We start from the raw sequence: 57,671 nt of genomic DNA on the forward strand, positions 1-57,671 counted from the left end.
ATTTCACATAGTACACTTCCGGCGCCCAGTACCATCTTGCCCCCCAAGAGTTTTCAGGCGACAACGCCTTCGTTTCATTTCGCTTCCAATGCTTCAGATCGTCTGATATATATACCTCAAAACCATTAACACGGGTACCATACGCATAGTATTTACCTTCATGGTATAACACAAAAGGATCGGCAATCGGCAATTTATACTCTGCTATTATATCCGGATCAATCGCGTCTTTTTCGGCTGGAGTAGCTGAAATCGTCACTTTCTCGGAACGATTACCATAATTATCAATGGCTACAGCAGCAATTTGGTAGGTTCCAAACTCTAGCAATTGGAGTGTATATTTACTATTTTTCTCACCATATACACGCACATTAGTAATCAAGGGGATGCCTCCGCCACCTACTTCTAAAGCATAAGAAATCTCTACTAATACTGCATCTGAAGGATTTTTCCATTTCAGTTGCAATTCATTAGCTTTTGATGTGGCAGCAGCAGTAAATTCAGTAATCGGGTCCATGCTACCCTCTTGACCATTTCCACTTTCCGTATTTTTCCCTTCATCCAATGCTTTTTTATTGTCATCATTACATGACACCAAGCATGTCATCCCTATAATAAACAAAATATTGAGGAGTATTCCTTTTCTCATACCTTTCCTTTTAAAAGAAGTAAATAATTAGGTTAAAAAAGGAGAAGACTTAAACAGATAAACCCTCTCCCTATAAGTTTTATTAGAATAAAAAAGGGGAGAACCTTCCTATCACATAGATAGAATCCCCCCCAATATTTATAAGAGCTAAACAAACTTCAGTTTACCACTGAATCTGCTGATCTTCGTCAGGAATCAAAGTATTCAAATTACGCTGCATTGCCAAAGAACCTTCTACCACGTATTCAAGCTTTGTACCAGGGACAGTTGTATAATCCTTAAAAGAGTAATATAAATAAAGAGTAATATAAATCTTCTTCAGATAAGGCTTTAACTCATCCATCTCTTCATTCATTGTAAAAGTGCACGCCTTTTTTTCATCAAGTTCTAACTCAATCTCTGGATTATCAGACCATACTTCTAACAATTTAGAATCTGTACCTTTTTCCGGAAAACGGATAAACACTTTGTACTGTTTGCGATCAAGATAATCTATATCTCTTGTACCTGCATAGATAAAAATTGTCCTATCATCTACCACAAACGCTCTTTGCGAGGATATAGTGAAAGGATTTTTCACATCAGGTTTAAGAAAAATTCGATATTGGGCTGCATCATACGTTCCTGAATAATCATTAAATGGAAGTAGTCTCAACATAGCTCTACGATAATACTTACGTAGATTTGCCTGATAATCATAAGATTGATCATCTAATATCTGTATAGGTAGCACCCATTTATCTGCCTGATCAAGCGTCTCATCTAATTTAAATTCAATCGGCAATGTTGTCAAACATTCACCAGCCGGCATTTCCACAGACTCTGGCATACTATAATACTTATTTGGCAACTGCTGGAAATAAAGTTCTTCACGATGTCCATATTGTTCTATATTTAACCGTTCCAAAGTATCAGGATCTAGACCAAAATGAATTGTATGAGATTTGCCAGTCAAAGTAGACCCACTCATAATAACCGGAAGATCATATTTTACCACTCCACCTGGCTTAAAACGTACGTATGTCGTAGTTACTCCCTGGGCATTAACATTCGCCTTAAAAGATGCCATATATGAATATTGCTCATCTTCCCATTCTTTATTACAAGCAGTGCAACAAATAGTCAACACTATGCCTAAAATTAAATAATATATATTCCTCATTTTATTCAATTATCTAAAAAGGTTATTCAGGGTTTGTCCACCCAGGATTCTGAACCAAATTCACATTGTGTTTCAACTCAGTATGGGCAATCGGACAAAGCCACATTTTCTCAGCAAAAATAGTAGGTAACGACGTACACATCACAGGCGTATGAAATTGATCAGCCATATCCTTTGATGCTAACATGTTACAACCATACACAGGGACTGTCTCTTCCACAGGTGCATCTAGCCAACGACGTAAATCCCAATAACGGTGCCCTTCGGCAAAGAATTCAATCTGACGTTCACGTTTTAACATCGTTCGAAATTCATCTGGATTATCATAAGCAGTTTCATGCCCCTTAACTTTATCATAATCAGGCAATCCTGCGCGAATACGAACAGGACGTATCCCCTTCTTCATTTCAGCAATGTCACGTTTCACAGAATGCATTTTATTACCATCCCAAGAAGGAATCTCATACGAACCCGTCAGTTCATTCAATGCTTCTGCATAAATTAACAATATCTCTGCATAACGAATGGCCGGATCTGCTTTATGCTCAATACGAGTAACATCATACGAATTTTTCTGCGTATAGCTAATGTCATTCGGGTGCACATATTTCTTAATGCCAATACCGGTACGAAGCCAATAGGAAGAGTTCGCATATCCATTACTACCACCACGATAGTAGAATACTTGTATATTTTTCTGTTCATCATGAGTGTTATCATTCAATGCATTTAACAAATGCCATGTACTTCCATTATAGCCTACTGATGCATAAAAACGAGGCTCACGTCGCACATATTGTTTAGACACACCAACCCCCAACGGACCCAGTTCAGGATAATCGACTAATTCTTTCTCCTTTACATACCCCTCTGCTCTTGGCCGGGAATCATAACGACCTTTATATCCATCAAACTCCTTATACACATCATTCATCCCCGGACAATTAGTACCATCATTCATATAGTAAGCATCACATTGCTTCTGAGTCATACCCTGTGAACCATATCCACCAGCACCATTACGTGGAAGTTGGTGAACGACCATAATATCCACACTTTCACGGCTTTGATTATCGCCTCGAGTAAAGATTAGCTCTTCATTCTGACTTACTATAATACTGCCATCAAACATTTCACGATATGATTGAAAAGGATCAATATTCTTCCAACCATTTGGCCAAGACTGATCTGAAAATTCATCATCATGTGGCGGAGCAATTGTTGCCGGATATGCTATATCACCAGCATTGCTATTGAAATAAGCCACATGTATGCCATAAATATTCAAATCCATCACATCCTTAGCAGCAGCTGCTGCTTTTGCCCACTTAGACTCGTCGTAGGTTTCGGGAAGCAAACGTTTCCCATCTTTGTTTACCAAGGCTGAAGATACTACTTCTGGAGCTTTCCCATTAAACAATGGACTAGCTGCATACAAAAGGATTTTAGCTCGTAAAGCCAAGGCAGCTCCTCTCGTCGGACGAAGCACCTCCTGTACAGAACGCTGTAATGGCAATTGCCCTGCTGCTTTTAAAAGTTCGCTAGTAATATAGTCTACACATTCGTCATACGAATTTCTCGGGTAAGCTAATTCATCATATTCTTTTGTATAGTCCACTCCCTCGTCCGGTATAATAGGTACCGGTCCGAATGCACGAAGCATTAACCAATAATAGTAGGCCCTCAAAAAATGTGCCTGACCTTTAAAGTCTGTTATTTCTTCTTCTGTAAATTCTTTATTTTTATCTATATTATTCAGAAATATAGCTACTTGACGAATACCCAAATAGGCATTTTTCCAAATACCGCTACTGGAATTATTAACTCCGCTTTCATCATATTGTCCACTCTTCCATTTATCATAACCACCGTCTCCATAATACATGTCATCGGCAAAGTTAAAAGGATAATCTCTCTTACTACAAACATCTTGCAAGTAACCATTACTTAAATAAAAATACCCTCTTGCCAACCACCTATTTGTGTAATCCCGATTGCTGAAAACATCCTCAATACTCATTCTTTCATCAAATAGATAATCTGAATCTAAGTAATCAGAACACCCTACTAAAGAAGTCAACCCCACAGCAAAGGATAAAATTGTTATTATCTTTTTCATATATTTTTTTTTACAAATTAACAGATATACCTAAAGAAAGTGTCTTATTAAGCGGATACGACTTTCCTGTAGAACTTCCCATTTCCGGATCCCAAAGCTTAAATTTAGAAAAGGTAAGTAAATTAGTACCAGTAAAGAAGATGCGTACCGTATTTAAGTGAGCCTTACGAACCAAACTCTTAGGAAGCGTATAACCAACATCCAATGTTTTTAAACGAAGATAAGCTCCATTCTTAAGCCAAAATGTGGAAGCACGATTGTTATTTTCATTCTTCCCATAAGTCAAACGGGGATATTCTGCATTCGGATCTTCATTGACGCCTAAAATCCAACGATTACTTTCCGCCATCTCTTTTAGTACATTTCCCCAACCGTCACCACCGGAAAACATATAAACAGTAGAACCATCTATAAAATAAGTAGATTTACCCACACCTTGGAAATGTACATTTACATCCAAGCCTTTCCACTTAGCAGATACACCGAAACCATACGTAAAGTTAGGTTTTTTTGTTGCACCAATTGCCACCTTGTCATTATCGTTAATTACACCATCTCCATTGATATCTTTATACTTAATATCACCAGGCATAACATCTCCAAATTGTTTCGGCCAGTTACGGATTTCTTCATAATCTTTAAATAAACCTAATGCGACCAATCCCATAGCTTGATTCACCCGATGCCCCTCCTGCATTTTATACCAATACACAGTGTTTTCTTCATCACGTTCTAAAATCTCATTTTTACTATAGGTCATGTTACCACGTATAGTTAAATTAACTTTGTCTATTTTATGGCGAAATGAGAAGTTACCATCAAACCCACGTGCTTCCACAATTCCGACATTGGCATAAGGATGGATATCTTTTTCGTTTACGTTATTATCCTTATACTCTGTCCATGTACCTAATGAAGCAATCCAAGGCAAATATTTACGTTCCATGTAAATCCCTTCTCGTCGTTCATGGAAATAATCAATAGAGCCCGATAATTTATCATCGAAAAAAGAAAAATCTATACCTAAGTCTTGTTTAGTTGCGACCTCCCATGACACATTGGTTGAAGCGACCGAAGTATAGCGCATTCCCCCATAATATCTATCATAACCAAAATCTGCAAACTGATACCCCCCAACAGGTATATTGCCGTTCACTAATTTACCGTCTTCATTTCTCTTCAACAATGTTTCAAGATTATACAAATACGGGAAACGAGTATCTCCTAAATTATCATTACCTGTTTTACCATACGAATAACGTATTTTAAACATGTTAACCCATTTCAGATTATCCTTTATTAAGGCTTCTTCTGCCACATTCCATGCTCCGGAAATAGCAGGAAAGAAACCAAAACGATTATCTTTATGAAAGTTTTCTGACCCAGTATAACCAAAATTAAAATCAATAAAATAACGGTATTTCCAATTATAATTAGCACGTCCAGCTAATCCTTGATTACGCCGAGAGATACCATTTTTAAGATCTGATCCAATCCCTTGAGTTACAACTTTCGCTGATTGTGTATATTTCAACACCGCTCCTACATGATGGTCCTTAAATCCACGGCCATAATGTAATTCCCATTCAAAGAACTCATTTCGTTTTCCGCTTGAACCAGAAGTTTGCGTCATTTTTTTCTCTTCCGAAAGCCGAGTAAAAATCAGATCACCATTTACATCACGGTAAGGTTCCGCTTTATATAGTTCCGGCCACTTTACTCGTTTTATCCAATTGGAGTTTTCTGTATCATATCCGAAACGCCCAATAAATTTAAGCCCTTTCGTAATAAAGTCTAATTTCTGCTCCAATGTTACATTTGTTTGAATATTATTTTTCCAACTCTCATTATATCCAGTCATAGTAGCTTGTACCCATGGGTTGATATTGTCCTCTTTTCCAGTCCAGGATGCTATTTTACCATCCGAATATGTCACTGGCATCATTATAGAATTATAGCCCATTAACGTTGTCCAAATAGCATCAGTTCCTACACCTGGGTCGTTCTGTTTACGCAATGAACCAGAGACACCAACTTTCAGTAAGGTTGATTTAGTTATATCAATGTCCACATTCATGCGATATGTCCATTTTCGGAAATTAGCATTAGTATTATAATTCTTCAGCGACTTGTCCGTTTTATACATACCTTGTTGATCTTGATAACTACCACCGACATAATAACGGGCAGTTTTACCACCACCAGTCATATTCAATGAAGCACGAGTACTCCACGCACCATCCCGCAGCATCAAGTCCATCCAATCTACATCTGGATACAAGTCTGGATCAAGCCCCAAACGAAACAATTCCAATTCTTCAGGTTGATATAAAGGTTCTTGATTACGAGTCGTTTTTGCTTCATTCGCCATAGAAGCATAAGTATATCCATCTACAAATTCAGGAAGCTGGGTAAACATACTATAAAAAGTTTCAACTTTAGCATTTATATTAATCTTGCCCTCTTTACCACGACGAGTGTTTATCAGAATAACACCATTAGCACCCTTACTTCCATAAATTGCTGTAGCCGAAGCATCTTTCAGAACTGTAAAAGATTCCACATCTTCCACATTGATCTCATTCAAATCCCGTTCAAACCCATCAACTAAAACCAATGCTGCATTGCTGGCACCAAAAGTAGAAATACTTCGTACCCAAAACTCAGAAACTGATCCCGGACGACCATTAGATTGCATAGCCTGAATTCCAGGAACGACTCCTGCTAATGCATCAGCCATAGAGCTACTGGGGCTCGTTTTCAGTTCAGCAACATCTACATTGGTTACAGCACCAGTCACAGCTATTTTTTTTTGTACACCGGTACCGGTAACTACTACCTCATCAATAAGAGTAGCTTTAGCTTCCTCCATAGCTACATTTACCGTTCGTTGCTCCTTCACCAACACTTCCACAGGTTCATATCCAATGTAAGTAAATACCAATTTATTATAAGGAGGGATTTTAAGCAAATACTTACCATTTATATCTGTTATTGCACCCAAACCAGGCATATTTGCAATAGATACATTGACACCTATCAAAGGCTCTTTGTTTGTATCAGTTACGATACCTGTCACTACAATCTCTTTCTGTGCAAAAGCATGAACCGAGAATCCGAGTAACATCATACATATTAATAAAAAATTTCTCATCATAAGTGCGTTTATCATTATTAGTCTTCCATAGCAATTTTTCGGATACGATGATTATTTGAGTCTCCTACCAAAAGGCATTCTCTCTTTTCATCCCATACTATACTTGCGGGATAATTAAATCGAGCTTCTTTACGCAAATCTCCATCATTAAATCCTTTTGTACCATCACCATTAGGTCTTCCAGCATATATTTTCACACACCCTGTAGGAGTCAGAGTACGAACACAATGATTTTGTTTATCAACGAAATAGAAATCATATTCGTCTTTTTGGCCCTCATACTCTTCATTTTTAACAAAACACCCTTGTTGAGGTTCATTAAGACGAACATTTCCTCCAACGCCGTCCGTTATCCCTTTTGTATCATATTTTCCACAAACCAAATAAGGTGTTGTAAATGTCTTTTCCTCAAAATCATAATCCGCACGATAAATTACATGCTTATTTCTCACCATAATATACATATAGTTACCTGTAGGATGAATAGCAATAAAACATTGTATTGATCCATAAGGCATTTGAATCTCATCCATCTTATAGTCACCTGTTATAGGATCATAACGTCCAATCCATCCTTTATCATATCGCGAAGTATAAATCTCTCCATTAATAGGATGAGGAATCGCCGCCCTACAGCCACGAGCATGTATGGCTTTTACTTGTGTCTGGAAATTCGACTCCGGAGAATAAAAGAAAATTCCATTTTTACCATCCTGCCCTATATCTCTGACAACCATTAATTGCCCATCATTTGTAAAACTCAAAATACTAGTAGTACCAGATGCTTCTCCTGTGAATTTTATAGAGCCTAATGTTTGTTTAGCAAAATCAACAACCCGATGTGTCTTAGCACCTCCACACACATATAAATGATCCTTATTATTAGGATCAAAAACTAACCATTCCATTTTTTCCAAGCCTCCACAAGCTCCCCATGGTCCGTCTATGACATCGAAGTTTTTGTTATCGTCTAATATCTCTGGGTCTGTTTCTCCTACAAGAGTCGATACCAACATCTTCTTCTTATAGACAAATTTTTCACCTATTTCTCCATAAGCCAGTTCCGCTCCACGTCCGTCAAGCAAAGTAACTTCGATATTACCTGCATCAGCACCACGTGGCACAAAACAATATATATTATCGTTCGTTACAGTAATCACCTTCGCTTCTTTTCCTCCAATAGTTACTTTTACTTTAGTCGGATCATCGCCAAAATTATTCCCATACAATAATAAGCGGGTCCCCCAACCTCCTTCTTTAGGAACAAAATCAGAAATTATCACTGGCTTGCCTGGATCAAAGGGGGATCCTTTTTCCCTTCCATCATCATCCTTGCAACCAATGAAGCAAAAACTAACCAATGTCAGTAATCCCCATAGGAAAAACCAACCATGATTTTTTACTCTCATTTTCATAATACATTGATTTTAAATGTTAATAAATATAATTTTAATATTAAACGTCAATAACAAATCATTAAACTCAGATTATAAACTATTTAAAGACTGGTATCAGACCGGAATTAGAAGGTTCTAGCCCTTTAATATATGGCCATCCATTTTCATCCCAGCGTAAACGATCAAGCAAAACAACTCGTCCGTCAGCTACAGCGTCAGCTTTGTAACTATGATAAATCATCCATTCAGTGCCCTCATCATCCTTTATTAAAATACTGTTGTGCCCTGGACCTACCCAAGTATTATTCTTATTAACCACTAGTTTAAAATTATTTTGAAGCATATCTCCTCCTTTGTCATCCACATAAGGTCCCAGCAGATTTTTGGAACGTCCAACAACTACCCGATAGGTACTATTGAGACCATCGCAACAACTCCCAATAGAAGCAAAAAGATAAAAATATCCACCTCTTTTATAAATATTTGTTGCTTCAAACTTAGCACCACAGACTTTTTTCAATAATACTGGGGTACCATCCGTATTCCTCTTTACTGCCAAACCATCATCCGTTAACTCTGTAGCATAAATGCCGTTAAAACTCCCCCAAAACATATACTTCTTACCATCCTCTTCAACATAGAACTGGTCTATAGAATTACGTACTCCAATTTCCTTTCCATTTATGAGACATCCATGATCCACAAACGGTCCTTCTGGAGAATCAGCTGTAGCTACGCCAATATGGCATTCATCTTGCTTTCCCCATACCGCCCAAGAATAGTATAATACATATTTATCTTTAATATAACGAATCTCAGGAGCCCATATGGCACGCCCCTTCATTGGCTCCCAACTGGGACGCGTTTGAGCAGTAAAAGCAGAACCTATATACTTCCACTCTACCAGATCTTTAGAACGATAAACCGGTACATTTCCACCGGTTGCATAGAGATAAAAATAGCCATCATTAGCTAGAATTACAGTCGGGTCCGCCGCACTCTGATCAATAATTGGATTCTGATAACTCCGAGAAATAACCATATAGTGTACCACATCATCATACATTACATTATTATTTCCTGTACCAATTAATTGCAAGGGTAGTAGATAATATTTGACAGTTAGCTTCTCCCGACGGATAGAAATCATTCCTTCCATTTGAGAGTCTCCTACATTATAATGTATTTCACCACCCAATTGATAGCTATTTTGTGGCAATAATTCATAATCAGTCTTATTCAACTGGTTATAAGCAGCGACTAATTCTTCTGCGTTATTCGGAAGGATGAGTTTACAATCAAAGTCACACCAACTACCAATACTTTCATCATTAAGTTGGCTGCTAAGACTAGTCATAATCTTTACATTTGTATCGTCTTTATTTACACTCACCTGATATACATTAGAAGGGGATAAACTCACTTTAGGATAATCAACAAAGAGACTTAATAGCATATCACTCTCACTTTCTTTCACCTTTATTATATCACTCTTTAATTTTAAAGCAATGACATATTGAGCATTTGTTTTCTTCAACTCAGAAAAGATTTTAGACGGATCAAATTTTATTTCCACATCCACTTGATTAGTGCTTTGATCAAAAACTATATCCCCCGGAGTACAAGAATATAAAGATGTCGGTAAAAGCTTATATGAGGTCTTTTGTCTATCATTATATATAGCCAGCTGTTCTTCATTCCATGTTTCTAACTTTGCACCAAGTTCAAAATCTATTTTACCCCCTATTTTTTTTACCGTGAGAATAAAGCGATACTCTTTTTCATTACCAGTTACCGTGATTTTACTCAGACCACTCTGCTGTAATAGCAAATATTGATTAGTAGTATTGCCCTCATTTCCAGTAAATTCATTTTTACTGTTGTCCGAGCCACACGATTCAAATAAAATAATTCCTACCAATAGGTATATAAAACAGCGTATACCTGGAGCTAAACTTTCTTTTATCAATTTATAATTCATCATATATAGATTTTAGTTGAATTTTGCCATTTTTTACGTATGACAATATTTACAATAAACGTCATCCTTCAAACAATCCTTTTAACTCAATTATACCCCAATAAAAATTCTTATTATCACAATCTCTATCTTTACCTTTCTTATTCATGCCATGAAGATTATTATCTTCTGTTAATTGAGTTCTGTCCCGTTGAAAACCTTATATTTATCCTCTTGGATGAGACAAAAGTAGAAAATCCGGGTAAATTATAATATCATAAACAGACCAATTAATGGAAAATTAGTCCCAAACTAATCTAATAATTAAAAAGCTCCTTTAGGATATGCTATAAAGACAATTTCAGCAATATAAATAAACCTGCCACAGATATCCAACAAGTTAACTATTATGGATTATTCTTTCTTTTATTGAACAAATTGTTTCTCCCTTAATTTGTAACAACTCAACTGCTGATATCCTCATTCATTACTAATATAAGGTAGACCACCACTTATTACAATATTATTATAAGCAAGCTCAACATACTGACTAATTTTTCTCTTCCAAATATAAAGTCAAAAAGCACCCCGATTAATGACATTCGTGGGTGCTTTTAGAATTATTTAAAGCAACTATTATCAGAACAAAGGCTTTGGGAAGGTACGTATTACTCCGTTTAATCGTGGATAGGTTTCCCAAACATTTTGATCTTGATCAGAACTATTCAGATAGCGTGCATCTTCAGTCTTCTTGAGTGTATCATTCATCTTATTACGAAGATGCTCCAATTCTTTCATGTATTTACTATCTCCGACTAAATTATTAAGGCAACCAGGATCTGAACTAATATTATATAATTCTTCATATGAACGTTTTGCCACTGCTTTCAGAAAATAGGGATATATGTCGGGAGTATCTTTTTCATCAATAATAAACCTCCAGGTCGGACCTTGGTCTATATCAAAATAAGCACTATACATCGGCGTCAAATTCCCCTCCTTATTTATATAGCAAGGATCACCGGCAGGATATCTTTCAGGACAAAAATTCCTTATGTAAAGGAACTCTTTAGTTCTCAATACACGCATAGGATATCCTAAATTATTATATCGAGCAGAACTATGACGTTCTCTTCCTGCAAAAATTGTATTTCGTCCAGTTGTTTTCCTTTGTTTTGTCAGATACGGAAGTATACTATCTCCTGACTTTTTACCTTTATATCGTATACCGGCAGCATCAAGTATGGTTGGGAATAAATCCACACTACTAACAAGTTCATCACTAACTCCTCCATCTTTAATTCCATCTGCCCAACATATCGCTAATGGAACATGGATACCATATTCGAAACAGGTAGCTTTAGCCAAAGGGAAAGGCATACCATTGTCGGCCATGACTATAATTAAAGTATTATCAAATTCACCTTCTTCTTTCAATATATCGATAATTTGAGATAATTGACTATCATACCATTCTATTTCAGTTCCATAATCCAATAAATCTTTTCTTATAATAGGATTATCAGGCAGAAATGGAGGCACTTCTGCCTCAGTCAGTCTTTTATCAGCCTTCTCCCAACTATCTTTTTCATAAGGTCGATGTGGTTCATTTGTACCCACCCAAAAATAAAAAGGTTGGTTTCCTTCTCTTCCATGAAGAAATTCTTTGAAATTTTGGGAATAATTAATGTTAGAGACCCCCTTATATGGAGGATGGATACGCATTTTATTATATTCGGGACCGGCCGGGTTACGCTTGCGCCCTGATATTTTCCAATTTCCAGGGCCCCACCCTTTTCCGGTATATCCAATATAATAACCAGCCTCTTCCAATAAATCAGGAAAGCACTTATAATCAACAGGGAAAGAAGAAGCATGCGTACCCGCTTCTTCTATCTGCCAAGGATAAAGTCCTGTAAGTATAGAGGCACGGGAAGGACTGCTCCCGGGAGAAGTCACAAAAGCGTTATTAAACAACCAACCATTTTGAGCAACCAAATCAAATCCGGGCGTTCTTATTAAAGAAGATCCATACGCTGATGCATGCGGGTAAGACTGATCATCAGAAATAACGAATAAAATGTTCGGCCTGTTAGTTACAGTAGCACTGACCTGTGAGGTTAGCAAAGAACCAAATAGAGTAGATAAAATGTATTTATTACCCATGCATGTGAATATTGAGTTACATATAGGCAAGACAAATAGTGTTTCCGAAGATTTTCGTTTCATGTTCTATAGTATTAGTTAACGAATATAAAATCTGTAAAGCAGAGCAAAGAAAGGGAAATTGGAAGAAAAACAAAGAAATTAATTGTTCAAAAAATGAAAATATCTCTTCTTTTTCCAACTAAAGTTGCTATATTAACAACAACCGCATTTTGCCAATTACCAAAATGAAAATTCCTCAATAGACAATACCTGTATATTAGACTATCAAAAAACTGTATAATTCATCGCTACGTCTTTTCAACAGATTTTAATTAGATATATTTAGCAATCAACCAACAGGAAATTATCTCCTAACTAATTAAATTCCCAACAAGTGAAAAGAATTTATAAGATTATAGCAACCTACTATTTCTATTATGAGTATTTTCTTTTACTTATTGAACAGATTCTTTCTTCTTTAAACTTTCAAAAGTCATATCTTTGCTACATGAACTATTTTACATTCTAATATGAAAACTAAGCAATCATTATTGATGTTCCTGACAGTTATTTGGACAGCAACATCTGCATTCGGACAACCAACGATTCCTCCAGCGTGCTTTACCGATAGTCACGACATTACCTCCCTGCAAGCTTGGGGACCTTATTCTAAACGATATGCCGGAATTTCACACATACCCGATATGAAAGCCGGAATGCGTTTCGATTTCTCTGTAATGCCAGGATACTATCGCAATCGTCAATTAATTCCTCATGTACTTTTCGAGTCATCTTATTACCCGTGGGACATCAACCCATCCATGAGCCGTATCACATACCGCTATGAAATGGAATGGAAAGACCAAGTATTTACCGATGTCACCTATTATATATTAGATGAACATCGGACACTGGTAAGTATGAATTGCGTCAATAATACCGCTGTCAACCAAAATCTCGTACTCAACTTGATGGCATATATCGATTATGAAGGAGAACAACCTCAGTTCAAAATCCCTGAAGATTCAAATATACAGTGGCATAACGCAACCGATTATAGTTCAAATGAACCTGCACACAAATCTCCACAGTATAATTTAGTATACGACGGATGGAAAAGGAACGAAATGCGAACTTCTCAATCACTCAGTGGTTTTGTTCTAGGAAAAGGATTTGGGAAAAATAAAGGGGATAAAGTGAGCTATGAGATAAATATCCTTCCGGGAAAAGAAAAAGGAAAGATAGGATTCAGGTACAATACTCCTAAAGGAAAAACAAGTACGTTTCAAATAAAAGGAATAACCGAAAGCCGCCTAGAGCTACAAGGCACCGGAGAATATAGCATAGTCTCAATCCCCTATACTTGCAAAGAACCTGGAAAATATACGCTAGAATTAATTTCAGAGGGTACTCACAGTACTGATTTAGATGGTTTCTTTATCGGTAGCGAAGAAGATATTAAGCAAATCAAGATACTGCCTAGGAAGCTTTCTTTTATTCCCGAGATTAAATCGGGAAAAACGAAACAAGATTTTATCTTAAAATATCCGGAATGTGATAACTATTATGGAATAGCATGGAATTACCAAGCATCTCAGATTCGGGAAGTTCTGGATGACAATCTGGAATCTTTCTTCCGCAAAAAGACTCACGACCATGTATCATCGAGACTAATAGGAAACAGAGAGTGGCATTATTCTAATGCTTTTCTACGTCCGATTGTCTTGGCACCTCACTCCGAACAGACAATATACGCTTTAGTCTGCACCGGAACATCCCAACAAGTCAATGAACAGATTCAGAAGTTTCATTCCACACCGGAAACTCTGATTTCATTCATACAAAAGGATTCGAATAACTCTGAAGACAGAATATTAGCAGATGGCAAGAAGTATGAATTCGGACGTCGCTTGCTGCAATCAGCATTATTATCCAATATTGTTTATCCCGTCCATACCCAAGGACAATATATCCGGCATTTTACACCTGGCAAAAATTGGAATAGCCTTTATACATGGGATTCCGGTTTCATAGCTCTGGGATTAATAGATGTGGATATTACTAAGGCTTTTGAGTGTATCAGAGCTTATACAACTCCTGTAGGCAGTGAATCTGCATTTATTCATCATGGCACTCCATTACCCATACAGATGTATGCCTACTACGATTTATGGAATAATACACAGTCAAAAGAAGCATTGCAATTTCTATACCCGCGACTGAAGCAGTTCTTTGATTTTATGACAGGTAAGAATCCCTACTCCACAACCCGAATGAAAGGTTCTGGTCTGCTACGAACATGGGATTACTTCTATAATTCAGGAGGATGGGATGATTATCCGCCTCAACATGCTTTACGTGACAAGGCTTCTGTTACTCCAGTAGTATCTTCGGCTTATTATATCAGAGCTGCTAAAATTTTACGTTTAGCAGCAAAAGAACTAGGTCTTAAAAAAGATGTAAAAGAGTATGAGCAAACCATCAAACAACTGTCAAATGCATTACACACCCATTCATGGGATGAGGAAACCGGTTATTTCGGATATGTAATGCATGACAAAGATGGCAAACCTAAAGACATCTATCGATATAAAGATGGTTCTAACTTTAATAAGGGACTGGACGGAGTAAGCCCACTTATTGCAAACATCTCCTCTAAAGAGCAAACAAGCAGGATGATAAACCATGTATTTTCTCCTGACGAAATGTGGACAGAAGTAGGAATCTCTACAGTAGACCAGTCTGCTCCTTATTATCGTACAGATGGTTATTGGAATGGAGCCGTTTGGTTTCCTCATCAATGGATGGTGTGGAAAGCCTTGCTGGACCTTGGAGAAGGAGAAAAAGCCTATCAAGTAGCAACTACCGCATTGAATACATGGGAGAAAGAATGCAAGGAGAGTTATTACACCTTCGAACATTTCATTATCTCCTCACAACGTGGAGCCGGATGGCATCAGTTCTCCGGTTTATCATCTCCCATACTCAACTGGTTTGCTGCATACTATCGGATAGGGAAAGTTTCAACCGGCTTCGAGGTGTGGATTTCCAACAGTCATTTCAATGATGATTATACACAGTATCAGGCAGAAATAGCTTTTGATGATTCAACAGTTCCTCATCAGCGAACAATTCTTGTTTGTATGAATCCGGAGAAAGATTACCAGGTTACTTTCAATGGGAAAGTAGTAGAAAGTAGAATATACCATCAAGGATTATTAGAAATCAAATTACCTAGTACAAACAAATCGGGAAAGCTTACAGTTACACCAATCTGACAGCATAAATTTCACATAGCGTAATCACACCAAAAGTATTATTCATTATTATACAGACTGAATATAACTTTTGGTGTAGTTATTCTAACGTCAGTTCGATATAAGTTCGCCACATGGCTTCCTGAAGGAGGAGAATCGAAAAATACAGGCTTATATCGAACTGACGTTAAATACCTCCTTCACGCATTTATAAAAAATATTGCCCCTCTTCTTTTAATCTTTTACGCAACAAAACAGTATCAATCTTATGGACGTCATTCTTTGTCTGTTTGATGGCATGCACAGCAGCCATTCCGGCAGCTTCACCCGTCACCAGACAAGGAGGCATTACCCGCAAACTTCCGAAAGCCTCTTCATCAGTAGAGATACAACGACCAGCCACCAACAGATTCTTTAATCCTTTGGGTGTCAGGCAACGATAAGGGATTCCATGCGACTCTCCTTTTTTATAACGTGTCGCTTTATGTCCCGGTTTATGGACATCAATATAGTAACAGTTACGTCCGATCTCATCTTCAAATGTTTTGCGTTCCAGCCAGTCTTGGAAAGTAAACGTATAATCCCCTTCGATCCGACGGCTATCTCTGACTCCCAGCAAAGAGGCGGTCTTCACTACAAAAGCACTGCCAAAAGCCTTGGGACGCACTTCTTTCAGTGCTTCCAAATATTGCTCTGCTATCTGCCTACCGGTTGCCATTGCCCGCGTAGTAGCCCACGGGTCGGTCGAATCAACATTATCAATATGCCCTGCATTGAACTGCACCACATCCGGACCAATCAGGTTACTATTGAAATGTTTACCTATCAATGGATATTTTCCGGACTTAATCACATCATAAATAGGACTATTCTTGTTACTCGTATGTAATGAAGGGCCTATGAGATTGTAATGATAGGTATCGACATTGGCAAACGAGAAACATAAAGTAGAACTTTGCACTACTCCATCCTCTCCTCCTTTTTTAAAGGAAGCACCTGCCCATGCAGCCACATCACCATCTCCCGTTGCATCAATAAAGACTTTCGCTTTAAAAGCGACAAGCCCGGATTTATTTGCCACAATGATAGCGTCTATTGTATCATTTGCTGACATTTCAACGGCTGCAACCCTCGAAAAGAAAAGAACCTGAGCTCCCGAATCAGCAACCATTTGATCATAAACCTGCATCAGATATTCGGGATTTATGTTCACCCAGTTCAATTTCTGTTTGCTCTCATGAGGTACTCCTTTTTTTGATGCCTCGAATACCCTTTCCGCCAATCCCCTATAAATGATTTTCTCACCATCCGAAAACGGGCACCATGCCGGAACCATCCCAGCAGTTCCCATACCACCGAGTTGCCCCATTGCCTCAATCAATAAAGTCTTAGCACCTTCCCTAGCTGCAGAAATCGCCGCGGTACATCCGCCCGGTCCACCACCGATTACAATAACATCCCATCGATCGTCCACCGCAATCTTAGTATTTTTCAGACGTATTTTAGACTGTGGGGTATCGCCATTCACATTAAAGGCAGGAACTGCAAAAGCAGCACTAAGCAACCCGGCTTTTTTAAGAAAATCTCTTCTAGACGTCATGACAAATCAATTTATTATAATTACTTTTTCATAAAAGTCTCTGCACGCCCCGGTGTAAACAGTTCCCACAAAGAAGCAACAGTCCATCCGGGTGCAAAAATATCATTATAGTATCCTTTACCATTCTTTCCGTAATCCCAACTTGTATGTTGGACAACCTCCGGATAATAACCTGCCTTTGCAATACCGCACATGTGTCCTTCATAAGGCAGCAACTGGCGCATAGAAGTTGAAATTACTTCTGCAAAATCTGAAAAGCGAGACTCGCTATACTCGTTCGACAGCCAGCGAAGTACGTCAGCAAATTCAAACACAAATACATCAATATGATTATTTTCTACTGAGACATTTCCCCAGCCACGTGTTTTCAAACCAATATCACCCAGCATCTGACCGGGAGCAAAAGGAACATCCCACAAATAATACCATGATAAGGCAAAATAAGCGGCTTGCTTCGTCAGGTCAGCATAATGTTTACGTTCCTCTCCCTTAGTGACCAACGAAAGATAATAAGTGGCGGTTGCCGCATAAAGTGAGGCTTCTTTATCTTCACAATTCGCATCAAGAGTAGATGAGAAATAATCTGCTTTAGAAATCAATTCTTTCTCCAGATAACCTGCAGTCCGCTTGGCACTATCCAAATAACGTTTATCCTTGAAATACTTATATCCCATCACCAAAGGCAATGTAGCAGAAGGAGTGCTTCCCCCACTTTTATCTACAATAGTGAAATCGTCGCGGAACTTGCGTGGAAAGCTGCCGTCGGCATTTTGTAATTGCAAGAACATATCCAGCATTTTCTTCAACCGCAGTTCCCACTCCGGATGTTTGCGTCCTTTTTCTTTTTCATAAGCCAGAAAGTGGAAGATTGCATAAAGCCCTTCTGACTGACGACGGATACTATGAACAGGATCTTCAAAATTCCTGTCAAAATTAACTGATTCCTTGAAAAAGCCTGCCTCTGTGAAACCATTCTTCAGGTAACTATCAAAGATTTTAGTACTATTAGCCTTCAAATCCTCCCGGTTACATTCCCAGCCATATTCCCAAGCATTGAATGCATTCAAAAGAACACGACCGATAAAACCGACCTCTGCCTGCCCATTACTTGCACATGCATCCGTCCTAAGATGTATGCCCGAATTATACACCAATGGATGTTTATCAACAAAACTACTTACAAAGAATTGACTAAGAGTCTGCTTCATATACTCAATTGAGTAGGGAGTATCAACAGGCTTGGGAGAATATGTGTCATAACAATATTCCCAAGTATGGCGCACAAAATCAGAATAGTCTTTGGCTTCACCCTCAGCTATTTGCCACGTCAACAAAATTGTTTCTCCCTTTTTCAGATGTTGATAAGCTGTCACAGCCGGGGCTAATGTCAATTTACGGATATAACTTTTCGGAGCCTCCCGGTAGGGGAAACCGAAGGAAAGAGTGGCAACGCCACCTTTATTTTCAAATCCGGTATACCCTAAGGATGTCTTATCCGAAAGAATGATTTCACCTTCGCGATGTGTAGCCAAAGTGGCATTTACAAACTTATCCAGTCTGTTGACCGTCATAAACCGTTGTTTTTTCTCACAATAAATTCCCGTAAGAGGTGCACTTAGCCTGTCTTCGCTTACAATCCAACTATCTGATGTATGGAATGAAGGAGCCTCTTTGGGTGAACGCAGATTACGTCGATACCAAAATCCCGGCATATAGAACAGGCAATCGTCATGACGGAAGCCGGTTGCCATCTGTTGATTGTAATTAAAATAGACATCTTCCAATGCAGTGATAGATACACTAATACGTAGTCCATCGTTACCCGTCACTATATTTTGAGACACAGTCAACGGCATCTTTTCCGAATTCTCCAAATAATAAGTGCCATTATTATTCTGCGATTTCTGAAAAGTCAATGGATAGTGTTTCGCTCTATTTCCTGGTACCTTCAAAGAAATAGATGCAGAAATCGATTCCGGCACATTATTAAAAGCCTCAGCCATAGTGGCACATGCCACAAAAGCCATCCCACAAAGTAAATATTTCAAACTCATATAAAACACGATTGCGAATCAGCCTGTCTGATTCCGTTTGTACTAAATTTTAAGCCAAAGTTAGGAAACATCCTTCACATTGGATAAAACAAATTGGGCTATAAATAAAAAAAATTATCCAAATCAATAGAAATATCTCCCAAAGCCTCAACTATTACTCAATACCGAAACGGTTATTTTTCCATTAGAGCGGCAGCACACCACAGATAAGGTCCCTGTCCATGATAATCACCTGTGCGGCGTGGACGGTCATAATAATACTGTTTACTGTTCTTCTTATTCGTACCCACGCAAATTTCTCTTACTTGATTGTTATCATTAAGATATGACACTAAAGCTATCCACGCCTTACGAGCAGCAGGAGCATATTCTTCAGCATTCAACCATCCATTCTTAACTCCTTTGATAAAAGCAAAAGTGAACATAGCCGAACCTGACGTTTCAGTCCAACAGTCAGACTGGTCTATCAACTGATTCCACAAACCTTCAGGGTTCTGATATTGCTTCAAGCTTTCCATCATCTTCCGATAGCCCTCTAAGATACGGGGACGGTCTTTATGGTTCTTAGGCAAACACTGAAGCAATTCTGTCATTCCGGCAGCCATCCAGCCATTTCCACGTCCCCAATAATAAGGTACATCGGGTGCATGATAGAAAAGACCGTTCGGACGTTGCAACTCGTCCAGATACATCACCATCTCTTTAGCTGCACGATCAATGTATTTTTTATCCTTCGTCACTTTATAAGCACGAGTCTGCACGATTGTAATCATATACATATCATCAATCCACAAACGTGTTTGCCAGGAATATCCTTTTTCAGCCCATTCCTTTTCTCCCTGATTCGCTTTTCGCGGGAGTTCCCATTGCGAGTCGGCGTATGGCAAGCCTAAATACCAATATTTCTTATCTTTTGTCAGCAGATACAATTCAAGAGGCAAGCTGCCGAACATATTCACATCAACGTGATTCATAATAGGTTGCAGCGCTTTCTCTTCGGTAAACAGATATTCAAACTTGTCTTGCAAACGATTGAGAAGTTCCTTATCTTTTGCAAGATAAGCATATCGCAAAGCCCCGTTCCAATAGAAAGTCTCCGGATAGCCAATCCATTTGCCGATATGGAGTGCATGTTTCTCTGTCAAGAAACGATAGGCCAACCGTTTACCAATTTCCTCCGGAGTAGTTCCTGCCGGAAAGTCCTTCAACATGCTCTTCTGAGCAAACATCAACTGAAAAGGAATCAAAAACAATAAGATCAATACTTTCTTATACATAATACTTCATTTAAAAATTTAAGTTGAAATTCATTCCGTGAAATTCATTCAACCCTTATATTTAACTCATCTATTTAACGTGAATATAAGTTCGCCCGCATGGCCTCCCCTCCTTCGGGAAGGAGGGGTGTCCGAAGGACGGGGTGGTAGGTAAATAAGTAGTCTGTTATTCAGCAATATATAGATTTGCAATTTCACCTACCACCTCCCCCTACGGGGACTCCTCCTTCCTGAAGGAGGAGAATCGTAATAGTACGGGCTTATATCGAACTGACATTATTCAACCCACCTACTCAACCCATCTTTGCTTTCAGCACTTTCCGTAGTACCGGCACCAGGCTATTTCACCTTTATCTTTTTCACCTTTATCTTTTTCACATCATCGCACACAGCGACCGCCACCTGCGAATCCGCACAACCATAATAAAGGTACAGCTTCTTCCGATGATAGGCAAGCCCCTCGATAAACACTGTTCCGTCTTTGTATTGCCCGCTCTTCTCAAAAGGAGCTTCGGGCACAAAGAAAGGCTTGTCCAAACGATCTAAAAGTTTACAAGGATCATCATTATCAAACAACATCTGCCCTGCGCAATAGGCACCGGCGGGATAATCCGTATCCCTGTCTTTTCCGGCATTCTTTCCATTATACAGAAGCACAATACCGTTCTTTGTACGAATGGCGGGAGGGCCGCATTCCGTCATCTGGCAATCAAAATGTCCCTTACGTGGCCGCGCCAGCTGCTTCAGTTCATTTTTTTCGTCCAACACCGGATACCAATCTATCAGGTTGTCCGAAGTAGCCGCATAAACAGCATACTCGCCCCAATACATGAAATATTTACCATCCACTTTATCAATCACCAATTTACTTCCTTTCAACTTTGTCAATACGGAAGCTGATTTGCAAAACAGATTGGCGAAACGTCCGTCATAGGCCTTTCCGAAAGCAAGTCCGTGTTTCGTCCAGTTCTTCAGGTCGCGGGAAGTGGCTACGGAGAGACGAGCTTTTTTCCGATTCCATGCCGTATAAAGCATCACGTAGAGTCCGTCTTCGGTCATTGCCACCCGAGGGTCTTCACAGCCCCCCGGATTGTCAAGGTCGGCAAACTCATCATCGGCGGGGAAGAGCACAGGGGCATCCAGTCTTGTCATCGTAACTCCGTCCTTACTTTCCGCATACCCAATGCGCGACGTTCTTTTGCCAATGCCTTGTGCCGAACGGTCTTCTGCCCGATAAAGCACTACAATTTTTCCGTCTTTCACAGTGGCAGCCGGATTGAAAGTGTCACTTTCTTCCCATTTTACCGGCTGTTTTTGCATTGGACAATGAAATTCGGTCGGTTGCGGAGATATGACAGGATTAGCTCCATCAGGGCGTACGAACGGACCGAGCACCCAATGTTTGTCCTGCGTTTCTTTGGGAGTAGTATCTAAAAAAGGGATATCAGTAAGTCCACAGACCGATACCATTATCGTACCTATGATAAGTTTAAATTTCATCTCAATACCTTTTCAATGATTAGTTACTTCAATTTATATTCCTGCTTATTTATGTTCCAGCCTTTCAGTGCCAACACAGCTCCATCTTTCAATTTTCCTTTGGCGGTTTCAATAGTAACTGTTTTCTTTTCGCCCGGCATCAGGGAGAAGAAATTGTCTGTATAGAATGACGGGCGTATCGGACTCATTTTTGAATTCAGAAATTGCAGCTGATTAAAGAAAGCAATCTGCCCGGAGGTATTTCTCAAAGTAATATCTACAAAGTAATTGTTATCGTCTTCTCTTACTTTATAGGTAAGTTTCACTTTTGCCTGTTTCAGTTTACTCAAATCTTCAAAACCTGAAGCTGCCGGACCGGTCAAAGTCTTGCTTCCTTCATATTTGTCATTGGAGCGCCAATAGAAATTGGAAGAAACATCTTTTCCCTTTTCATCTTTCAGAATCAGTTTAATAAAGTGAACTTGAGATATGTTTTCCGGGAAACGAATAGTCAACGCATCGTTTACCACTCCATCCGAGGGCAGATTAACCACTGCTGATTCTTCAAATACTTTCTTGCTGTCGATATCGTAAACCTGTGCTATCACTTTATAATCCTTAAATTCACGATAATAATCATTCACTACAGACACTGTATTTTTTAAATAGTCAAACTGTGCATGCAATGGCTCTAAAGAGTTGGCAGTATGATAAAGCGACGCTGTCGGTTCCAAAGACCAGTCCCACATACGGGAAGCCACTTGAGGCATAGAGCAGTTATGATACCAAAACAAAAGTCCGGAACAGAAACGATCACCATAATCCAGCTTATTGTAGTTCCATACTTCCCAAATGCTCTTCGAATTAATAGCTCCCAACAATTGCCCTTTCTGTGCAAACTCATCAATGGATGATGATTTTCCGTAGTTGTTCACCAAGTCTGTATACATCGTGCTCATCAGATGGAAACCATTTCCGTCCAAGTAGTCCCATACTTCTTTATTGATAGGCCAAAGATCTTTTTCATCCATCATTTCCCGGAGGATTTCCACAGTCGGAAGAGTCGGTGCACCGTATTCCGGATTAAATCCGTCTACACGGCTTCCTCTGGGAGAGGCCGTATTTTCATAATGCTGCATCGGATTTACCTGTTTGTAAGGACTGCCATCATGCACTCCTTCACATTCGGACTGCATCTGGAATCCACGTGTACCATCCAGTTTATTCAGTAATTCAGGAGTACCGGTAACTTCTGTACTCTCATTAGAAGCAACATAATAAGCCAAAGACGGATGATTACGGATACGTTTTACGGTAGATTCCACATTACTCATATAGAGACCCTTGTCATGCGGATGACGAGTGTCACCAGTCATCCAGAATTCTTGCCATACCAACAATCCCAATTCATCACACAACTGGAAGAAATAATCGGATTCTGCAATACCGCCTCCCCACATTCTCAGCAGGTTGACGCCCGACTGGCGGGAGTAGCGCAATTCAGCATAAGTACGTTCATTTGAAGTTCTCAACATGGCTTCCGGTATCCAGTTGGTGCCACGAATAAACAATCGTTTGCCATTCACATAAAAGACACGTGATTTATCGGGAGTCTTTCTATCCGAGACAATTTCACGAATACCGAATCTTGTTTTCACAGAATCACAATCTTTGCCATCGACTGATACTGTCAGCTTCAGGTCATACAGGTTTTGCGGTCCTTTATTGACAGGCCACCACAGTTTTGGAGAGTTAATAATCAGTTGCGGAAACTCTGCGGGGGAGAAGGTTGCTGTTTTTTCTTCTCCACGCATCAGTCGGAAGGTCTTTTCGAAAGTGATATTTTCACCCACAATTTCACCCTTCACCTTGCAACTGACTACCCGGTTACTGGTTGATGGATTGATAATTTCAACCGATACAGTCTCACGAGCCTGGTCATAATCGGGTTTTCGCAATTCAGATTTAACGAAAGGATGGCGTAATGCTACTCTGCCTGTAGCATAGAGGGAAATATTTTTCCATATACCTGTGTTACGGTCACGGATACCGTCCATAAAGGTAAAGTCCCAACCTACCGTCATCAACATGGTAGTATTCAAACCAATGTTACCGTTTCCACCGTTATGGAATTCGCCGGCTGCTCCCCAAGATTTCGGCTTCGCACTTCCGGGAACATCTACCGGATAGACCTTGATAGCCAGTCCGTTCTTCTCCCCGACTTTCACAAAATCCGTCACATCAATGTAATCCTGAATAAACATACCGTTTATTGTGCTTAACAGGTTGCCATTCACCCATACTTCTGCCCGGTAGTTGATGCCATCCAACTGCAACCAGACAGTCTTTCCCTTGAATGATTGGGGAACAGTAAAATCTGTACGAAACCAATAGGTGTAAAAGTCACGTCCGGTTTCAGAGATATCCGGTATCAATTTAGATTCAATCTTATTATTGATTCCATAATAAGGCTCTGGGTATTTTTGGTTATATACCAAAGAATTCAAAACTGTTCCGGGAACGATGGCCGGCATCCAATTGGCAGTTGCATAATTGGATAACGAAATCTTTTCTCCGGGATCTGTTGCATCTCCTGCTTTAATCATTTTCCACTGGTAGTCGCCCTGATGACCAATTTCAGAATCAAGCCAGATGCGTTGCGCATTTCCGATATTGTTTTTTTCATTCTGTGCTGTCACTACTACAGCAAAAAGTAATAATAAAATCGGGAAAAAAGTTTTAGCAATGTTGTGCATATTTGTACGTTACAATTTATTTGTTTATATAATCTTAAAAGTCTAAAAACGGATGAGGACAAAAATAGTGTTTTCTATCTGTCCGGCATGCTAAAAACAAGTCAATAAATGAAATTTGAGTCCCAAACTGCCATATATTGCCCATTTGAAAGTTATCTGGCAATAAACAAAAAGACATTGGTTAATCATTGGTTTGTCTATTACAAATAGTTGGCATGTCAGCTATTAATAGCTGAATTCTCGGGTATTAATACCTGACACGACAGGTATTAACACCCGAGACCTCAATAATTAACAGCCTGGAGACTCTCTAATTCCGGTACACCGTTCCGTCATTTTGTAAAGACAAATTCTGTCCGTAATCCCCGGTGATCGAACACTTCTTCGAAAGGTCCCCAATCAGGAAGAACGATATCCGATGTTTCCGTGTTCTCTCCTATTACCTGACAACTTTTCACTTCCATGCGGGGCGACAAGGTATAAAGAGTGAGGTCTAACCGGTCTTTGGTGTCTTTCTCGCTCGGACGCGGTGTCCATGTGAATCCCGGATGCGTCACAGGGTCCGGATGTATCGTCCGGTAGGCATCACCTTTTATGCCGCCTTCCCACAGGGAACGAGTGGTAGGCCACTGAACAACGTATGGGGCAAGACCTGCTGCCAAGGCTTCTTCCGTCCAGTCAAGCCACGATGGTTCGTTGAAGTCACCGGAGAGACAAACAAAAGGAGTGGTAGATGAATTAAAATCCTCCAGCAGTTTGTCCACCATGCCTTGACGGACTTCTTTATTGACTCTTACTACCTCGTCGACATTGTCCGTAGCGGGATATCCTCCATAGTCAATGCCGTTCAACTGATAAGGACCGTAAGGTTTGAAAGCGCCATGACAATTCATCACCAACACGACAATCCCCTCTCCTAAGTCGATATAAACACCATATTTGTTCGGTGTAATCCCCGAGAAAGGATAGCGCGATATAATGCTGCATTTTCCTTGTCCATTGTTGGAGTGAGTATGCACGTAAAGCCCCTGAGCCTGTATATCAGATTCGGAGAGATTACTGCATTCCTGCGCACAAAGCACGTCCACATCAATTCTATTGAAGTAATCCAACACAACGGAAGTCGATTTGCCCCATAAGTTTTGTGTAGCAAGTTTCAGCGTTCTGGGTGCTACATGTGTTGCCCAAGTAGCGGCAACTTTTCCGTTTGCGTCAGCAGACATTTCAATATAGTAAGTCTTTCCACTGCCTACATTCAGCGCCAACCCCACTGGTACCGTTACCCGTACGTCCTGTTCTCCAGAAATCGGATGAGTGATGTGCAGCGTAGCATTCACTCCAAAAGTTCCGGCACACATATCCGGAAGCATATAACATACATCCTCTTGGGGCGCACACTGATAGGTCTTTCGGGTGGCTACCGGAAGATTCTCATATTCACTGTAATGTTGAGGTTCGATATGGGCATAAGGAACAGAAGAAGCGGCATCTGCAAAAGTCACGGAGTTCACCGTAATATCCGAAGCCGTTTGCGGATCCTTTTGCAAAACAACCTTGGATGCACGCGGAGCAAGAGTAACCTGCACCGATGCAGACGCAGCAACTACACGAAGTGTACCATCTTTTTCATTCCCTCTACTGACAAGCATCGCCATCGGATCAGCTAACGGCAATTGAGGAGCATACGCTTCTAAATCCCAATAAGTCTTACCGGAAGCCAAGTCCGGGAATATGTTATCGGCTGTGGTGCACAAAAACAGGAATCGATAAACGACGCCTTTAGTTACAGAAACCTTTATTTCATTTGCTGCATCTCCTATACTTCCTGTTTTGTCAAACAGATAATTATATTGATCGTCAAAACAGAATATCTTCCATTTCATTCCGTCCAAAGACACAGAAGCCCTGGTGGAGGACATCGTTAGCCCTCCCTCCATATTCAGGCTGAAACGTATTTCTTTTGTGTCATCCTCCTTCTGCACATCACTTACATATCCTTCAGCACAAGCCGTGAATAAGCTGGAAATCATCAGGAGAATCACAAATAAAGTATTCTTTAGCATTGTCTTACAAATTTAATCATTGAATATATATCCTTTCGAGAATCCATATAATTATTCCCAACCGGCTTTATCACGGATACATCTATAGGGGATTCCGTAATCCGCCTTCACTGACCATTCACTATTAAATGTCTGGTCCTGTATAGTAAGGCCCGGCAGTTTGATGTTCACCCAAGCTACGTTCGGCCACGTACCATAACAAGCTAAGTCTTTCACATTAGGAGTAGCTTTATTGAATGGGTATCCCCCCAATATACGCAAATTAGTAGCCTCGCCGTCTTTATCGAACCAACAGTAAGTATATAAAGCCTCTGCCACTTGCGATTTAAGATGCTGTCCTACCCATAAAATATAATCTTTTGCCTCTGCATCATTCAGTGCTGTCCAGCCCTCGGGACAAAGATTCTTCGCCCCCTCATTACCCGTTTTACCTTTCATAGGAGTATTAAACGTGTAGCCTTCAGTTCCACAGAAATAAGCCTTATCCACAGTGTTATGCACAAGATAGGTGGACTGACGACAGTGAATCGGCGAATAGAGCTTCTCTCCCCACGATAGACAGGGAAGCGGAGTGCCCGGATACGGATCGGCAAACCCGATTACCAACAAGTTCTCATCTGAAACGGCTCCGTTAAGATGTGTGATAGCAAACTGACTTGTCTTCGCAGGATGTGCAGTCACCGTGTAAACAATCTCGTGACGATAAAGACCGCTACCTGCGTCTTTAGTAGATGAAGAAACGGTAAGCCATTTAGGTAAGCTTCCGTCATACGCAGCGTCCAATGCTGCTGAACTATAATCCGTAACAACACGTTTTATAGTATATGGCATTGCAGCATCAGCTGCAATCTTTACATAAGTCCCTTTAATATCTGTACCAGCAATGACAGTAGCTTTGTCATCCATTACAGAGATTCCGTCTTCAATCGTTACCCAATCAATTGAAGTACCGTCTTTCCATTCTTCTACTGAGATGTCGAAGCCTGTAGAACCGGCTATCTTTTTCGTATTAAGCTGATAGAGATAGTTTGCCTCCACATTGATATCAGCAGTAAGATTCAGATAAAGAGTCGGACCTTCCGTATTGGTATTGGCAAGTTTAGTGGTAGCCCATACTACTGTTTTTTCATTCTGCTCAAGAGTTGAAGTCAACTGAGTAGGATAAAGGTAGAAACTCTTCCCATCATTTGCTAAATCAGCCGCCGGTATTTCCAAAACATCAGCAGATATATTGCCTGCATTACCACTTACGTCACCGATGAATCCTTGCGTGTATCTATTTTTAATATATACCTTATCAATCACCAATCCCGATTCTGCTGGATCATTCAGCAAATCAAATCTGGCTACACGCCTTTTAAGTTTTACATCAACCTGATTGTTGGAAGATTCTACATCGGCAACTGTTACGTACTCCTTACCATCTGTTTTGACATTGGACATAACAAATGGAGGATTCAACTTACCACTCTCTGCAACAGTCTTACTATTCAGCAATTCATCGATTGTATTTGTTGCACTCAAATTAGGGAAGTTGTTCTCATCCTCACTCTCCACAATGATGAATCTCTTTTCTCCTCCAGTCGAAGAAGTTAACTCAACAGTATATGATCTTGTATCACCGTTTGCACTTACGGAAGCAGCTGCATAATTTAAGACATACCTTTGTTCATACTTACCTTCTTTGCTAAATTGATAAAAGGCTATTTTGTCATTAGTGCCTCCATTTTCGTTACCTACACCCACTGCCTTGGTAAGAAATGCACCCGGAGTATGGAGGTTGAATGTTATTTTAGCTTTGCCAGAAGGCTGGGGATCATCAGAGATCGGGGTTTCATCACTTTTTGAACAACCAACTAATAAAACGGTTGAGAATAAAGCCAGACAGATATAAATATTCTTTAGAATTTTGTAGTTTTTCATATGTAAACAAATTAATTACGCTCCTTATCCCAAAAGAGCCGTCTAAACCATTAATAAATCGTTTTGATAGTTTTAAAAAACTTGAGAGGCTGTACCCAATCCCAAATTTGAACACTGCCTCTCAATATTATATTCATTAATCAATAACCTATCAATTCCATTCGATTTGTTGGTCTTCGTCCGGAATCAATGTATTCAAGTCACGTTGCATACTTAATGTACCTTCTACTCTATATTTCATACGGTTGCCCGGACTAAGCGTATAGTCCTCAAATGAGTATCCCATAGACAAAGTGATATAAATATGCTTCAAATAAGGCTTCACCGGATCGTTCTCTTCAACAATTGTATAATATGGAGCTTCTTTAAATTTATCATCATCTCCTTCGCCCAGTAGCACAACTTTAAAGTTATTGCCATCCTCACCCCCGTTATCGGTCCACAGCCTTAGTTTCTTCTTCAACTCACTTCCTTCATTAAGCGGTTCATCCGTAAACTCCACATACAACTTATACTTTTTACGATCTAAGTAATTCACATCACGAACCCCCATGTAAAGCATAATAGTCTTCTCGTCATACACATAAGCTTTATGGGTAGCTAACATGAAATTATCCTTTTGATTCTCCAAAAAAATCTTTAATAAGCTACCATCATACGAACCGGAGTAATCATTGAACGGAATGATATTCAACAATGCTTTCCGATAATGCAGACGGTTATTCACCTGATAGTTATAAGATGGATCATCTTGAATAGTCAATGGTAGAATATATTTATCCGACATATCCAACGGTCTCGCATTGTTCTGCCCTCCTAGTGTGAAATCAACAGGTAACAGTGCTTCAGATTCACCAGCAGGAATTTCTACAGTTTCTGGTATGGAATAGTATTGTTGATCCAACAAATGGTAAAAAAGTTCCCGACGACGTTCACCAAAACGTTCCTGATTCAACACATCCAAAGTATCCTTATCAAGTGCTACATGAATAGTTCTTTCCTGTGCATTCATGGTTGAACCACTCAACAAAACCGGAAGCTGATAAGTCACCACTCCTCCTGGTTTGTAGCGTACATAAGTAGAAGTTACTCCTTCGTTATTAATCTCTGCTTTGAAAGATGCCAGCTGTTTGAATTGTTCATCTTCCCACTCATTGTTACATGAAGTGCAACATACTGCCGCCATCATGCCAATCAATAATTTACATATATTATTCATATTTTCTATCCAAATTTAGTAGGTTTATTCCGGATCTTTCCAGCCCGGATTCTGAATCATCCACATATTTCGTTTCATTATATTGTGATGGATTGGCCAAAACCACATCTTCGTAGTAAACATGGTAGGCAACGAAGTGACTTCTATCGGTGTATGAAAACTATCTGGATTTTCCGAAGTCAAATAGATATTACAACCATAAATGGGAAGAGCCTCTTCAACTGGAGCATCACACCAACGACGAATATCAAAGAAACGATGACCTTCTGCAAATAGCTCAATCTGACGTTCTCGTTTTACTTTAAAACGGAACTTCTTTACATCATTGTACACCTCATAATCCGGCAATCCGGCACGAATACGAATAGGCTGAATGCCTTCCTTTAAAGCTGTTGCCGAACGTGTGATAGTATACATAGTCTCACCATTCCAAGAAGGAATCTCATAAGAACCCTCGACCTCATTCAGTGCTTCTGCATAATTCAACAGAATCTCTGCATATCGAATGTCCGGAGCGTACTTTTGAACTACACGACTTACGTCATACGATTTCTCAGAATCTGCTAAATCCTTCGGATGTACAAACTTCTTAATACCAATACCTGTACTCAAATAATTGGTACCTGCTTTGTAACCATCTTGAGCATCTCTATAGTAGAAAATAGGAACGTTCGTTTCTTCTTTATCCTCTGCACTTGCATTCAACATATGCCATACACTACCATTGTAGGCTACTGATGCATAGAAACGAGGTTCACGGTTCGCATACTGTTTAGAAACACCTTTTCCCAATGGACCTAATTCAGGATAATTAGACAATTCAGACGTTTCAACCACCCCTGAAACACGTGGCTGTTCATTGTAACGGCTTGGGTCGGTATATCCTTCCATTCCCTTATACATAGAATTCATACCCGGACAATCGCTACCATCTTTCATATAATAAGCATCACATTGTTTCTGTGTCATGCCATGGCAGTTATATCCGCCTCCTTGTGAACGGGGCAACTGATGGATAACCATTACCCTGATATTCTCAGCACCCTGATTGACACCTCTGGTAAATATAATTTCATCATTATTGTATGCACCCACTTCTCCATCAAACAAAGAACGGTATGATTCGAACGGATCAATATTTTTCCAACCATAAGGCCAATCCTGAGAATGGAAAGTTCCATTATCGTCCGGCGGAGTAATAGTTGTCGGGTAAGCCATATCATCACTTTCTCTTTTATAAGCAACATACAATTGATACCGTTTCAATTCCATCACATCCTTAGCAGCAGCTACTGCTCTTGCCCACTTCCGATTGTCGTATGTATCAGACAGTAACTTACGCCCGCTTTTATCAACCAATGCATCGATCACCTCTGATGGTGCTTGTCCGTTATATAAAGGACTTGCTGCATATAAAAGCACACGTGAACGAAGTGCCAATGCTGCACCACGTGTAGGACGCACAATATTTTGTACGTCGCGCTCGTCATCTAACATCGTAGCCGCCTTCACCAATTCCTCGGCAATGTAATCCGCACATTCATCATACGTACTCCGAGGATAAGCTATTTCATCATACTCTTTCGTATAATCCACTCCTTCATCCGGAATAATGGGGACCGGACCGAAGGAACGAATCAACATCCAATAAAAATACGCACGCAAGAAATGAGCCTGCCCTTTCATATCCGTAATCTCAGCTTCAGTAAGCTCTTTATTGCCATCCACGTTATGAATAAAAATGGAGACGTGACGAATCGCCTGATAAGCGGCCTGCCATATATACAAACTGTTTCCACTACCTAATCCTTTTTCCGTATAATTTCCACCCTTCCAGTCTACATAATTCAAATCTATGTAGTACATATCATCTGCAAAGTTGAAAGTAGTGTTCTTCTTGCTATTCACTTGTTGCAGATAATCGTGATTCATATAAGCGTATCCCTTTGCCAACCATTCATTGGTATAGTCCTTACTCTGAAACACATTTTCAATGTTAACACGTTCCTCAAAAAGGTAGTCTGAGTCCAAATAATCGGCACATCCGACAACCATGGTACTCACACCTAATATAAAACCTAAGTTTATGATAAGTTTCTTCATTTTCTGTTCTTGTTTATAGATTAACTGATACGCCTAACGAAAGCGTCTTGTTCAACGGGTATTTCTTTCCGTCCGAACTTCCCAATTCCGGATCCCAATATTTAAACGGAGAGAATGTCAGCAAGTTGGTTCCGATAAAGAAAACACGTACTTGATTCAAATGAATCTTATTAACCCAAGCTTTCGGAAAAGTATAACCGATATCCAAAGTCTTCAGACGAAGATAAGAGCCATCTCTCAACCAATAATTAGATTCTTGATAGTTATTTGAATTATTACCATAAGTCAAACGTGGGAATTCCGCATTCGGATCTTCATTCTCTCCCAAAATCCAACGGTTGCTTTCTGCCATTTCCTTCAAAACATTTCCCCAACCGTCACCACCTTGGAACATAAAGACAGTTGTACCTTTGACAAAGAAAGACGACTTGCCAGCTCCCTGGAAATGAGCATTGAAATCCAATCCTTTCCATTTGGCCGAAAAGCCAAAGCCATACACCAAGTTAGGACGAGTAGTAGCACCGATAGCAACCCGGTCATTTGAGTCAATTATACCATCACCATTAACATCTTTATATTTGATATCACCGGGCATCACCTCACCAAAGGTTTGCTTCGGACTATTTCTAATTTCTTCATAGTCTTTAAACAACCCTAAAGCAATAAGTCCTCTTGCCTGATTAACACGATGTCCTTGCGCCAACTTATATTCGTAAATCGTATTTTCTTCATCTTTTTCTATCACTTCATTCTTGCTGTAAGTAATATTACCACGTAAAGTAAAATTCACTTTACCAATATTATGTTTGAATGCAAAATGACCATCAAATCCTTTTGCCTCTACAATACCAACATTTGCTTTTGATGCATCGCCAATTCCCACTTCATAAGGGATATATGAACGAGTCATATAAATACCATCACGACGTTCTTTAAAGTAGTCAACCTCACCAGTCAATTTGTCATTAAAGAAAGAAAAGTCAATACCCAAATCTTGTTTGGTAGCAACTTCCCACGAAATGGCAGGAGAAGCCACTGTTGAGTAATATTTTCCATTCCACAATTTTTCTCCAGTTCCTATATCCTCAAAATGGTAAACATTATTATCAGTCGCTATCGAATACAAATAGGGGAAACGTACTCTTTTATTGCCTTCATATATAGCATCATTTCCAGTCTTTCCATAAGAATAACGGATTTTCAACATATTCAGCCACTTTCCGGCAATCTTTTTCATGAAAGGTTCCTCAGCCAGATTCCATGCACCGGAAATAGCTGGGAAGAATCCGAAACGATGATCTTTGTGGAAATTCTCCGAACCGTTGTATCCAAAATTAAAATCAATAAAATAACGATAATTCCAGTTATAGTTGAAACGTCCGGCTATTCCCTGATTACGATAAGGAATACCATTCTTCAAGTCTGTACCTATATTTTGAGTAAAAATCTTAGAAGCCTGTGTATACTTCAAAACACCTCCAACATGATGAGTTTTGAAAGCACGACTATAGTGCAGTTCCCATTCAAAGAACTCTCTCTTTTCTCCTTCCGAATTGGAAGTTTGCGACATCACTTTCTCGTCTCTGATTTTCGTGAAATTCAATGTTCCGTCCGGCTGACGATAACGGTCGGCCTTATAAGCAGCCGGAGATTTATAACGTTTAATCCAATTGGAGTTATACGTATCATATCCGAATCTACCTACAAAACGCAATCCTTTGGTTACAAAATCCAATTTCTGTTCCAGCGTAAGACTGGTTTGAATATTATTCTTCCAACTTTCATTATATCCGGATTGTGTAGTCATTACCCAAGGATTCATATTATCATCCTTATCTGCCCATCCCGGGATTTTTCCATCCGAATATTCTGCTGGCATCATGATAGAATTATATCCCATCAATACAGTCCACAAATTATCTGTACCACTACCAGTATCATTCTGTTTACGTAAAGAACCGGACACACCAACCTTCAACAAAGTCGTTTTCGTAATATCAATATCCACATTCATACGGTACGTCCACTTTCTGAAATGTGCGTTTGTATTATAATCCTTAAGGCTTTTGTCGGTCTTATACATACCTTGTTGATCCTGATAACTTCCGGAAACAAAGTAACGCGCTGTTTTACCGCCACCACGCATATTCAATGTAGCACGTGAACTCCAAGCACCGTCACGCAATACCATATCCATCCAATCTACATCCGGGAAACGGTCCGGGTCAAGTTGTGTACGAAACAGTTCCAATTCTGATGGCGAGTATAAAGCCTCTTGATTTCTTGTCAAACGAGCTTCATTAGCCATAGAAGCGTATGTGTAGCCGTCTACAAATTCCGGGGCCTTCGTGAAAGTGCTATAGAAGCCTTCAACCTTTGCGTTAATATTGATTTTACCTTCCTTACCACGTTTTGTATTAATCAAGACTACACCATTAGCTCCTTTACTTCCATAAATGGCCGTTGCAGAAGCATCCTTCAACACTGTAAATGATTCAATATCTTCCACGCTCACTTCATCAATGTCACGTTCGAATCCGTCTACAAGTACCAATGCGGCCGTATTAGCACCAAAAGTGGATATACTACGAATCCAGAACTCGGACACACTACCTGGTCGTCCGGAAGTTTGCATAGCCATTACACCCGGAACAACACCTGCCAATCCATCCACCACAGAAGTGGAAGGAACTGACTTCAATGCATCTACATCCACATTGGTTATGGCACCGGTCACCGCTATCTTCTTCTGTGCTCCCGTACCTGTAATTACGACTTCGTCAATAACCGTATTTGACGATTCTTTCATCTTTATATTGATGGTTCGTTGTTCTTTTACCAATATCACCGCTGTTTCATACCCTACATACGAGAATACAAGCCTGTCATAAGCAGATGCTTTTATCTTGTATTGACCATTTATGTCAGTGATGACACCCAATCCTGGCATATTCTGTATTGCAATATTCACACCAATCAAAGGTTCCTTATTCTCATCGGTCACCACTCCGGTTATCACTGCACTTTCCTGCGCCCAAACGGTTATGGAAAAGAGCAGCAATAACATACATGCAATTAAATTTTTACTCCTCATAAAATATATGTGTTTATCATTTATTATTCTTCCATAGCAATTTTACGTATCACCGCTTGTTCTTTTCCATCACGATTCATACCTCTTTCGCCCACATAGAAGCATTTTCTCTTTTCATCGTATGCAAGTGCCCATGGATAAGCGAAGCGAGCTTCTGAACGTAATGCACCGTTTGCAAAACCAGGATCACTTGAGTCATTTCCACGTCCTGCAAATGTTACTACTCTTCCTGTAGGTGTCAGAATACGAATACAATGATTGCGTTCATCACAGAAATAAAAATCATATTCATCTTCCTCACCTGCATATTCCGGATTCTTGACAAACACCCCTTGAGTAGGACCATTCAATTGCGCCCTGCTACCTACTCCGTCACGATAACCGCTTCCACTCGCACTTCCCGCCACGATATAAGGGGTCGAGAACTGATCAGTAGTAGAATTATAGTCCATACGGGAGATATACCCATTTCCTCTTTCATTGTATTGACGAAGCAAATAGGCATATTTTCCTGTAGGATGAACTACCATGCGCAATGTTTCCTTTACACGCGGATGCGTAGCTATTTTCGTTGTTGTCTTGTTCTCAAAATCATATTCATAAATCACTTGATCTGGATAAAGAGCATAATAAATCCTTCCCGTCTTAGGATGAACAAAGGCACCAACCACCTGCCTTTGCTTTGATTCGCCTAATTTTACTTCCGTTTTAAACTCTGAAGCACGTTTCTTCAATACGTTTACATTTCCATCTTTAGCCAAATCACGAGAAATAATCATATCTTGATTCTCATCTGCCGTCCAATTAATGATAGCAGGTTTATCACCAGTAGCACTTAAGGAAGGCTGCATAGTCACCGTTTTTTCTTCCAAATCAATCAGACGAATAGAACTTATATTATAACAAGTTAAATACAAATGGTCAAAATTTGATTTCGGATCAAACGAAAACCATGTAGCTCCTTTTATACATCCACATGCATCGAACGCTCCTTCGCCCTGAAAAGCATCTTTCTCGTTCTCAAAACGTTGACCAGCTAATGTAGAAACTAACCACTGTTTTACGTAAGTAAACTTTTCTTCTGCTTCAGCAAAAGCCACTTCTTCACCATTGTCATCATACACACTAATTTCCACATCACCTTCAGTAGCCATACGTGGTACTACACAATACAATATATTGTTCTTAACTGAAATGATATTAGCTTCTTTACCACCAACTATCACTTTCAATTTTTTGGGGTCGTTCCCAAAGTTTTCTCCATACAATATAATATTGTTACCAATACCACCCGATTTTGGGGAAAAATCTGTAATTACCACTGGCTTAGTAGGATCGAAAGGAAGGTTTTCTTCCTTTTCTTCATCCTTACAAGCTGTAAAGCAAAGTACGATCAATGGCAATACCACTGCGCATAATCGGATAAACCGAGTTTTCCAATCACTTTTCTTTTTCATACATTAAATTTTAGTTTTACTTAGAAGTCTATATATTATCTATAGTTTCACACATATCAGTTATTAAATACCGGCAGTAAATCTCCCTTTGAAGGCACACATTTTTTAATGGTCGGCCAGCCGTCTGCCGACCACACAATACGATCAAGCATACCCAAACGTCCTCCAACTGCACCATTCTCTTTTACATAACTATGATATATCATCCAGTCAGTTCCTGCATCGTCCGGAATTATAATGGAATTATGGCCAGGACCAAAGAACGTCTCACCATCACCTTCCAGCACCAGTGTCCAAGAATTGCTCATCATATCTTTTCCTTCTCTATTTACATACGGACCAAGAAGATTCTCCGAACGACCTACTACCACTTTATATCTACTGTCTATTCCATCACAACAGTTATTAATCGACGCAAACAAATAGTAGTATTTACCTTTCTTATAAATATTGGTGCCTTCAAATGCCCTGCCGCAAACCTGTTTCTTCAGCACAGGCTTACCATCTGCTCCCCGTTTCACAGAAAGACCATCATCCGTAAGTTCCGTCACATAAATACCATTGAAGCTTCCGACAAACATATATTTCTTGCCATCTTCTTCATAATAAAACTGGTCTATACAATTGGAACCGAAATCATCTGTTATCAGCAACGGTTTAGCATTTAAGAAATCACCGACCGGACTATCTGAGGTAGCAACCGCCGTATAACTCTTACTTCCATCGCCCCATTTTGCCCATGAGAAATAAAGCACATACTTTCCATTGATATAGCGAATTTCTGGAGCCCAGAACGCACCTCCATCAGGAAGTACATCTGGTTTAGGTCTGGTTGCATTTCTGAAAGCACTTCTTTTAAATTCCCAATTAACCAAGTCTTTAGAAAAATAAATAGGAATCCAATAGGAATTAGTTTGAGTAGCATACAAATAAAAGCCTTCATCAGTACGAATAACCGTAGGATCGGCTGCACTAGAAAAAGTTATTACCGGATTTGTATAAGTCATACCTATTTTGAAATAACAAATTTCATTATGAAGAGCAACGCTTTCATGAGAAGCCTCCCTTAGCTGTACAGGTAACAAATATTTTACAGCTTCCATCCCTTCACGCTTCACTATAATTCCTCCAGTAGCTTCATTCTCTCCAGCTTTAAAAGATATCCCTTCTCCTAAATCATAGTTAGCCGAAGGAAGAAGACGATAAGAAGTCTTATAATCCTCATTATACTTAGCCACCAGTTCCTCTGCATTAGAAGGCACTGCTAATGTGCACGTAAAGTTCCAAGGATTAGTCTGTATTTCTCCGTCTGCCCTACAATTAAAAGTAGCATCCACCGAAACCGGCATTGACATTTTACTAACACTAATTTCCTGTGATGGCATAACCAAACTAACCGTTGGATAATCAAACGATATATGCAGAAGAAAATCGCTTTGACTTTTACGGACCTTAGCAACAGATGAAGTAAGTCTCAATGCAATGACATATTCTGTTCCATTTTTTTTGAATTCAGTGAACACTTTATCCGGGGCAAATTTCACCTCTACTTTCTTCGAAGCAATGCCCTGTTCGAGAGTAATCTGTGGCGCACTTATCGAATATAATGAAGAGGGCAACAATTTATAATCAGTTTCTTCCTCTTTATTATATGCCTCCAGATCTTTTTCATTCCACGCTTCCAACTGTGCAGTAAGAGCAACACTCGCACTGCCCCCCTTCAATTCTACAGAGAAAGGGTACACAACTTGTGCCACATCACTACTGGAAACTTTAATCACATTTAGTCCATTAGGCTGTACTTGTAAATACTGGTTCGAATTGACATCTCCATTTTCACCAGAAACATCCTTAGTATCATCAGAACCACATGACAGAAAAAGCAGAAGTCCCACACTAAGAAACATTAGCCCTATTTCTCGAATATTTTTTTTAATTAAATTGTAATTCATTACATATAGATTTAAGTAATACCCTGTGTTTTATTAAAAAAATGTTATCCTTTAAACTATCTTTTTAACTGTGTCTAAAAACTAAATTTCGTATTATATAATAATGATCATTATCTTATATAAAAGGTGTTAGCACCCTTATTGTGTGATACAAAAGTAGAAAAATGGAGCTATTTAGAATATTAAATACAGGTCAATAAATGAAAAATTAGTCTCAAACTAATCTAAAGTATTCAAAGATAATACAGAAGAGCATTTATTAGTACCTATCTGAACAATATCTTTCTTTTATTGGGTAATTTCTTCTTCAACAATCCACTATTTTGTGATAGTGAATATACCCCTAAACAAATAGCGTGAGTTCGGAATAAGAGTTTATATCAAATTCCGAACTCACGCTAATAACAATTGGCATTTTATCTAATTGCTTTCTTTATAACCGGACAAACTAAATCGGCATATCTCATCATGCCTAAATCCGTAAAATGAATACCATCTACAGTAGCTTCTCCATCCTCTCCCAGCATATTCTTGGATGAAATAAAGATAATATTCTTTTCTTTTTGTTGTTTCAAATGATTAAATATCTCTTTCAACGTATCATTCTTTCGTCGCACTTCCTTAGCAACCCTTTCATCATAAAATGTATGAGGGAAAATAGGATCCTCTATAAAAATAATCGGTGTATCCGGATGTTTATTACGAATGATACGATAAAATGTTTCCATCCGTTCTTTCATCTTTGCAACAGAAGCATTAGGCACAAAGTCCAAAACAAAAGCACCAGCTTCTACTTCAGCTATTACTTTGGCCACCTCCAAATCTAGAAATGCATTTCCACTGAATCCTAAATTGATACATTCACGGTTTAATCTTCTTGATATGATATTGGTATGTGCCATCCCCGGACGTGAAGCACAACCTCCTTGAAGAATGCTAGTCCCATAAAAAACAACAGGTTTCTTACGAATTGGATAATCCATTAACGGCTGACTGATAGTAGCTAATGAGTCAATTCCTACAGACAGAGAAACAAGACCATCATACAATGGCAGATAAAGCATATATTCTCTTTCTTCAGGATGCATATTTTTTATGATGATTGCCTGATTGGTTTTTCCTTTCGGACGGGCGCTATTGACAAAACGCCAGTTACCATTCTTCTGAAGGCAGTACAAATCTAAACCTTTAGCCCCTGTATCAGTCATGTGGTTCATGTGAGTGTTGGAAAGCACTGTCCACTTGACAGCTACTGTAGTAGAATTACTGCGAAAACGTATCGCCATTCCGGCAGAATTACGGCTCAAATTCCATAATGGAGTACGAGATACATGCTTTAATGAATCCGGGAATCTTTCATAACGTGCTCCGGAAAAATCTGTAGCCTTTCCTAACAGTGGAAAAAGGGATGCGTCATGATACACTAACTGTGCGTATGCATTACACACCACAAGAACAATTATAATAAAACAAAACAACCTATTCACCATCGTCATTCAATCCCATTATATTCTACAAATGTCTATATAACATATCTACTTTAAGACAGAATATACAAACTCCGTTCGTACTCCTCTATGGTCGAACACTTTTTCGAAAGTAAAAGAAGGGAGAACGATGTCGGAGGTTTCATAACTCTCGCCTATTATCTGACAACTCCTTACAGCTGTATTGGAAGATATTTTATAAAGCGTAAAATCAATGCGGTCCCTCGTATCCTTCGCACTCGGACAGGTTGTCCAGGTATATCCGGGATGTGTCACCGGATTGGGATGTATAGTCCGGTATGCATCACCATCAAGACCACCTTCCGATAACGCACAAGTGACAGGCCACTGCAAGGCGTGAGGCGTCATACCGGCCGATCGCGTCTGTTCCGTCCAATCAAGCCAAGACGGTTCGTTGAAATCACCGGAGACAGATATAAATGGAGTAGTAGCCGAAGCCAAATCCTCCAGCAGTTTGTCTACCATTTCCTGACGCACTTCCCTATTCATCTCAAACACTTTATCCACATCATCAGAAGGCTCATAGCCGCCATACGCAATTCCTTCTAACTGATATGGTCCATAAGGCTTATATGCCCCATGACAATTTATCACCAAAGCTACAATCCCCTCACCCAAGTCGATATAAACTCCATATTTATGGGGAGTAACGCCCGAAAAGGGGTATCGCGAGATAATGCTGCATTCCACTTGCCCATTGTTGGTATGAGTATGCACATAAAGCCCTTTTTCCCTAATCTCCGCTTCGGAAAGATTACCACATTCTTGCGCACAAAGCACATCAACATCTATCCTGTTGAAATAATCTAGAACCACAGCAGTCGGTTTACCCCACAAATTCTGCGTAGCAACTCTTAATGTTTTTGTTACGACTGTGGGCGTGTTGTCGGCCATCACTTTTCTACTTACACTTTTGCAACCAGCAAAAAGAAATACCGCCAACAACAAAAATAGATTTCCGCAAATGCGGTTTGCATTTCTCATGCTAACTCTCTTCATTCTTTTGTTTTCTTAATTCCGCAACACTTTACTATGGATAATTAGTTAAAATCCTAATCAACACAACACGCTATTATTACTCAGGACTTTGTCATATCAGAAGGTTCGCTTAACTTAGTGTCGCTGTAAAAATCAAACAAACCTTTATCAGACATAGCAAAAGTACAAATAAATTCTGGAAGTTTAAACAGGCTCTAACTATAAACATATATGTATGAAAAGAAAACCTCTTATCTCCACCAAGCATAGGCTTTAGGGCAGAAACAAGAGGATTCTATATGTAGACAATACTTATTGGTTCAGTAAAGCATAAGCACACCATATTATCGGTGCCTGTCCATGATAATCACCAGCAATACGGGGGCGATCCATATAATATTGTTTACTGTTTTTCTTTCCGGTTCCAATACAAACTTCAGTAAGATCGTTCTTGTCATTAATATAATTACATAAGCCAAGCCATGCACGACGTGCCACCGGAGCATATTCTTCTTTATCCAGCCAGCCGTTGTTGACACCCACAATCATAGCATAGGCAAACATTGCCGAGCCAGATGTCTCTGTCCAAAAGTCCGGTTCGGTAATCAGCTGGTTCCAAAGTCCATCTTTATTGACGTATTTTTTCAGATTATCCATCATCAACAAGTAACCTTTCATGATACGTGCACGATTAGGATCTTTCTCCGGTAAGTTATAAAGCAGCTCCGTCATACCGACAGCCATCCAACCATCACCACGTCCCCAATAATAAGGTACATCCGGTGCATGATAGAAAAGACCGTTGGGATGTTGCAATTCATCCAAATACAGAACCATTTCTTTGGCAGCTCTATTGATATACTTAGGATCACCAGTAGCTTTATAAGCCTCAGATTGCACAATAGTAATCATATACATATCATCAATCCAAAGACGAGTTTGCCAAGAGTATCCCTTTTTATCCCATTTACGTTCCTCTTCGTTTGCATTGGCAGGAAGTTGCCATTGAGTATCAGCATAGGGCAGTCCTAGATCCAAATAACGCTTATCTTTCGTTATATTATAAAATCTTAGAGGCAGACAACCAAACATATTCTGGTCTACGTGTATGGGTGGAGGAAGGAGTTCCTTTTCCAGGTGGAACAATAGTTCGAAACGATTTCTCAACAGCTTGATCAATTCTTTATTATTTGTCAATTCTGCAAAACGAAGGGCTCCGTACCATGTACACACCTCTGCATAATGTATTCCTCTATCACCATACAATTGATGTTTGGTCTCCATTAAACGCTTACTAAGTTTATTTCCAACAGTCTTAGGATCAGCCTTTACAGGAAAATCTCCAAAATAATTTTGAGCGGAAATCACATTCGAGCTCAAAAAAACGGCCATCCATAAAGCATAAATCAAATAATTCTTTTTCATAATCATAGTGTTTTATATAATTAATTATCCAATAATAAATTCTCCGAATCATAACCCAGTCACCGGTATCCAACGTGCCGTGCTTGTAGATGTTACATCACAAATAGCATCTACCGAATTGCGCTTTGTAACGGAAAAATTGACAAGTATTTGCCCGGAAGTTATAGTTAATTTAGAACGTGGGATAGCAACTTCAGCAATATATCCATAATTATCGATACGCCTCTCGTTTGTTTCATCACAGACATAAGTTTTGACCTGGGCATCCAATTGCGCTTCTTTCCATACTGAATCATATATTTCACAATTCTTCAGTCCATTCATTGTTACTTGTATGCAACAAGCCCCTTTGGACAGTTTATTATTACCCACAGGAGATATGTATAAGGAAGTGTAATCAGAAGCTAGCAAGTTTCGATCAAGTACTTCTAACAGAAAATAAATATTATCATCATCATACGAACAACGTAGCGTTCCTTGCGCTTGTGACTTACCACCCACAAAAAGTGCATGATCTGTATTTGCCCACTCTTTATTGTTACCATCTACCGTAACCTCTCTTTTCACGGCATCAATGCGATGATTAAGTACGAACTGTGCCATCTGAACCGGTCCTTCTTTCACTTTAACATTAGTTCCAACCAATGTATGTGAATCAATCATACAAAGTGAACCCCAATAACCACCTGAAAAAGGTTGATAAGCACTACCAAAATTACGAGCAGTGGCATCTCCTATTTTAAGAGTATATTTGCTTGACGATTCATACGAAAGGACGGTTTCTCCCGAAGGGAACTGTCCCAAATATGGTCCCATACCGGAGAAAACACAATTATTACTATCGGCAGGCCCTTCCTGATCGGCAGCCAAATATTCCCATTCGTCTTTATCTGAATAACAAAGCGAAATATGATATCCTGAATTATTGGTTTCTACAGCTGCAGCTAATCCTTTATTATCATTGAGTCTCACAACAGAAGGCATCTGATGATTATAGCCGACAATTCCATTTTTCTCCCATCTCATTCGCAACACATAATAAGGAGAAGAGCTAAAGTCGGGGCTCCATGTCTTTCCTCCATCAGCAGAAACAACCATTGCCGTACCTGTATCTGTGTCATGTCCTTCCAAACCAGTACGACTGCTATCTGTAAAGTAACAGTGTAGTTCACCTGTAGGCAACTCCAACAAGAAAGGTTCCCAATTAACTCCCTGATATATCTTGACAGGTTCACTCCAGGTGACACCATTATCCGTACTGCGCCTTAATTCAATTCCTGCATCTTCCGGTAAATCGCGATAACCGGAATTAGCCCTGCAAGATGCAACCGCTAATATATCTCCATTAGAAAGCACCAGTCCATCACAATTAGCATAGCAGTGTATATTCTTATTGCCTTTGCTATCGATAATATCATAACTGTTAAATATCTCTCCTTTCTTTGTCCACGTTCTCAGATCCTTACTGAGCGCATAAACACAACGCCGACCAATATTACTGTTAGCACTGCCATTGTGATAGAACAGAATATAGTCGCCATTTTTCATTTTTTTTATACGAGGATAACGGGGATAAGAATCCTCCATAGTCACAAGCGTCCGATAATTCATCATCAGCGATGAACGTTTCGTAACATCTGCATGGGAATTTATAATAGGAGTCCCCTGATTCAATTCCCCTATAGGCGTGATGCTACAGACCACAGGCTCTTTGGTTTCATCATCCTTTGGTTTCTCCGTATTCCCGCTATCAGCAGGTAAATTCTCATCATTCTCCCCACCGCCTTCACACGCCATAAATGAAATAGCGATGGAGACAAATAACATAAAAAAAGTGTGTTTCATAGCTCTACTATATTATTCAGCTTACTATTTCGCCTGTCTTGTCGGCTGTGGTCCTAAATAAGAACGCTTCATACCTCCGAAATCCAAAACAATCTTTTGCAGGACAGTTCCGGCATCGCCACATATAATTTTCACTGTGTGTTTACCCGGTTTATCGATATGCAAAGTGGTCTTGTTTATTCTACAGTTCTTCAACACACTTTCGTACCAGATTTGTGCATACTCAAAAGAAGAAGTGGAAGGATTCATTACAGGACCTTCGTCAATACATACTCCATATTTCGTTTCTACATTCGTCGCTTCATGTCCGGCATATCCACGATCCTTACTTAAAGTAAATGTAGGCAGTACATACGTATAAACATCAACCGAACCTTGTTCGAATGTATAGAAATCATATTCCAGGCGAGGTGTGCTGCGACCTGCAGTCCGCTGTGGAGCGGCTGTCGGATCACCTAGCTGAATGGCTGTATTCTCTATTCCCAAATTAGGAATCGTTCTCATTTGAATAGCTTTGTTCTCTACTTTCCGGTGGAAACCGGCAGCATCAATGGAAACATATCCGTTGTGTTCTACAAACAAAGTATCCATTTCCGCTAATGAAGGAGAGGAAGGATGGAAGACAGAAATATAGACATTCTCCTTCTCACCACGATCAGATGCGATCTCCAATATTCCGAATACTTTATCACCAGTCGGGACCTTAGCCCAGTCGATTGATACTTCTATACGATTTTCTGTAGCAGTTTCTCCGGCTTTCTGACTTAATAGAATCCAGTTATCTGAAACCGATGCTTTCCATTTCAAAGGAGTCGTTCCTTTATTGAAAACGTCTACGTAATATGATTGACGGAAATATGTGTTGAAAGACGGCAGTGAATGGAAGCTTTTCTGCCCTTTCAGAATATCTTCTCCTTCTGCCAATATACCCAAAGAGGCTGTAGGTGCCAGATTTGCCTTCCGCAGAGCCGGGAGTTCAAAGTAGGCTGCGGCAAATCCTTGTTTCATGGTCATTACATGATCCCATTTACCTCCAAGTAATGAGTTATATCCTTTTGTGATTACTTCCAGACTGTCATAACAAGCCTTAGTCATTTTCTCCAATTCTGCGGTAGTTGCCCTTTGCTGAATAGAGTACCAACGGTTTCTCTGTCCGTTGAGAACCATACGGTTCAACAGTTCACATCCTTTGACCGGATAGTATAATAATTGATAATAACATGCTTTCTTGTCTTCCGGCAAAGCTTTCAAAATTTTCTCCGCTACATTTCCTATCCGACGATATTCAGCCAGACGAGTATCCACTTCACGATAATTGACAAGTGAGAAATCAGTATCTGTATTCCGTTCTCTGCCGTGTTTGTCGGTAGCCCACTGGTAACCCCATCCCATAAACTCCGGTTTACGTGCAAAGGCCAGTTTATAGAAAGAGTTTATTACATCCTGATATTCATTGCGATAATCGTTGCCTAACATGCCACATAACCATTCAGTACGATAATTTGCCGCTCTTTCAAAGTTGAATGAATCAATATCAAAAGCCATTGTCAGAAAGTAGTCAACAGCAAATTCACATGATTTGATGTCTCCGGCATTGAGCAGCCAGATACGGTCGGCCGTCAAGTCGTATGCTTTACGTAGTTCTTCATACATTAATGTGGGTGAAGTTGTGTTCATCCAAAGATGATCGTGAGGTTTACCCAGATAAGAAGAATGATAATATACTCCCGAACGTCCGGAACGTTTCTGCTCTTTCGGACTACTCAAACGTTTCATATATCCATAATTGTCATCCGGCCAGATAATAGTCACATCATCCGGAAGTTCCAATCCCTGATCGTATACATCGAGCACTTCTTTATAAGGAGTAAAGGCTTGAGGAATATCTTCCGCACGTTTGCCGATTGCATCCACCAACATTTGCCTTTGTGCCATCAAAGCTTCCTGAAGCATTTCCTTTCTATCGCTCATATTATTGCTTGCATTCATTGCCCGGTCGTGCAATCCACGCAAAGCCAAAGTATATACATTTTCAAACGGAGCACATTCATCTACACGTGATTTCAACACTTTGTTGACTCCATCCTTATTATTGATATAGTCCCATTCACCCATTTTATCACGTTTCCACTCACTTGCCGTATTAAACAATAACGGTTCACAATGGGAGGACCCCATGACAATAGCAAAGCTATCCGCTACCAGGCGATTTTCAGGAATACGGTGGAATGCCATAGATGCATCGTGCATAGCCGGACAAAGATAATTAGCCTGAAGACGCAACAGCAGTTCACACACTTTTGCATACGTTCTCGGTCCGAAGTTTCCACGTTCTTTCTCAAAATTGCGTTTCGACCAACGATAAAGCCCCCAGTCTTCATCGTTGATAAAGACACCTCTGAACTTGACAGACGGTGTTTTAGAAATGAACTTATCAACTTTTACACTAACTTGTTTTTGCTGTTTGATTGGAGCGTCTGCCCACCAATACCAGGGAGATACTCCTATTGCCTTTGATATGGAAAGAAGTCCGTAAGCAGTACCACGTCTGTCACTTCCGGCTACGACAATTGCTTTCTTGATGCCCGGAACAGGATTGTTGACCACCTCTATCATATAACGTTCCCAACTCCCGGCAATGGCAGCTGTATCTATTTTATTTCTCGATGCCAAAACATCAATCCATCCGCTTTCTCCTATAGTACCGGCAATAATCGCATACCGCGCAGATACCTTTCCTGGCTTGCTTTCATCCATTTTCAACTCTTGCCCCGTCACACGACGAACATCATCCACAAAAAGAGAAGCACTCTTACGTACTACAGTTGCATCTTTTCCATCAAAGCAAACAACTGCATTCGTTGATGAAGAAACAATAGGAAAACTATTTTTTCCGGTTCCTTTGTCGAGTAAAACTTGTGCTTTTGCCGAAATCAAGCCACAACAAAATAAACCCAGCAATAGAATTTTATTTTTCATATATACATTAGATTGACTATTGATAACGCAAAGTAAGGCAAAAAGCAATTAAACGGATAAAAGAAATCGACCTATAAATAGCAAAATATGTTCAAAAAACAACCACCGCAACTCAAAATCCGAGATTACGGTGGCTATTTATTATCTATTTATCAAAAGCTTTACTCATCTATCAGAATCTGTCTTCATCGGCCACAGCCTCTTCCCAAGTTTCCCATATCTTCACACTTGGATCATAACCATCATAACCGTAGTTCTGATACAAAGGAGCCTTTCCGTTAGAAACGATTGCTTTTTCAGGAATAGGCCAATAAATGTTATGTTTACCCATGATATAATTGATGTCTGTTTTAGTAGCGTTTACGTTAATAGTAACGCCTTTGTTGTACATACCTTTCTTGATGCAACGCTGATACCAATAGCTGCCACCTTCCAGATCGGTGCCGGATTGCTTGTCGAATGTTTCTACCTTATATGTATTCCCAAACTCGTCCGCTCTGCCGCTGATAGCCAAGCAGAGAGATACACGGGTCAACTCTACATTACGCCATTCTTCAAAGAAAAGTTCACGCGCACGTTCGTCCATGATATCACCGATAGTAACCTTGCCTGCATAAAGCTCCGTACAATGAGCACGTTCTCTGATGATGTTTATATCATCCTTGATTGTCGGATCATCCGGATTGATATAGAATTTTGCTTCTGCACGCAGTAGATAAGCTTCCGCCAAACGATACAGATACCAATCAGCAATACTACCATCCGTAGCTCCTTCCAGACCATTATTGGTTTCTTTCGCTTGATTGATGACATCATTCAGGCAGAAAATATAATGAGGAACGTCATACCAACGACGAATCGTGTCAGAACACAACAAAGCTCCCTTGGGGGTAACCAGTTCATTTTTATCATTGTAATAATCCTCTTCTGCGTAAAGCTTGATATTTTGCCCGAAGAATTCAGAATCCGGATTATTACATTTCAGGTTTTCCATGTGCATCCAGTTTCCCGTTTCCGCACTATGCCGCAAATCGCCTTGATCCATTTTATTATTAACAGCCCACAAATCGTCTTGATAGAAAGTGGTAGTACGGAATGTTGATATACCACGTCCCAGTCCGCGCATATAATCATATTCTTTATGGTATTTATCATCTTTGCGAGTATAGTTGAACAGAGCTTGCTTTCCATCAGGCATTTTGATTTTATTATCAAAGAAGAAAGGGTACATAATACGCATAGTCAACATCGGGATGAATGATTCTTTCTCTGCTCCCCGGTTGGGCATACCCATAATCACTTCCTTGTTGGCAGCAATCAACTTGTTCTCCGGACGATGTAAATCCCAGATAACATTACGGGTAATACGCCATGATGCAGATTCGCCGCCTTCAAAAAAGGTTCCGAAGGATTCTTTCATCAAAGAATAGCCTGAGTTATCAATTAAGATATCCAACTGTTCCTTTGCCTTCCCGAATTCGCCAATAGACATATAGAGTTTAGAAAGCAACATGCGGCAAGCGCCTTTATTTACCATACCCACATAATCCATATCTTTCTGTTCAGGAACCCATTGTACAGCAAATTCCATATCTGCTACCATTTTTTTCAGAATAGCATCACGGTGAGTAGATCGATAGTTCTGCTTAGGAACTTCCGGAAGTTTTGTCAACAAAGGTACATGTCCAAACTGAAAGACTAATGAATAATAACGATACGCCCGATGGAAATAAGCACGGCCAATGTATTCGTTTTTCAAAGTTTCATCCATCGGTACATTGTCAATAAATGAAAGTATTGTATTAGCATTTCTAACACCTTCAAAATTTTGTCTCCAGAAGAAGTATATACTGTTTGTGCGTCCTAGATTCTTTTCGTCACTTTGGTCGCTGTTCGGCCTCAACAGATTGTCAACATTATCCAACAATCCGCTTTTATCAGTTGCAGACGGTACCATCAAATCAGAAAAAGTATATTCTGTGGGCAGCGCTATCATCTCTCTGGAATCTTCGCTCACATAATTACGTTTAAGCTGACGGTCGCAAATAGCCAATACAGATTTGATACCATTTTCCGTAGAAAACACAGTTTCCGGTTCAAACATTGTTTGAGGATCCGGATCTAAAAAACTTTCCGAACATCCGGTCAACATCAATGAAGTGCCCACAAATAAAGTGACACTTTTACAAATATATTTTTGAATATAATTTTTCATATACGTTTCTGTTTAAAAGATTAGAATGTTAAATTAAGTCCAAGCGTCCAAATACGAGATGCAAAATTTCCGGTTTCAGGGTCGCCATATCCTTCCCAATCTTTAGCCCATACAGCAGCGTTGCGAACAGAGCCATACACTTTCACACGATCGATTTGTACTTTTTCCGTCCAAGCCCTTGGCAATGTATAGCCGACAGATATATTTTCTAAACGAATGAAAGAACGATTATATAATCTACGTGCGCCTTTTGCACCTTCCGGACCTTGCGCCTCGATACGTGCATATTTATTAGTCGGATTGTCTACAGTCCAATATTCCTTCGCATTCTTGTTCACCAATCTGTAAGTCATGCCACCACCGTCGTCATCATTGTTCAAATACATACTTTCCAGACTCTTATGCCCCATACGAGAGTAAATATTCACAGAGAGAGTCAGATCTTTCCACAAGGTGAAATCATTACGCAATGCCCATGTAACCGGAGCGGCAGTTTGTCCTTGGAACACTTTATCATCATTATTATAGATAACCTTCACCAAATTGCCATCAGCATCGTATTGGTCGTTAGCCGGATTGTTCCATACTTTCGGGTCACCAGGAACCTGCCCGTATTTTTTAGCTTCTTCAACCTCATCTTTCTGCCAGATTCCTGTTACTTTATAATCCCAAATCGCACTAATAGGCTTGTCGATAAACCATCCGGCTGCCACATAATCCGCTTCTCTGGAACCTACCACAGTTCCATTAGCATCTACTATATCTTGACGATCACCGAACAAATGTTTGATTCTGTTTTTATTATATGAGAGACTGAATGACGAACTCCATTGGAAATTCTTCTTATCAATATTCAGCGTATTCAATGCCACCTCAAAACCACTATTGTCCACCTGTCCTAAATTGGTGGTGATATTTTCAAATCCGGTGAAATTAGACAGAGGTTGTCTCATAATCATATCTTTGGTACTCATTCGATAATATTCCAATGTACCTGTGATACGGTCGTTCAAGAATCCAAAGTCCAATGCAAAGTTCCACGATTGTGTCTTTTCCCATTGCAGATTCGGGTTCATCATACGTTGGGCCATCAAATAACGCATTAAATATAAGTCACCTGAGGAAGTGATATAACCTTGCATCTTACCACCCCCCGGATAAAGATTGGCAAGTGCTTCGTAAGGATTTTCCAATGAACGGTTACCGTTTTTACCGTATGAAACACGCAGTTTACCGCTATTCATGATATGAGTATATTTTTGGAAAAAATCCTCATTGGTGAATGACCATGCCAGACCTCCCGAAGGAAACCATGCATAAGGATTATTTGCTCCAAAAGCCGAATAACCGTCACGTCTGATGGTACCGGTAACCATATAACGATCACCGTAAGAATAGAATGCACGTGCCATCAATGCATCAGCCGTTTGATGATTATCATCTGTTCTGAATGTACTGACAGCCTTATCTCCATTCTGGGTGTTATGGAACCCAAGCGCATCAGATGGCAAGATATTACGGGCTTCAATTCGGTCCGACCAATATTGGCGTTCTTCCGCTTCTTGCACAAGTGTCAGAATAACATGGTGCTTGTTGGCAAAAGTTTGATCCCAAGTAATAGTATTGTTCAGCGACCAGTTAAAACGTTTGGCTTGTTCCCGGTTTGTTCCACGGTCGTTAGGATTGGAATTGGGTCTTTCTGCAGACGTAAAATAGCGGTCGTAGAAAAATTGGAAACGAGGTGCAATATTAAACTGATAAGTGATGTTGAAAGGCAGTTTTACTTTAGCATTGAAGATCGTATTCAATGTAGTATACCCTTTTTCCAATTGAATGTATTGCTTCTCAAAATACCAGTTCTTTTCATTAGCACGGTCATATTGATACATCAAGGGGTCTTGTGTATAGTTTCCGTTTTCGTCTTTCAGCATGGCGTATGGACTGTTTTCCATAAAACCACCTTTATCCATGCCGATTTCACCATCCGAACGATCTTGAAAGTTTACATTTGCACCCACTTCAAACCAATCGGTTACTTTTGCATTTAGTTTCAAGTTTGCACGAATAGCCCGATAAGTATCGTCGACAAACGCGCCTTCATTACGCAGATAACCTAAAGACAGGTAATAATCCACTTTATCACCGGCACCACTAATGCTTACATTATAGTCTTGGTTGAAACCTAATCGGAACGCTTCATCTTGCCAATCGACGGTCTTTCCCAACAAAAGATTGTCAAGTGCAGCCGTATCATATCTAAATCCCAAACGTCTTGCCCATATACTAAGATCAGATTCTCCTTCCCGGTTGGTCGAATAATTACGCCACTGTTCCAAGGACACTCCCGACAAATTATTAGGATTCCGGAAATACTCCGGCTTTGAAGTATATTCATTACCTGGTCTTGAATAAGCTGCATATTCTCCTGTTTCAACATTCACACCATAAGTGTTTTTTTCTTTCCAGTCTACATAGTGCTGCAGATATTCGTCCGTAGTTTGCCATCTATCACGATAGGCAGCCTTTTGAGTTAAACCTACGCTAGCTGTGAAATTAACAACAGGCTTGCCTTTTTTACCTTTTTTCGTTGTGATGATGATTACACCGTTAGCAGCCTGTGCTCCATAAACAGCAGCTGCCGACGCGTCTTTCAAAACATCTATCTGCCCAATATCATCCGGATTAATTTCCGAGAGTTCTCCTTGGAAGAACATACCGTCGAGGATAATCAACGGATTGTTATGACCACCATCTGTATAAACAGAACGCTGTCCACGGATTTTCATCTCACCGCCGCCTTTTGCGCCAGCATCGCCTTCACCATAACCTACCACTAATCCCGGTGTTCCGCGTAAAATGTCTTGAACAGTTTTAGGATTTTCATTCGCAATTTTATCAGGACGGACTTGGACGACCGAACCAGTCAGGTCTTTTTTACGCATCGTACCATAACCTACTACAACTACTTCATCCAGCGTCTCTGAATCATCTTTCATTGTGACGTTAATCAGTTTTTTACCTGCTACCGGAATTTCTTGATTTTTATAACCAATATAACTGAAATTCAACACAGCATTTGAAGCCTTTACCACAATGCTATAGAATCCGTTCAGATCGGTTACGGTTCCATTAGTGGTCCCTTTTTCCATCACATTTACTCCAATCAACGGTTCACCCGATTGGTCTTTCACATATCCCGTAATCTTAGAACTTTGAGCCTGTATTGCACCAAGACAAAAAGTCACCAATAGTAAGAACAATCCTACCCGAGGCGTGAAACCTTCTTTTCTGTTTTTCATATTAAATAAATTTGAGTTAATATTAATAAGATAATATTCAAGCTTATATTGAATTCATCTACTTACTTCCGTTTTATATTCCAATGCCTATATTAATAGACAATGCAATTTACGGCAAAGATAAAAGATGTGAGCTTATCTCAAATAGTATTTTTGTCTCAAAAAACAGAAATAACAGGTCATATTCAATTATGGGGATATTTGCCCGTATTTAACAATTAATTTTACTCGTCTACAGGCTATCTAAGTGAGTCGGATAAGTATCGTTGGATATAGATACTCAATACAGTATGGTGGGTATATATGTCCAGCACGGTGAGTATATATACTCAGCACGGTGGATATATATATACACGACAGTGTGCATATATACCCATCAAAGCTTTACGCTGTTCACCGTCAGCGGCAAACAAAGCGGTAGACAATATTTCTCCTATTGCCCCATTCGTTGTAACTACAGATATCTGTCGGGCGCCTTCCACCAATTTTCCATCTCGAGGAGAAACAATGTGCCGACGTTCAGAAGAGTCATTGCCAGAGGTTGTAAGACACTCATCATGAAGAAGTATATCATTGACTTTCCATCCCGTTCCTACCGGATGATTACCTAATGCAAGGACAGAACTGTTTCCCATATTTATCAATGCATTTTCTATCACGCACTCATTCAATATGCTTTTAATTGTCTCCAAAGCATATCCCTTGAGGAAACCGGATAAGTTGACAGCAACTCCCGGTCGTGAAAAATAGATACTATGATCTTCGGCTGATAAATGGACCGATTGTATCGTGGTCTGATTGTAATTTTCTGAATGGACTGTAATATCAAAACACCCCAGAGTCTTCTCATTATATTCCAGACATAAATCAATCATTGAATAGAGTTCTTCGCTAAGAACGACCGGAGAAACAAAAGCTGTCCGGTTGACATAAGCCAATTTACTGGTCGGATCATAAAAGTTCGCCATCTTTTCCAACCGGCACAATGCATCATAAATACGATTGACCACAAGCAACAATTCTCCTTCCGTTTTCTTGCTATACAGGATAATATCCACCCGTGTATGCATGGAAAGAAACCAGGCGTAAAGCAGTCCACTGCCTTCACGGGATGGCTTATAGATATGTTGAATAGGGACTTGCATCGTATAGCAGGACAAATTAGGCACGAATTACCCGAACTACACGGTTGCTATTTCATTAGAACAACCGTGAAATCCGCGCAATCCGTGCCTGAATAAAAATTTATAAGGAATTTTCGACGTATCTCCCACAATAATATGGAATACGCCTTATTTCAGTTCTTTAATTTTCACGTTCTTGAACCACACTTCGTCTCCGTGATCCTGAAGAAGTATATTTCCTTCCTCCGGATTTCCGAAATTAGGCCAGTTTTTATATTTACTGTATGCTACCAATGCATTCCACATCTCATTGTTACGGTCATATTCAATCAATTTAACTCCGTTCAACCAATGTTCTACATGGTTACCTTTTACGATAATGGTAGCTGTATTAAATTCTTTCTTGTTGAAAGGTTTATTCTCAGGAGCCGGAATCAGATCATACAACGAACCTAGCTTTCTGTTACCTTTCACACCCAGTTTTGCATCAGGATGTTTGTCATCATCAAGAATCTGGAATTCACAACCGATGGCAGAGCCTGCACCTTTATTCATATCCGGGTTTACGAAATATTTAATTCCGCTATTGGCACCTTCAGTAATCTTAAAATCTACTTTCAGAATAAAGTTCTTGTATTTACGGGTAGTCACAATATCACCGCCATTAGCAGATTCAGCGCCACCACTCTTTATTACTTTCAGAACTCCATCTTCTATCTTCCAGCCTTTTGCAGGGAAAGTAGAAAGTTTAGCTCCTCTCCATCCATCAGTAGTCTTGCCATCCCATAATAGAGTCCATCCTTCTTTTGCTTCATTCGGAGAAATCGTGTTGGCAATCAGATTCACTTCCGGTGCAGCTTGCGCTTCCGGTGTCTGATAGCGTTCTACGTCCGTCGTACAAATGCGGATATTTTTCCAACTAACTGTTTTACCTTCATCTGCCGCATTTCCAATGGCATGCACTTGCAAAGCAATGAAACCCACAGGAGTCATATCATCCCAGATATTAGCACAAGGTACTCCGTTTATCCAGGTGCGGATTGAGTTACCTACAGCCTCAATACGAGCTTTATTCCATGCATTATTCTTAAAAGCGTTTTTTGCCGACGGATTCAGCGTCAAAGGATAAAGCCAGTTTCTACGTGCCTCATCATAGATACCACCTGACCAAGCGCGTTTGGAAGGATCGATCTCAAACTGATAACCGTGTACGCGACCTTTCTTATAATCTTTCTTGCTTTCACTACGAAGCTGTACTCCGGAATTTAAACCGTCATCTACCTTGAAGTCAAACTCAAGGATAAAGTCACCATAATTCTTTGTCGTTGCCAAAAAAGTATTGGGTGTTCCCATCTTAGATACACCGACAATGGCACCATCTACAATTTTATACTCGGCTTTGCCATTCAATTTTTTCCATCCTTTCAGGTTTTTCCCATTGAAAAGAGGTTCCCAATTCTGTGCACCTAAAGAAGCGGCACAGAATAAAAGTAAAGTTAATACGATATTCTTCTTCATAATCATTGATTAGTCTTTCCCATCCTTTTCTCTTGAAGAGGAGGAATGGAAAAGGCTGTTTCTATTTATTATAATTTATAAAATTCATCCCAACCTTTACGCGGCGGAAGTCCCGCCAGCATTGCATTGGCAAATTCATTATTTGTAATCTGCTTCGTACGAGGATCAAAGAACAACTGTGTATTAAGTCGTTGAGCCATCACACCCAGTGAGAATACCTGACTCAACACTCCATTGATTTCGAACGGCGAGCGTGTCTTTTCAATACCGTTACATGCCAATAAGAAGTTCTCGAAGTGATTGGAAGGACTTTTAGGAACTTTCGGCAACTTGTCTGCCATCTCTTTTGCTTTCTCCTCCGGAATAATGGATAGAGTGCTTCCATGACTACCGCCCTTGAAGATCAAATCCTTCGTATAAATGATCTTTCCCGGATTCAACTTAGATTTCGGAGTATCTCCCTGATTAGTTGCCGGGATGTTCGGGTCTAGTCCCGACACTCCATAACCGGCAGGAATAGGAGGAAGATTATCCAAACCATCATACCAGGTAATATCTACCGGTGGCATTCCTTTACGTTGCGGAAAACGGAAGAGAATTGTGGAAGAATACGGGAAAAAGTAATCATTATGTCCATTTGCATATTGCATGGTGACTTCGTATGGCAATCCCAGTTCCAGGAATTCGTGAGCCGTGTCGAGGATATGTGCTCCCCAGTCGCCCAATGCTCCCATACCGAAATCATACCAACAACGCCATTGTCCTAAATGATAATCTTTATTATACTCGTGATAAGGAGCGGCTCCGAGCCAAGTGTCCCAATCCAGATCTTTCGGCAGTTGCTGACCGGAAGGAAGTTTATAAATATTGGTGTCCCATTTATGCCAACGGCGCGGGTTATTCATGTGGGCAGTGATAGCAGTAACGTCTTTGATGATACCTGCATCCATCCAAGCCTTGAACTGAAAATAGTTGGCTTCGGAGTGACCTTGGTTTCCTACTTGCGTCACCAAGTTCGGACGTTTACGCGCCGCTTGCATCAACAGTTCCGCTTCATAGAAAGTACGTGCCAGCGGTTTCTCTACATATACATGCTTTCCGGAAGCCAAAGCCAGCATACTGATCGGGAAATGCGAATGGTCGGGAGTAGCAATTGCTACGGCATCAAATTCGTTACCGGCCTTATCAAACATTTGGCGGAAATCCCTAAACTGCTTTGCTTTCGGGTATTTAGCCATTATCTTTTGTGTATGTTTGGCGCCCATGTCTACATCACATAAAGCCACCACTTCCACCATGCCTGTGCGTGCAAAGTCTTCAATAATCTGCTCTCCACGGTTACCAATGCCGATATAAGCAATCTTCACTTTGTCACCTCTTCCTGTTTTAGGTGAAGCGGTTTGCGCATGTAATAAATCACCGGTTCCCAATGCCAATCCGGCTGAAGCCATCGACATCGTTTTCAAAAAATCCCTTCGTGTTACCATAAATTATTTATTTTCATTGATATTGATTAAGTTCTTCTTTAAAATTATGCAAGAAAACTATCAACTCCTGCTTTTCTTTTTAAACAGTGCTTGCATTCCATAAAACAAGAGACGCAAAATCCCCCAGAAAACATAAAGCACAAAAGTAAATATAACGATATAAAATATAGACGTTATCATCTCCGTAAATGGTGCATGATAAGCAATAATTGCATAAAGATGTAGCAAATTAGAAACTACGAAACAAACGAGTAAAGTAATTAACTCTGTTTTCTTACGTCGTGCGGTTATAATCGTGTCTTTCATATTGCTTCGGGTGTTTTTACAGATTGATGGTTCAGATAATCTATTTTATACTCATCAGGGAAATAAAGCGTCCGCTCTTCTTCCAACGCCTGATGACCCAGCAAACAGAGCATACTTGCATAATATCCTTCTTCCGCTATGTTTTTAGGTTGTTTTTGTGT

General features: G+C 39.8%; 32 protein-coding genes (2 of these 32 running past the window's edge). 1 reads left to right on the plus strand and 31 read right to left on the minus strand.

From position 1 onward, the window contains the following. From A4V03_RS17855 to A4V03_RS17885, 7 genes are all read right to left on the minus strand, one after another. Positions 1 to 253, minus strand: partial view of a glycoside hydrolase family 43 protein gene (locus A4V03_RS17855; protein WP_286144803.1) — the start only. Its footprint begins 671 nt before the window's first position; the window shows 253 of its 924 coding nt (coding positions 1-253); its start codon is at positions 251 to 253; its stop codon lies off the left edge, out of view. Between the two features lie 559 nt (positions 254 to 812). Further along, positions 813 to 1,811, minus strand: coding sequence for a DUF4973 domain-containing protein (locus A4V03_RS17860; RefSeq protein ID WP_065539785.1), 999 nt, complete (start codon positions 1,809 to 1,811; stop codon positions 813 to 815). 22 nt (positions 1,812 to 1,833) lie between these two features. Next, complete coding sequence (locus tag A4V03_RS17865) at positions 1,834 to 3,930, minus strand: RagB/SusD family nutrient uptake outer membrane protein (protein WP_065539786.1); 2,097 nt, start codon at positions 3,928 to 3,930, stop codon at positions 1,834 to 1,836. A gap of 10 nt (positions 3,931 to 3,940) precedes the next feature. Beyond that, the gene (locus tag A4V03_RS17870) at positions 3,941 to 7,087 is read right to left on the minus strand and encodes a SusC/RagA family TonB-linked outer membrane protein (RefSeq protein WP_065540492.1); all 3,147 of its coding nucleotides are present in this window, start codon (positions 7,085 to 7,087) and stop codon (positions 3,941 to 3,943) included. Positions 7,088 to 7,104: 17 nt separating this feature from the next. Then, positions 7,105 to 8,502 (minus strand): IPT/TIG domain-containing protein, encoded by a 1,398-nt coding sequence (locus tag A4V03_RS17875; RefSeq protein ID WP_065539787.1) that lies wholly within the window; start codon positions 8,500 to 8,502, stop codon positions 7,105 to 7,107. 79 nt (positions 8,503 to 8,581) lie between these two features. Continuing rightward, positions 8,582 to 10,468 carry a family 43 glycosylhydrolase gene (locus A4V03_RS17880; RefSeq protein WP_084081181.1) on the minus strand — a complete coding sequence of 629 codons (1,887 nt, stop codon included), beginning with the start codon at positions 10,466 to 10,468 and terminating at the stop codon, positions 8,582 to 8,584. Between the two features lie 615 nt (positions 10,469 to 11,083). Beyond that, complete coding sequence (locus A4V03_RS17885) at positions 11,084 to 12,610, minus strand: sulfatase family protein (protein ID WP_065539788.1); 1,527 nt, start codon at positions 12,608 to 12,610, stop codon at positions 11,084 to 11,086. 512 nt (positions 12,611 to 13,122) lie between these two features. On the opposite strand from A4V03_RS17885, the gene A4V03_RS17890 reads away from it, so the two are divergent. After that, a complete protein-coding gene (locus tag A4V03_RS17890; RefSeq protein WP_369882194.1) occupies positions 13,123 to 15,870 on the plus strand; it encodes an MGH1-like glycoside hydrolase domain-containing protein in 2,748 nt (915 codons plus the stop codon). A gap of 187 nt (positions 15,871 to 16,057) precedes the next feature. Here A4V03_RS17890 and A4V03_RS17895 read toward each other — a convergent pair whose 3' ends face one another. The 24 genes from A4V03_RS17895 to A4V03_RS18010 all read right to left on the minus strand — a co-directional run. After that, the gene (locus A4V03_RS17895; RefSeq protein WP_065539789.1) at positions 16,058 to 17,449 is read right to left on the minus strand and encodes an FAD-dependent oxidoreductase; all 1,392 of its coding nucleotides are present in this window, start codon (positions 17,447 to 17,449) and stop codon (positions 16,058 to 16,060) included. A gap of 20 nt (positions 17,450 to 17,469) precedes the next feature. Continuing rightward, positions 17,470 to 19,503, minus strand: a complete 2,034-nt coding sequence (locus tag A4V03_RS17900; RefSeq protein WP_065539790.1) for a hypothetical protein — start codon at positions 19,501 to 19,503, stop codon at positions 17,470 to 17,472. A gap of 173 nt (positions 19,504 to 19,676) precedes the next feature. Next, entirely contained in the window at positions 19,677 to 20,780 is a 1,104-nt protein-coding gene (locus A4V03_RS17905) for a glycoside hydrolase family 88/105 protein (protein WP_065539791.1), read from the minus strand. A gap of 339 nt (positions 20,781 to 21,119) precedes the next feature. Continuing rightward, positions 21,120 to 22,280, minus strand: coding sequence for a glycoside hydrolase family 130 protein (locus tag A4V03_RS17910; RefSeq protein ID WP_065539792.1), 1,161 nt, complete (start codon positions 22,278 to 22,280; stop codon positions 21,120 to 21,122). A 23-nt stretch (positions 22,281 to 22,303) separates the two neighbouring features. Further along, positions 22,304 to 25,015, minus strand: coding sequence for a glycoside hydrolase family 2 protein (locus A4V03_RS17915; protein ID WP_065539793.1), 2,712 nt, complete (start codon positions 25,013 to 25,015; stop codon positions 22,304 to 22,306). A gap of 332 nt (positions 25,016 to 25,347) precedes the next feature. Then, positions 25,348 to 27,078, minus strand: a complete 1,731-nt coding sequence (locus tag A4V03_RS17920; protein ID WP_065539794.1) for an endonuclease/exonuclease/phosphatase family protein — start codon at positions 27,076 to 27,078, stop codon at positions 25,348 to 25,350. 51 nt (positions 27,079 to 27,129) lie between these two features. After that, positions 27,130 to 29,001: a hypothetical protein gene (locus A4V03_RS17925; protein ID WP_065539795.1), complete on the minus strand. Its 1,872-nt coding sequence runs from the start codon at positions 28,999 to 29,001 to the stop codon at positions 27,130 to 27,132. Between the two features lie 151 nt (positions 29,002 to 29,152). Continuing rightward, entirely contained in the window at positions 29,153 to 30,220 is a 1,068-nt protein-coding gene (locus A4V03_RS17930; RefSeq protein WP_065539796.1) for a DUF4973 domain-containing protein, read from the minus strand. 24 nt (positions 30,221 to 30,244) lie between these two features. After that, positions 30,245 to 32,323 carry a RagB/SusD family nutrient uptake outer membrane protein gene (locus A4V03_RS17935; protein WP_065539797.1) on the minus strand — a complete coding sequence of 693 codons (2,079 nt, stop codon included), beginning with the start codon at positions 32,321 to 32,323 and terminating at the stop codon, positions 30,245 to 30,247. A 13-nt stretch (positions 32,324 to 32,336) separates the two neighbouring features. Further along, positions 32,337 to 35,417 carry a SusC/RagA family TonB-linked outer membrane protein gene (locus tag A4V03_RS17940; RefSeq protein ID WP_065539798.1) on the minus strand — a complete coding sequence of 1,027 codons (3,081 nt, stop codon included), beginning with the start codon at positions 35,415 to 35,417 and terminating at the stop codon, positions 32,337 to 32,339. A 23-nt stretch (positions 35,418 to 35,440) separates the two neighbouring features. Further along, on the minus strand, positions 35,441 to 36,874 hold the full coding sequence (locus tag A4V03_RS17945; protein WP_065539799.1) for an IPT/TIG domain-containing protein: 1,434 nt from the start codon (positions 36,872 to 36,874) through the stop codon (positions 35,441 to 35,443). A gap of 56 nt (positions 36,875 to 36,930) precedes the next feature. Next, positions 36,931 to 38,826, minus strand: coding sequence for a family 43 glycosylhydrolase (locus A4V03_RS17950; protein WP_065539800.1), 1,896 nt, complete (start codon positions 38,824 to 38,826; stop codon positions 36,931 to 36,933). A gap of 416 nt (positions 38,827 to 39,242) precedes the next feature. Next, a complete protein-coding gene (locus tag A4V03_RS17955; RefSeq protein WP_065539801.1) occupies positions 39,243 to 40,316 on the minus strand; it encodes an SGNH/GDSL hydrolase family protein in 1,074 nt (357 codons plus the stop codon). A 45-nt stretch (positions 40,317 to 40,361) separates the two neighbouring features. Further along, the gene (locus tag A4V03_RS17960; RefSeq protein WP_141243556.1) at positions 40,362 to 41,333 is read right to left on the minus strand and encodes an endonuclease/exonuclease/phosphatase family protein; all 972 of its coding nucleotides are present in this window, start codon (positions 41,331 to 41,333) and stop codon (positions 40,362 to 40,364) included. A 291-nt stretch (positions 41,334 to 41,624) separates the two neighbouring features. Beyond that, complete coding sequence (locus tag A4V03_RS17965; RefSeq protein ID WP_065540495.1) at positions 41,625 to 42,737, minus strand: glycoside hydrolase family 88/105 protein; 1,113 nt, start codon at positions 42,735 to 42,737, stop codon at positions 41,625 to 41,627. A gap of 48 nt (positions 42,738 to 42,785) precedes the next feature. Then, the gene (locus tag A4V03_RS17970) at positions 42,786 to 44,582 is read right to left on the minus strand and encodes a hypothetical protein (protein WP_065539802.1); all 1,797 of its coding nucleotides are present in this window, start codon (positions 44,580 to 44,582) and stop codon (positions 42,786 to 42,788) included. Between the two features lie 24 nt (positions 44,583 to 44,606). Then, complete coding sequence (locus tag A4V03_RS17975) at positions 44,607 to 47,561, minus strand: glycosyl hydrolase 115 family protein (RefSeq protein WP_065539803.1); 2,955 nt, start codon at positions 47,559 to 47,561, stop codon at positions 44,607 to 44,609. A gap of 172 nt (positions 47,562 to 47,733) precedes the next feature. Then, entirely contained in the window at positions 47,734 to 49,776 is a 2,043-nt protein-coding gene (locus A4V03_RS17980) for a RagB/SusD family nutrient uptake outer membrane protein (RefSeq protein ID WP_065539804.1), read from the minus strand. A gap of 20 nt (positions 49,777 to 49,796) precedes the next feature. Beyond that, complete coding sequence (locus A4V03_RS17985; RefSeq protein ID WP_065539805.1) at positions 49,797 to 53,075, minus strand: SusC/RagA family TonB-linked outer membrane protein; 3,279 nt, start codon at positions 53,073 to 53,075, stop codon at positions 49,797 to 49,799. Between the two features lie 329 nt (positions 53,076 to 53,404). Next, entirely contained in the window at positions 53,405 to 54,220 is an 816-nt protein-coding gene (locus tag A4V03_RS17990; protein WP_065539806.1) for an FAD:protein FMN transferase, read from the minus strand. Between the two features lie 147 nt (positions 54,221 to 54,367). Then, positions 54,368 to 55,717, minus strand: a complete 1,350-nt coding sequence (locus A4V03_RS17995; RefSeq protein ID WP_065540496.1) for a 3-keto-disaccharide hydrolase — start codon at positions 55,715 to 55,717, stop codon at positions 54,368 to 54,370. Positions 55,718 to 55,785: 68 nt separating this feature from the next. Continuing rightward, complete coding sequence (locus A4V03_RS18000; protein WP_065539807.1) at positions 55,786 to 57,204, minus strand: Gfo/Idh/MocA family oxidoreductase; 1,419 nt, start codon at positions 57,202 to 57,204, stop codon at positions 55,786 to 55,788. Positions 57,205 to 57,264: 60 nt separating this feature from the next. Next, on the minus strand, positions 57,265 to 57,510 hold the full coding sequence (locus A4V03_RS21390; RefSeq protein WP_065539808.1) for a hypothetical protein: 246 nt from the start codon (positions 57,508 to 57,510) through the stop codon (positions 57,265 to 57,267). Continuing rightward, positions 57,507 to 57,671: the final stretch of a Gfo/Idh/MocA family oxidoreductase gene (locus tag A4V03_RS18010; protein WP_065539809.1), read on the minus strand. It continues 1,131 nt past the right edge of the window; only the last 165 of its 1,296 coding nucleotides appear in the window; its start codon lies off the right edge, out of view; it ends in the stop codon at positions 57,507 to 57,509. Before A4V03_RS18010 ends, A4V03_RS21390 begins: the two co-directional genes overlap by 4 nt.

The organism is Bacteroides caecimuris, assembly GCF_001688725.2.
GTDB classification, from domain to species: Bacteria; Bacteroidota; Bacteroidia; order Bacteroidales; family Bacteroidaceae; genus Bacteroides; species Bacteroides caecimuris.

What these genes read in the sequence shown, in the direction of transcription:
- A4V03_RS17865 (WP_065539786.1), bottom strand. Translation starts at nt 3,930, where the DNA reads ATGAAAAAGATAATAACAATTTTATCCTTTGCTGTGGGGTTGACTTCT.
- A4V03_RS17910 (WP_065539792.1), bottom strand. Translation starts at nt 22,280, where the DNA reads ATGAAATTTAAACTTATCATAGGTACGATAATGGTATCGGTCTGTGGA.
- A4V03_RS17905 (WP_065539791.1), bottom strand. Translation starts at nt 20,780, where the DNA reads ATGTATAAGAAAGTATTGATCTTATTGTTTTTGATTCCTTTTCAGTTG.
- A4V03_RS21390 (WP_065539808.1), bottom strand. Translation starts at nt 57,510, where the DNA reads ATGAAAGACACGATTATAACCGCACGACGTAAGAAAACAGAGTTAATT.
- A4V03_RS17885 (WP_065539788.1), bottom strand. Translation starts at nt 12,610, where the DNA reads ATGGGTAATAAATACATTTTATCTACTCTATTTGGTTCTTTGCTAACC.
- A4V03_RS17980 (WP_065539804.1), bottom strand. Translation starts at nt 49,776, where the DNA reads ATGAAAAATTATATTCAAAAATATATTTGTAAAAGTGTCACTTTATTT.
- A4V03_RS17860 (WP_065539785.1), bottom strand. Translation starts at nt 1,811, where the DNA reads ATGAGGAATATATATTATTTAATTTTAGGCATAGTGTTGACTATTTGT.
- A4V03_RS17960 (WP_141243556.1), bottom strand. Translation starts at nt 41,333, where the DNA reads ATGAAGAGAGTTAGCATGAGAAATGCAAACCGCATTTGCGGAAATCTA.
- A4V03_RS17990 (WP_065539806.1), bottom strand. Translation starts at nt 54,220, where the DNA reads ATGCAAGTCCCTATTCAACATATCTATAAGCCATCCCGTGAAGGCAGT.
- A4V03_RS17915 (WP_065539793.1), bottom strand. Translation starts at nt 25,015, where the DNA reads ATGCACAACATTGCTAAAACTTTTTTCCCGATTTTATTATTACTTTTT.
- A4V03_RS17995 (WP_065540496.1), bottom strand. Translation starts at nt 55,717, where the DNA reads ATGAAGAAGAATATCGTATTAACTTTACTTTTATTCTGTGCCGCTTCT.
- A4V03_RS17965 (WP_065540495.1), bottom strand. Translation starts at nt 42,737, where the DNA reads ATGAAAAAGAATTATTTGATTTATGCTTTATGGATGGCCGTTTTTTTG.
- A4V03_RS18000 (WP_065539807.1), bottom strand. Translation starts at nt 57,204, where the DNA reads ATGGTAACACGAAGGGATTTTTTGAAAACGATGTCGATGGCTTCAGCC.
- A4V03_RS17930 (WP_065539796.1), bottom strand. Translation starts at nt 30,220, where the DNA reads ATGAATAATATATGTAAATTATTGATTGGCATGATGGCGGCAGTATGT.
- A4V03_RS17870 (WP_065540492.1), bottom strand. Translation starts at nt 7,087, where the DNA reads ATGATGAGAAATTTTTTATTAATATGTATGATGTTACTCGGATTCTCG.
- A4V03_RS17955 (WP_065539801.1), bottom strand. Translation starts at nt 40,316, where the DNA reads ATGGTGAATAGGTTGTTTTGTTTTATTATAATTGTTCTTGTGGTGTGT.
- A4V03_RS17945 (WP_065539799.1), bottom strand. Translation starts at nt 36,874, where the DNA reads ATGAAAAAGAAAAGTGATTGGAAAACTCGGTTTATCCGATTATGCGCA.
- A4V03_RS17880 (WP_084081181.1), bottom strand. Translation starts at nt 10,468, where the DNA reads ATGATGAATTATAAATTGATAAAAGAAAGTTTAGCTCCAGGTATACGC.
- A4V03_RS17875 (WP_065539787.1), bottom strand. Translation starts at nt 8,502, where the DNA reads ATGAAAATGAGAGTAAAAAATCATGGTTGGTTTTTCCTATGGGGATTA.
- A4V03_RS17970 (WP_065539802.1), bottom strand. Translation starts at nt 44,582, where the DNA reads ATGAAACACACTTTTTTTATGTTATTTGTCTCCATCGCTATTTCATTT.
- A4V03_RS17975 (WP_065539803.1), bottom strand. Translation starts at nt 47,561, where the DNA reads ATGAAAAATAAAATTCTATTGCTGGGTTTATTTTGTTGTGGCTTGATT.
- A4V03_RS17935 (WP_065539797.1), bottom strand. Translation starts at nt 32,323, where the DNA reads ATGAAGAAACTTATCATAAACTTAGGTTTTATATTAGGTGTGAGTACC.
- A4V03_RS17925 (WP_065539795.1), bottom strand. Translation starts at nt 29,001, where the DNA reads ATGAAAAACTACAAAATTCTAAAGAATATTTATATCTGTCTGGCTTTA.
- A4V03_RS17940 (WP_065539798.1), bottom strand. Translation starts at nt 35,417, where the DNA reads ATGAGGAGTAAAAATTTAATTGCATGTATGTTATTGCTGCTCTTTTCC.
- A4V03_RS17895 (WP_065539789.1), bottom strand. Translation starts at nt 17,449, where the DNA reads ATGACGTCTAGAAGAGATTTTCTTAAAAAAGCCGGGTTGCTTAGTGCT.
- A4V03_RS17985 (WP_065539805.1), bottom strand. Translation starts at nt 53,075, where the DNA reads ATGAAAAACAGAAAAGAAGGTTTCACGCCTCGGGTAGGATTGTTCTTA.
- A4V03_RS17950 (WP_065539800.1), bottom strand. Translation starts at nt 38,826, where the DNA reads ATGAATTACAATTTAATTAAAAAAAATATTCGAGAAATAGGGCTAATG.
- A4V03_RS17890 (WP_369882194.1), top strand. Translation starts at nt 13,123, where the DNA reads ATGAAAACTAAGCAATCATTATTGATGTTCCTGACAGTTATTTGGACA.
- A4V03_RS17900 (WP_065539790.1), bottom strand. Translation starts at nt 19,503, where the DNA reads ATGAGTTTGAAATATTTACTTTGTGGGATGGCTTTTGTGGCATGTGCC.
- A4V03_RS17920 (WP_065539794.1), bottom strand. Translation starts at nt 27,078, where the DNA reads ATGCTAAAGAATACTTTATTTGTGATTCTCCTGATGATTTCCAGCTTA.